The sequence below is a fragment of the Micromonospora sp. CPCC 206171 genome, assembly GCF_036906755.1.
Taxonomy (GTDB): domain Bacteria; phylum Actinomycetota; class Actinomycetes; order Mycobacteriales; family Micromonosporaceae; genus Micromonospora; species Micromonospora purpureochromogenes.
On record NZ_JBAKHT010000031.1, the window covers coordinates 1 to 57,671 of the forward strand.

The 57,671-nt window shown below is 72.4% G+C and carries 43 protein-coding genes and 3 pseudogenes (1 of these 46 running past the window's edge); 18 read left to right on the plus strand and 28 right to left on the minus strand.

The window, feature by feature from the left end:
* A pseudogene (locus V6U89_RS26080) lies at positions 1-183 on the plus strand (hypothetical protein); the annotation flags it as partial.
* Positions 184-871: 688 nt separating this feature from the next.
* Here V6U89_RS26080 and V6U89_RS26085 read toward each other — a convergent pair.
* Positions 872-2,074, minus strand: coding sequence for a S1 family peptidase (locus tag V6U89_RS26085; RefSeq protein ID WP_334574559.1), 1,203 nt, complete (start codon positions 2,072-2,074; stop codon positions 872-874).
* Between the two features lie 608 nt (positions 2,075-2,682).
* On the opposite strand from V6U89_RS26085, the pseudogene V6U89_RS30275 reads away from it, so the two are divergent.
* Positions 2,683-2,814, plus strand: a pseudogene (locus V6U89_RS30275) (IS5/IS1182 family transposase); the annotation flags it as partial.
* A gap of 137 nt (positions 2,815-2,951) precedes the next feature.
* On the opposite strand, the gene V6U89_RS26090 reads toward V6U89_RS30275, so the two are convergent.
* On the minus strand, positions 2,952-3,650 hold the full coding sequence (locus V6U89_RS26090) for a suppressor of fused domain protein (protein ID WP_334574563.1): 699 nt from the start codon (positions 3,648-3,650) through the stop codon (positions 2,952-2,954).
* Positions 3,651-3,685: 35 nt separating this feature from the next.
* Between V6U89_RS26090 and V6U89_RS26095 the strand changes: the two genes are divergently transcribed.
* Positions 3,686-4,018, plus strand: a complete 333-nt coding sequence (locus V6U89_RS26095; protein ID WP_442933990.1) for a transposase — start codon at positions 3,686-3,688, stop codon at positions 4,016-4,018.
* Between the two features lie 602 nt (positions 4,019-4,620).
* On the opposite strand, the gene V6U89_RS26100 is transcribed toward V6U89_RS26095, so the two are convergent.
* Complete coding sequence (locus V6U89_RS26100) at positions 4,621-5,028, minus strand: DUF805 domain-containing protein (RefSeq protein ID WP_334574566.1); 408 nt, start codon at positions 5,026-5,028, stop codon at positions 4,621-4,623.
* 1,134 nt (positions 5,029-6,162) lie between these two features.
* Here V6U89_RS26100 and V6U89_RS26105 point away from each other — a divergent pair.
* Positions 6,163-7,620, plus strand: coding sequence for an SDR family NAD(P)-dependent oxidoreductase (locus V6U89_RS26105; protein ID WP_334574569.1), 1,458 nt, complete (start codon positions 6,163-6,165; stop codon positions 7,618-7,620).
* A gap of 298 nt (positions 7,621-7,918) precedes the next feature.
* Here V6U89_RS26105 and V6U89_RS26110 read toward each other — a convergent pair whose 3' ends face one another.
* On the minus strand, positions 7,919-8,971 hold the full coding sequence (locus V6U89_RS26110; RefSeq protein ID WP_334574572.1) for an FAD-dependent oxidoreductase: 1,053 nt from the start codon (positions 8,969-8,971) through the stop codon (positions 7,919-7,921).
* Positions 8,972-9,094: 123 nt separating this feature from the next.
* The gene (locus V6U89_RS26115) at positions 9,095-14,551 is read right to left on the minus strand and encodes an ATP-binding protein (protein ID WP_334574574.1); all 5,457 of its coding nucleotides are present in this window, start codon (positions 14,549-14,551) and stop codon (positions 9,095-9,097) included.
* Between the two features lie 455 nt (positions 14,552-15,006).
* Between V6U89_RS26115 and V6U89_RS26120 the strand changes: the two genes are divergently transcribed.
* From V6U89_RS26120 to V6U89_RS26170, 10 genes are all read left to right on the plus strand, one after another.
* Entirely contained in the window at positions 15,007-16,065 is a 1,059-nt protein-coding gene (locus V6U89_RS26120; protein WP_334574579.1) for a S8 family serine peptidase, read from the plus strand.
* A 78-nt stretch (positions 16,066-16,143) separates the two neighbouring features.
* On the plus strand, positions 16,144-16,683 hold the full coding sequence (locus V6U89_RS26125) for a hypothetical protein (RefSeq protein ID WP_334574581.1): 540 nt from the start codon (positions 16,144-16,146) through the stop codon (positions 16,681-16,683).
* A 90-nt stretch (positions 16,684-16,773) separates the two neighbouring features.
* A complete protein-coding gene (locus V6U89_RS26130; RefSeq protein WP_280839615.1) occupies positions 16,774-17,775 on the plus strand; it encodes a LacI family DNA-binding transcriptional regulator in 1,002 nt (333 codons plus the stop codon).
* A gap of 124 nt (positions 17,776-17,899) precedes the next feature.
* Positions 17,900-19,576: an ABC transporter substrate-binding protein gene (locus tag V6U89_RS26135; RefSeq protein ID WP_334574591.1), complete on the plus strand. Its 1,677-nt coding sequence runs from the start codon at positions 17,900-17,902 to the stop codon at positions 19,574-19,576.
* A 90-nt stretch (positions 19,577-19,666) separates the two neighbouring features.
* Entirely contained in the window at positions 19,667-20,830 is a 1,164-nt protein-coding gene (locus V6U89_RS30280) for an ABC transporter ATP-binding protein (RefSeq protein ID WP_442933991.1), read from the plus strand.
* Positions 20,827-21,804 carry an ABC transporter permease gene (locus V6U89_RS26150; protein ID WP_280839617.1) on the plus strand — a complete coding sequence of 326 codons (978 nt, stop codon included), beginning with the start codon at positions 20,827-20,829 and terminating at the stop codon, positions 21,802-21,804. Before V6U89_RS30280 ends, V6U89_RS26150 begins: the two co-directional genes overlap by 4 nt.
* A gap of 3 nt (positions 21,805-21,807) precedes the next feature.
* Positions 21,808-22,857 (plus strand): ABC transporter permease, encoded by a 1,050-nt coding sequence (locus tag V6U89_RS26155; protein WP_334574594.1) that lies wholly within the window; start codon positions 21,808-21,810, stop codon positions 22,855-22,857.
* Positions 22,854-23,861, plus strand: coding sequence for an ABC transporter ATP-binding protein (locus V6U89_RS26160; RefSeq protein WP_334574596.1), 1,008 nt, complete (start codon positions 22,854-22,856; stop codon positions 23,859-23,861). Before V6U89_RS26155 ends, V6U89_RS26160 begins: the two co-directional genes overlap by 4 nt.
* Before the next feature lie 47 nt (positions 23,862-23,908).
* The gene (locus V6U89_RS26165; RefSeq protein WP_334574598.1) at positions 23,909-25,324 is read left to right on the plus strand and encodes a GH1 family beta-glucosidase; all 1,416 of its coding nucleotides are present in this window, start codon (positions 23,909-23,911) and stop codon (positions 25,322-25,324) included.
* A gap of 151 nt (positions 25,325-25,475) precedes the next feature.
* Complete coding sequence (locus tag V6U89_RS26170) at positions 25,476-27,365, plus strand: ricin-type beta-trefoil lectin domain protein (protein WP_334574600.1); 1,890 nt, start codon at positions 25,476-25,478, stop codon at positions 27,363-27,365.
* 43 nt (positions 27,366-27,408) lie between these two features.
* Here V6U89_RS26170 and V6U89_RS26175 read toward each other — a convergent pair whose 3' ends face one another.
* Both V6U89_RS26175 and V6U89_RS26180 read right to left on the minus strand, forming a co-directional pair.
* Complete coding sequence (locus V6U89_RS26175; RefSeq protein WP_334574602.1) at positions 27,409-28,722, minus strand: ROK family transcriptional regulator; 1,314 nt, start codon at positions 28,720-28,722, stop codon at positions 27,409-27,411.
* An 83-nt stretch (positions 28,723-28,805) separates the two neighbouring features.
* Positions 28,806-28,946, minus strand: a complete 141-nt coding sequence (locus V6U89_RS26180) for a hypothetical protein (protein ID WP_334574603.1) — start codon at positions 28,944-28,946, stop codon at positions 28,806-28,808.
* A gap of 289 nt (positions 28,947-29,235) precedes the next feature.
* Between V6U89_RS26180 and V6U89_RS26185 the strand changes: the two are divergent.
* Together V6U89_RS26185 and V6U89_RS26190 are read left to right on the plus strand one after the other, a co-directional pair.
* A pseudogene (locus V6U89_RS26185) lies at positions 29,236-29,456 on the plus strand (cupin); the annotation flags it as partial.
* Positions 29,457-29,514: 58 nt separating this feature from the next.
* Entirely contained in the window at positions 29,515-31,386 is a 1,872-nt protein-coding gene (locus V6U89_RS26190; RefSeq protein ID WP_334574604.1) for a hypothetical protein, read from the plus strand.
* Between the two features lie 226 nt (positions 31,387-31,612).
* Here the strand turns inward: V6U89_RS26190 and V6U89_RS26195 are convergent, their stop codons facing one another.
* The 4 genes from V6U89_RS26195 to V6U89_RS26210 all read right to left on the minus strand — a co-directional run bounded on the left by V6U89_RS26195 (position 31,613) and on the right by V6U89_RS26210 (position 33,202).
* Positions 31,613-31,852 carry a hypothetical protein gene (locus tag V6U89_RS26195; protein ID WP_334574607.1) on the minus strand — a complete coding sequence of 80 codons (240 nt, stop codon included), beginning with the start codon at positions 31,850-31,852 and terminating at the stop codon, positions 31,613-31,615.
* 41 nt (positions 31,853-31,893) lie between these two features.
* Complete coding sequence (locus V6U89_RS26200) at positions 31,894-32,178, minus strand: hypothetical protein (RefSeq protein ID WP_334574609.1); 285 nt, start codon at positions 32,176-32,178, stop codon at positions 31,894-31,896.
* Between the two features lie 236 nt (positions 32,179-32,414).
* Positions 32,415-32,645, minus strand: coding sequence for a transposase (locus V6U89_RS26205; protein WP_334574611.1), 231 nt, complete (start codon positions 32,643-32,645; stop codon positions 32,415-32,417).
* 119 nt (positions 32,646-32,764) lie between these two features.
* The gene (locus V6U89_RS26210; protein WP_334574613.1) at positions 32,765-33,202 is read right to left on the minus strand and encodes a hypothetical protein; all 438 of its coding nucleotides are present in this window, start codon (positions 33,200-33,202) and stop codon (positions 32,765-32,767) included.
* A 181-nt stretch (positions 33,203-33,383) separates the two neighbouring features.
* Here V6U89_RS26210 and V6U89_RS26215 point away from each other — a divergent pair, with 181 nt between their 5' ends.
* Entirely contained in the window at positions 33,384-33,911 is a 528-nt protein-coding gene (locus tag V6U89_RS26215; RefSeq protein ID WP_334574615.1) for a hypothetical protein, read from the plus strand.
* 102 nt (positions 33,912-34,013) lie between these two features.
* Here V6U89_RS26215 and V6U89_RS26220 read toward each other — a convergent pair whose 3' ends face one another.
* The 17 genes from V6U89_RS26220 to V6U89_RS26300 all read right to left on the minus strand — a co-directional run bounded on the left by V6U89_RS26220 (position 34,014) and on the right by V6U89_RS26300 (position 57,153).
* A complete protein-coding gene (locus V6U89_RS26220) occupies positions 34,014-34,250 on the minus strand; it encodes an STAS domain-containing protein (protein WP_334574617.1) in 237 nt (78 codons plus the stop codon).
* Between the two features lie 68 nt (positions 34,251-34,318).
* Positions 34,319-34,939, minus strand: coding sequence for a hypothetical protein (locus V6U89_RS26225; RefSeq protein WP_334574619.1), 621 nt, complete (start codon positions 34,937-34,939; stop codon positions 34,319-34,321).
* Positions 34,936-35,289 carry a hypothetical protein gene (locus V6U89_RS26230; protein ID WP_334574621.1) on the minus strand — a complete coding sequence of 118 codons (354 nt, stop codon included), beginning with the start codon at positions 35,287-35,289 and terminating at the stop codon, positions 34,936-34,938. The genes V6U89_RS26225 and V6U89_RS26230 overlap by 4 nt, the downstream gene beginning before the upstream one ends.
* Positions 35,286-36,551 (minus strand): cyclopropane-fatty-acyl-phospholipid synthase family protein, encoded by a 1,266-nt coding sequence (locus tag V6U89_RS26235; RefSeq protein ID WP_334574623.1) that lies wholly within the window; start codon positions 36,549-36,551, stop codon positions 35,286-35,288. Before V6U89_RS26235 ends, V6U89_RS26230 begins: the two co-directional genes overlap by 4 nt.
* Positions 36,548-37,828: a class I SAM-dependent methyltransferase gene (locus tag V6U89_RS26240; protein WP_334574660.1), complete on the minus strand. Its 1,281-nt coding sequence runs from the start codon at positions 37,826-37,828 to the stop codon at positions 36,548-36,550. The genes V6U89_RS26235 and V6U89_RS26240 overlap by 4 nt, the downstream gene beginning before the upstream one ends.
* A gap of 2 nt (positions 37,829-37,830) precedes the next feature.
* Positions 37,831-38,562, minus strand: coding sequence for a DUF1365 domain-containing protein (locus V6U89_RS26245; RefSeq protein ID WP_334574625.1), 732 nt, complete (start codon positions 38,560-38,562; stop codon positions 37,831-37,833).
* Positions 38,559-39,833: an NAD(P)/FAD-dependent oxidoreductase gene (locus V6U89_RS26250; RefSeq protein WP_334574627.1), complete on the minus strand. Its 1,275-nt coding sequence runs from the start codon at positions 39,831-39,833 to the stop codon at positions 38,559-38,561. The genes V6U89_RS26245 and V6U89_RS26250 overlap by 4 nt, the downstream gene beginning before the upstream one ends.
* Positions 39,834-39,838: 5 nt before the next feature.
* A complete protein-coding gene (locus V6U89_RS26255) occupies positions 39,839-41,017 on the minus strand; it encodes an FAD-dependent oxidoreductase (RefSeq protein WP_334574629.1) in 1,179 nt (392 codons plus the stop codon).
* A gap of 164 nt (positions 41,018-41,181) precedes the next feature.
* Positions 41,182-41,997 (minus strand): hypothetical protein, encoded by an 816-nt coding sequence (locus V6U89_RS26260; RefSeq protein ID WP_334574631.1) that lies wholly within the window; start codon positions 41,995-41,997, stop codon positions 41,182-41,184.
* 4 nt (positions 41,998-42,001) lie between these two features.
* Positions 42,002-43,615 carry a hypothetical protein gene (locus V6U89_RS26265; RefSeq protein ID WP_334574633.1) on the minus strand — a complete coding sequence of 538 codons (1,614 nt, stop codon included), beginning with the start codon at positions 43,613-43,615 and terminating at the stop codon, positions 42,002-42,004.
* A gap of 35 nt (positions 43,616-43,650) precedes the next feature.
* Entirely contained in the window at positions 43,651-46,350 is a 2,700-nt protein-coding gene (locus V6U89_RS26270; protein WP_334574635.1) for a tetratricopeptide repeat protein, read from the minus strand.
* 101 nt (positions 46,351-46,451) lie between these two features.
* Positions 46,452-49,067, minus strand: coding sequence for a protein kinase domain-containing protein (locus V6U89_RS26275; protein WP_334574637.1), 2,616 nt, complete (start codon positions 49,065-49,067; stop codon positions 46,452-46,454).
* A 29-nt stretch (positions 49,068-49,096) separates the two neighbouring features.
* On the minus strand, positions 49,097-49,561 hold the full coding sequence (locus tag V6U89_RS26280; protein ID WP_334574640.1) for an FHA domain-containing protein: 465 nt from the start codon (positions 49,559-49,561) through the stop codon (positions 49,097-49,099).
* Positions 49,558-50,208 carry a 4Fe-4S single cluster domain-containing protein gene (locus V6U89_RS26285; protein WP_334574642.1) on the minus strand — a complete coding sequence of 217 codons (651 nt, stop codon included), beginning with the start codon at positions 50,206-50,208 and terminating at the stop codon, positions 49,558-49,560. Before V6U89_RS26285 ends, V6U89_RS26280 begins: the two co-directional genes overlap by 4 nt.
* Entirely contained in the window at positions 50,208-52,073 is a 1,866-nt protein-coding gene (locus V6U89_RS26290; RefSeq protein ID WP_334574644.1) for an AAA family ATPase, read from the minus strand. The genes V6U89_RS26285 and V6U89_RS26290 overlap by 1 nt, the downstream gene beginning before the upstream one ends.
* Positions 52,070-53,296 (minus strand): hypothetical protein, encoded by a 1,227-nt coding sequence (locus V6U89_RS26295; RefSeq protein ID WP_334574646.1) that lies wholly within the window; start codon positions 53,294-53,296, stop codon positions 52,070-52,072. Before V6U89_RS26295 ends, V6U89_RS26290 begins: the two co-directional genes overlap by 4 nt.
* Before the next feature lie 41 nt (positions 53,297-53,337).
* Complete coding sequence (locus V6U89_RS26300; RefSeq protein WP_334574649.1) at positions 53,338-57,153, minus strand: CHAT domain-containing protein; 3,816 nt, start codon at positions 57,151-57,153, stop codon at positions 53,338-53,340.
* 494 nt (positions 57,154-57,647) lie between these two features.
* On the opposite strand from V6U89_RS26300, the gene V6U89_RS26305 reads away from it, so the two are divergent.
* A protein-coding gene (locus tag V6U89_RS26305; protein WP_334574651.1) for a hypothetical protein crosses the window boundary here: on the plus strand, positions 57,648-57,671 show its beginning. The gene runs 132 nt beyond the window's last position; 24 of the gene's 156 nt are visible here — the first part of the coding sequence; the start codon lies at positions 57,648-57,650; its stop codon lies off the right edge, out of view.

The following is a 57,671-nucleotide window of genomic DNA, read 5'->3' on the forward strand; positions in this document are numbered from 1 at the left end:
TCGCACGGCTGCGCCATCTGCGACCCGGTCATCGCCCTGTGGTGCCTGACGGGCGGCTGGTCGCTGGCGGAACAGCTGCGCCGCCTCCGCCCGCGACACCCCGAGCCGGGTGAAGGCTGGGCCCCACTGCCGTTACCCGGCATCAGACGTGGTCACGACCAGGATCAGCCAGCGGCACCTTGACCCCACCGACCCCCGCTCGCCACTGCTGACCGGCTCACCACGGAGACCTCGCCATGTCTCGACCTTCAGCCTCACCGGGGTCGAAGGTCGAGTGCCCGGAGTCGGCCGGTCGCGGAGTGCCGCAGGGCTTTCAGCCCTGCCACCAGCTCTTCGGCGCAGGCAATCGGCCCGCATGGCACGCGGGCAACATTCCGGATGCCTCCGCGACGCCAACCCCGCCGACAAGGCCGAGGTCGACAAACAACTCGGCCTCCGGTGCACCTACCGGCCTGAAACGCAAACGGTACGCCCTGCAGTGGATCTCAGCGCACACCGTCAGATGTTCATTTGTGTCCGAGGGGCGACACGGACCGTTGCCCCCCACCGCCGATAACGGTCGGCAAGACTTTGAAGCTCAGGCAGGTCTAGCCACTCGGTGGCCTCTTGGGGTGCGCCGAAGAGGCCACCAGACCACAGAACTGCAGCTGGGCGCGCGTGCAGTTGGGCGCTGTTCGGCGCCGGTCAGCCGGTGGGACGGATCGCGCAGGCGGATGAGCTCGCCGCTTTCGCGGCCTTCCCAGATGGGACGACTCCCAGCGGCGGAGTGCGCTCGGGCCGTCAGCGGCGTGGGCCGGCCCGTACGGACCGGCCCACGCTACTTCGATCACTGCTTGGCGCCGACCCCTTGCGGCTGGGCGCCGGATACGCGTCAGCCCTGGATGAGCGAGGCGCCGTGGTAGGTGAGCGACCCGACCTGCGCGTCACCCACCGGCCGCAGCAGCGGGGCGTACCAGACGGTGCTGGAGCCGTTGGCGACGACGCCGGGGCAGACCGCTGTGCCATTCACCCCGGCGGAGACGGTGCCGCGAGCGTCGACCCGCCCATCGGAGCGGTACGAGTACACCGGCCCGCCGCTGTCGCCCGGGGCGGCGGCGCAGGCCCCGGCGGTGATGTGGTTGGCCTGCGTCACGGGCCCGATCACGTAACCGACGTTGATGAACTGGTTGACGACGCTGACCCGGATGCTGCAGTGCTCACCGCTCGAGGCGCCGCCGGTGCAGACGTAGTTGCCGACGTAGTCCGACACCGCCCCGCCGACCCCGATGCTGGTGGCAGCGTTGTACGGCCCGGTGTAGATCCGGCCGCCGGCCGTGACCCTGATCATCAAGGTGTCCCGCGGGTTGTTGTCGTTGATGATCGGCCCCATGGTGTTGGTGGGGCCGCCACCGTCGTACGCGACCTGACCGTTCGACCCGCAGTGCCCGGCGCTGAGGATCTGGCGGGCGTCGTTCCAGTACACCCCGAACCCGGTGCTGCACCCACCACTGGCGTAGTACCGCGCACCACCCCAGTACGGGGCGAAGTCGTTCTGGCGATTCAGCAGCGTCGGGCGCGATGCGGTGCTCAGGCTGAGCGGCAGCCGCGCGGTACGCAGGACGTCCTGCTTACCCGCCGCCGGGGCCCTGCCGGTGACGGTCACCGCGAGCCCGCTGCCGTCGACCTTGGCGGCCACCGAGACCGCACGCGGGTCCGCGGCGAGCCGCTGCGCCTCGGCGACCATCTCCCGCTGGTGGAACCGGGCCGGCTTGAACTTGACCGGTACGGCGAGCCGCTTGGCCAGGTCACGGACGGATCCGGGCACCTGCCCCTTCCAGTAGACGGTGAGCTTGCGGTCTTCCGGCGCGGCGACCACGCCGGCGAAGCCGTCGCCGCGGGCGGCCATGATCTCGTCGGCGGCCGAGTTGAGCCGCTCCTGCACGGAGAACAGCTCACGCCAGCTGGAGAACCCGCCCGGCACGGCCTCGGCCGGCTGGGCCGACGGGGTGACCGGCTTGCCGTCGGCGACTGCCGGGGTTCCGATCGCGCCGGTGGCGACGATCGCGGCGGCCAACGCGAAGATGGTACGCCGCATGACGGTGCCCCCGCGTCCGCCCGATCTCATTCGACTCATGGGGATTTACCTCCTGAAGTGAGAGCCGCCGGGGCAACAATTCCCCGGTCGAATTCAAATTCTGGAGCGATGAACCCCATTCACAAGGCTCCTGCTACCAAGCAGACTCAGCCATTTACCCGAGCGGACCGGCGTGCGAACATTGTCGGTTCCGCAGACTCCCCAGATGCAAATCCGCGCGCCTTTCAGGAAATCATTTCGCACCCGGTCAGGCGAGTTACCTGGTCGTCGGCCATCGCAGCTGACCAGGGAAGAGACGCTCATCCGACAGAACCGCCACCCGCCACGTGAGCGTAACTCCTCCTCGAGTAAGCGTCGAACGACGCACAATTACTTGCCTCTTCGAATCGGGCCCCAGATATCCATTCGGCTTTTCGCGGAGCCGGCGCTCCAACTCTTGCAACGCCGCCTCGATCGCCCCCCGGTGCCATGTCAAATGCCCGACTTTCCGCCATGCCCGCCGACGACGGAAAGGGGGGCCCTGATGCTTGAGTTCGTGCTGTCCTGCGACTGCGGTCCGGACTGCACCGGACCCCGATGGCCCGTGCGGCTGCTAGGGCGTGTCCTGCCGATCTTGTGGCGGTGGGTCGTGGTTGCGCATGAAGATCCACCTCGCCGTCGACGGCCGCGGTCCGCCGTTGTCGATCCTGCTCACCGCGGGTCAGGCCGGCGACAACCCGCAACTGATGGCCCTACTGGACGCGTCAACGGACCCACCCTGTCCTCCGTCGACTGATGCGCGACACATATCCGCCGACTGATTTGCGACACGTCGGCACCCCGATCGCGGCAGAAGCCCGCTCGGTGATCTTTGGTCGGTACGTGCAGGATCGGACCGTCAGGCGTACGAGGGCCGGTGCGCCTCCAGCAACTCGGTGACGCGGCCACGGTCGAGCACTTCGATGAGTGCGTCTGTGCCGCGTTCGACCTTGGCCGCTATCTCCTCGGGGTGCAGAGGAATCAGCGCGAGCAACGCGATCTGTATGCCACCGGGAGCCGCGATCGTGCGAGCCTCGGGCGGCACACGCAGCATCGGCGTGACAACGACTCCGGCGAACGGAGAGTCCGTAGCGTACGGCTGCGCGGGATCGCCGTTCGGCACGGAATGCCATTCGCCGATCCAGGTCCCATACTCGTGCGGCAGCCGGGCCACCTGCTTGAGGACTCGCACCGGCCAACCGGCCGGGTCGTCGTCCAGCCCGGTCAGCTGAGTCAGCGGCCAGTCGGCCGGCAGGCAGAGCATCAGTTCGGCGTACGGGCTGATGCCATGGCCCTCGGGGACCGTCATCGGCAGGTCACTCATCCCAGACGTGATCAGCGTCCGATAGGGGCGTTCCTCGGTCGGTGCCACGACATAGACGTGTACGCCGACCAGGTGGGACGCAATCTCGTGGTAGACGAACTCGACAGGCCCGAAGTGTTCCTCGATGTGCCGATCGATGGCCTCGGCGAAGCCCTGCTGCGGCCCTTGTGCCGGTACGAACCCGTCATGCAACGGCTGATGACGAAGGACTCCTGACCCGCGCGGCTCGTTCACGACCACGCAGCCTAGGCCACGATCCATGACGTCGAGTGGGATGCCCTGTCGAGGTACCTGCCGCCGGCGGTGACCGGCCGCGGGCCGATGACCGGCGGGTGCCCAACGGGATCGTGTGGAAGATCCGGCCGGAGCGGCGGCGGGACTTGCCCGCTCGGTATGGCTCCTGGCAGCCGATCTACACCCGTTTCCGCAGGTGGCACTCGACGGGACGTTCGAGCGGATGCTCGCCGGGGTCCAGGCCGACGCCGACGCGGCCGGGGGCATCGACTGGCTGGTGTCGGTCGACTCGACCATCGTGCGAGCCCAAGACCGCCACGTCGTACCAGGCCACTGTCACCGTCGCCGCGCTACCGCAATGGCTGTGAGCAAGGACGGCCAGCGGGCTTCCCGTTGTTCTCGGCATGGGCGACGTGCGATGTGCGTGACCTGACGGTTGTGGACTGTTCGATCGGCGAAGGCGGCGGTGCAGCCCTGCGCGCAGCCCTGCCGTTGGCGGTCCTGACGGGCCGGCCTCTTCGACTTCGACTGGTGAAAATCAGAGCGTCTCCGGCGGGAGTTCTCGTCCCCGGCCGGTGTGGCGGGGGACGATCTCCCACCAGCTCAATCCCGAGAGGAGTGGAACGACGACCGCCTGATGCAGCTGCGCGTCGGGAAGCTGCCCGAGGACGTGGGGTAGTCAGTGCGACGACCCCTGTTGGGGGGGAGCCGGACGCACACTGCCGTTATGTGTCGGTGGATGCCGGGCGGTGCTGATCCGTACCTGGCGCCAGCGTCCTCTGATGCGAAGCAGCGGCTCGCATCAAAGGGCTTGCTGCTCTCGCTGCCTCTGGCCCCGGCGTGGCCACAGTTGCTCGCGCTGCCAAAGATCGATGAGTGGCGCCGGCGGCGACAGTCGTGCGCTGTCCACCGCCGGCATGGGCTTCCTGGGCTGGCTTAGCTCTAGCAAGCAGCCACTCAATAGGCCCTGTCAGGCCATGCTGGGGGCGGCGGCGTGCGGAGCCTCCTTCGGGTCGGCACCGTACCGGTTACTTCCCCGAGTGCCGTCCTTCACGAAGAACACGAGCAGGACGATGGCCCCCACGAGAGGCACGAGTCCGATCAACAGCCACCAGCCCGAGCGGTCGGTGTCGTGAAGTCGCCGCACGGCAACGGCCAGGGTCGGCACCAGCAGGGCCAAGCTGACGATGAGCCCGATGACGCCGGTAGAGCTCGGCTCCGACCCGATGTCGGTCCCCAGCGCGCCGTCCAGAATTCCGGCGACGATGTTAAGGATCAGGGTGAAGAGGAAGAACCACCAGTACTCGGATCGGCGAGCTCGACCGCCAAAGCCGGCGTACTGGGAGAGGACGGATTTGATGGCATCAACGGGGGACATACATTCTCCAGCGCAGTGAGAGATTGAGACCCGTAAGGTCAACTGCGACGCAGCCAAGCAGACGGCCGGCGGGCGGTCAATGGCCGTTCGGCTGCCCCCGCCCGGTTGGGCCGGCTAGGGCGGCCCGCCGGGCCACCAAGGGCAGCCCAGGCGGGCGACCACCGACCTTCGACAAGGTGATCTACAAGAGGCGCAATGTCGTGGACGCCATTCAACCGACTCTCGCGCCGGGCGGATCTGGCGGCGCTCGCTGCCGCACTCCTGAAGTACGGGGTTGTTGCGGTCGCTTCTGCTCCCCCAGTGTGGACGGCTGTCGATCGAGACTGACACGTTGATCAGCGGTGGCCGGTTCGGCGAGGGCCCTGTCCACTGAGTAGGCAACGGCATCAGTGTGCAGAGCAAGAGCAATGATCTTCTAGGCTCGGCGGGTGAACGTGCGGGCGTCGGCCAGGGTCCGCACCTGGCGGGCTTGTTTCGTCTCGGGCCCCGCCGTCTCGATCCTGCAGGTCATCGGCGCTGTCGCAGGCCTGGCACCGCTGCTAGCGGTGGTCGAATCGGGTCGGACTCCGTTTCGGCCCGATCGATCACTTGCCATGATCCTGCTGTTGCGGCTTAGCAGCGTGCTGACTGGTCGCAGCGGTCAGCCAGGCCACCGCCAGTGCGATCGAGTCCTGCGGGCTCAAGCGGCCGAATGCGTCGCGACTACGCCGGTGGCCCGCCCGCTGTAGCTCCCGCAGCACGGACGCGGCTGTCGGCAGTTGGGCGTCCAGCAGGCGCCTGAGCGTCCCGATCAACGTCCGGCAACAGGGCAGTACGGCCGCCCTCGGGGCTGATGTTCCCGAGGGCGATCCTGCCCCGAACAAGAACCAAGGCCGTCGAGCGGGGTTTCCCTGCTCAACGGCCTTGTCTGTTCGTGTTCTCTTGTGTGTGGCTGGCCTGCCCATGGTCGCCCCGAGTTCGGCGTGACCGGAGGTGCAAGGTTCGGTGGACCCGGGCGAGGTTGGCCTCGTCGGTGATTGGGCTGATGAGCCGACGCGGGATGCGTCAAAGGCTATGCGGTGCGTACAGTTCCGGGTCGGACTTGGGGTGGGCCGGGTAGATCCGGCGCAGGGAACGGGATGAGACAGCAGCGGCATGACGGCGGACAACATTACCGAAAACAGTCAAGACGGCATTGACCGCGGCCGACTGGAGACCTGTCTCAGCGTCTTTGAGGCGTTGGAGGACCTACCTCCCGATCACCCCGACGTGGTGCGGGTGCAACGGGCCACCGCGAAGCTCTACAAGGTGATCAAGCAGCGGCGACGCGAGGAACGGCGGGATGCCATCGCGGCGGCCGACCGCGCGGTGACGGCGGCCACCGCCACCGGCGCCCCTGGCCGGATCGACGACGAGACGCAGGGCATCCCGCTCGCCTCCCCCACCGTCGGTACCACCGCCGGCTTCCTGCACAATCCGCGCGGCTGCTACGTCTGCAAGCAGCGCTACCGCGAGGTGGACGCCTTCTATCATCAGCTCTGTCCGCCCTGCGCCGCGCTCAACCGGGAGCGCCGGAACGCCCGCACCGACCTGACCGGCCGGCGCGCGCTGCTCACCGGCGGCCGGGCGAAGATCGGCATGTACATCGCGCTGCGGCTGCTGCGCGACGGCGCGCACACCACGGTGACCACGCGGTTTCCGCACGACGCGGTCCGCCGATTCGCCGCGATGCCCGACAGCGCGGACTGGCTGCACCGCCTGCGGATCGTCGGGATCGACCTGCGCGACCCCGCCCAGGTGATCGCCCTCGCTGACTCGGTCAGTGCCCAGGGACCACTCGACATCCTGATCAACAACGCGGCGCAGACCGTCCGCCGCACCCCCGGGGCGTACGCGCACCTCGTCGCCGCGGAGGCGGCGGCCCTGCCGGACGGCCCACTGCCGGAGATGATCACGTTCGCCAAGCCGGCCGGCCGGAGCGACCGGGCGGGCAGCCTGACCGCGCCGCCGCAGCCGGCGATCACCCCGCACGCGGTCACCGCGCTGGCGCTGACCAGCGGCTCCGCCTCGCCGGAACGGATCGCGGCAGCCACCGCCATCGACGCCGGCGGTCTGGTGCCGGACCTCGACCCCGTCAACAGCTGGGTGCAGCGGGTGCACGAGGTGAACCCGGTGGAACTGCTCGAGGTGCAGCTGTGCAACGTTACCGCGCCGTTCGTGCTGGTCAGCCGGCTGCGACCGGCGATGGCCGCAGCGCCCGCCCGCCGCAAGTACGTGGTGAACGTGTCAGCGATGGAGGGCCAGTTCGCCCGCGGCTACAAGGGGCCGGGGCACCCGCACACCAACATGGCCAAGGCCGCGCTGAACATGCTGACCCGGACCAGCGCCCAGGAGATGCTGGCCGACGGCATCCTCATGACCAGCGTCGACACCGGCTGGATCACCGACGAGCGGCCCCACCCGACGAAGATGCGGCTGGCGGACGCCGGCTTCCACGCCCCGCTGGACCTGGTCGACGGCGCGGCCCGGGTCTACGACCCGATCGTCCGCGGCGAACAGGGCGAGGACCTGTACGGCTGCTTCCTGAAGGACTACGCGCCCTGCGCCTGGTGATCAGCGCGCCCGCCCCGCCGTCGGCCGCCGGGCTCAGGCCGACACGGTCAGCACCGCCGCCCCCGACACGAGCAGGTGACGCATCAGCGCAGCGGGTCGAAGGGTCGGATCTCCGCTGGCTGTTGGCCGCTGGTGATCTGCTCGGCGAGCAGCTTGCCGGCGAGTGGGCCGAGGGTGATTCCCCACATGCCGTGCCCGCCAGCGGCGAAGACGCGCGGCTGGTCACCGCCGAGGCGACCCTGGGGCGCCTCGGCGGACGCCGGCCCTCACCACAGACGGATCCACCGTCGCCGCCCGGTCAGGCGGGGGTGGGAGCCGCCAGAAGTGCGCGCAGCTCGCGGACCGCTGCCCGCCCGGCCCGGTTCGCGCCGACCGTGCTCGCAGACGGCCCGTAGCCGACCAGGTGGATCCGGGGATCGGCGATCACCCGGGTGCCGTCCACGACGATGCCGCCGCGGGGCCCACGCAGCCGCAGCGGGGCCAGGTGGTCGAGCGCCGGGCGGAAGCCGGTGCACCAGAGGATGACGTCGACGTGCTGTGCCGTGCCGTCGCGCCACTGGACGCCGTCGGGGACTATCCGGTCGAACATCGGCCGGCGTCCGAGGAGGCCGCGTTCCCGGGCTTCGAGCAACTGCGGTGTCCACGCCAGCTCGGTCGCGCTGGCGATGCTTCCCGGGGGCAGGCCAGCGCGTACGCGTGCCTCCACCTTGGCCACTACCTCGCGTCCGTAGGCCGGTGTGAACGGCCCGTCCCGAAACACCGGCGGGCGGCGGGTGACCCAGGTGGTCGTCGCCGCGACGTCGGCGATCTCGACCAGGAGCTGCACGGCCGACGTTCCGCCCCCGACGACAACCACCCGTTTCCCGGCGAATTCCGCCGGTCCCCGGTAGTGGGCGGTGTGCAGCTGCCGCCCGTGGAACGTTTCCTGTCCCGGGTAGTACGGCACGAACGGCCTCGTCCACGTTCCCGTGGCGTTGATCAGTGCCCGGGTGGTCCAGGTGCCCTTGTCGGTTTCGACGAGGAGTCCTCCGTCGCCGGCGTTCCGGACGGCCGTGACGGCGACCGGCCGCTGCACGTCGATGCCGAATTCACTCTCGTAGGCCGCGAAATAGGCCGGCACCGCCTCGGCGGCCGGTTTGTCCGGCGGTGGAGGCGTGAAGTGCATTCCGGGCAGGTCGAAGATGCCGTGCACGGTCGCCATGCGCAGCGTCGGCCACCGGTGCTGCCAAGCCCCGCCGGGCGCCGCGTCGGCGTCCAGGACAGCGAAGTCAAGACCGGAGGAGCGCAGGTGGTACGCACTGGCCAGCCCCGCCTGCCCAGCCCCGACAACCACCACATCCGTATCCGGCACGTGTCGGACAACATCTCGGGCTCGCCCGGGCCTTCCCACGGGCGATCGATCTCACACCGCCCGAAGGTAGCCCGCCGGCGGTAGGCCGGGGACTCCCTGGTGGAAGTCCCCGGCCGGGCAGGATCAGGGCAGGCGCGACTCGATGGCGTCGATGATGCGCGGACGCAGCTCGGCGGCGCGGATGACGGCGTCCACCGAGCCGACCTCGACGGCGCGCTGGATGTTGTGCACGCGGTCGAACTCCGTGGCAACTTCGCCGAGCTTCTCCGCGCGCACCGAGGAGCGCAGCTCGTCGAGTTCCGCGGTCAACGCGGCGCGTGCGGTGCCGGCCGCGGCCGCAGCGCGGGCCTCCAGGTCCCGCACCCGGGGGTCGACCGCCGTGCGGGCGTTGACGTCTGCGGAGAACACCACTGCGGCGGCGGGGGCGCCGCCGAGGACCGAGGCGTACGAGCCTTCCAGCGCGAGGACGGTCATGTTCGGGTTCAGCGCCTTCGAGAACACCACGAAGGCGCCGCCGTGGTACCGCGAGATCACGCAGAAGACGATGGGCCCGCGGAAGTTCACGATCGCCCGGCCGATCTCGGCGCCGTACTCCAACTGCAGCTTGCGCATCGACTCCGGTGAGCCGTCGAAGCCCGACAGGTTTGCCAGCACCACCAGCGGCCGGTTGCCGCTGGCCGCGTTGATCGCCCGCGCCGCCTTCTTCGACGACCGGGGGAACAGCGTGCCCGCCGTGTAGGTGTCCGGGCCGTCGGTGGGCGGGAAGCCGCGCCGTGGCACGGCTCGTGACTCGATGCCGAGCAGGCACACGGGGATGCCGCCGAGGTGTACGTCCTGCACCACCGCGGTCTCCGCGTCGGCCATGCCCGCCCAGCGCTCCAGCACCGGGTGGTCCTGGTCGGAGAGCGCCCGCATCACGGTCCGGATGTCGAACGGCTTCTTGCGTTCCGGGTTGGCCTCCGCGGAGAAGATCTCGCCGACGCTGCCGAAGGCGCTGCCCGGCACGTCGTGCGGGAAGGTGGAGATGTCGCGGTCCACGGGGTCGATGGTGCTCGCCCGCCGCGGCGCCTTCTCGCCGGGTGCGACGTACGTGTGGTCGTAGTGCGACATCAGCACGTCCCGCGCGGCGGTCAGGTTCGGCGCCCAGTACTGCGCCTGCCCGTTCGGTCCCATCACCCGGTCGTAGCCGCCGATGCCGAAGTTGTCCTCGGCGGACACCCCGCCGGAGAAGTCGAGCGACTGCTTGCCGGTGAGCACCATCGCCGAGTCCGGCGTCATCACGAGGACGCCCCGGGTGTGCATGAGCATCGTCGCCTCGGCGTTCCAGTACGGCTGCGCGCCCACGTTGATGCCCGCGACGACGATGTTGATCTCACCGCCGGCCTGGGTGAACTCGACGATCCGCTTGAGCGCCGCGGCCACCCAGTCCATGTTCTCGGTGCCCGAGGTCATGGAGATCCGGGCCCCGGCGGACAGCGCCCACCACTCCAGCGGCAACCGCATCCGCTCCGCCAGGTTCAGCGCGGCGATCACGCGCCGGCACTCCGGCTCCGACAGGGCGCCCAGCGACTTCGTCGGGTCGCCGAGCAGCACGACCCGGGCGACACCCTGCGGATGCCGGGCGGTCGGCGTGGTGACCACCCCGGCGACGATGGCGGCGCTGTTGCGCCCCCTCGGCCGGTCCACCGGCACCAGCGCGTGGTGGTCGTCGAGGTCGTGCTCGACGAAGTCCCCGAGCAGGCCGGTCAGCTCGTACGGGTACACCGTGTTGCGGCTGCTCGCGCGCAGCACCTTCAGCCGGTACTCGTCGAGCGGCTCGACGGGCTCGACCGGCGGTTCGCCGACGGTCAGCTCGGCGCCGCCCGCGGCGTGGAAGGAGATCCGTACGGCAATCTTGGTCAGCTCGCCGGTCCGGCGGTCGCGCTGCCGCGCGATGAACAGGATCTCCTCCAGCCCGGCGCCCGCGGTCGTCGGGCGCACGCGCCCGGCGATCATCTCCATCTCCTCACGGGTCAGTTCACTCGGCGGCCAGACGTAGACCACAATCCGGTTGGTGGTGAAGCGCGTCTTCGACGGTCGCCGCGACTGGGCGCGGCGGATCGAGTCGAGGCAGGCGGCGATGGCGTCCTCGGTGGTCGGCAGCGCGACCAGCCGACCGTCCTGCTCGCGCAGCTCGGTCAGGTCCCGCACCTGGGCGAACGCGACGAGGCGCTCGTCGGACGGGTTCTCCCGCGCCACGCATTGGAAGAGGTAGACCTCCTCGTCCGACGACGACAGCCGGGTCAGGTCGAACTTGTGCAACCGCTCCAGCTGCATCCGCTGCGCGATGTACGGGTGCAGGCCGCGGATCAGCCGGTCCTCGGTGATCCCGGTACCCGACGGGCGGAAGGTGAAGTGGTGGTGCATCACCGCGCCGCCGCGACCCGCGACGGTGGTGGTGAGCCGGCGGACCCGCGGCAGCGGGTGCGCGGTGATGACCTCGAGCAGCGCGGCAGCCATCGCGTCGAAGTCCTCCGGCTGGTCCTCCCAGCCGAGGTAGATGTCGGCGTCGACGGCGTCCTTGTCGCTGGCCAGCTCGGCGAGCCCGCGCAGCGCGCTGCTCAGCGCGTCGAAACTCACCGCGGTGGAGACCACGGTGGAGTCCGCGCGCTCGGCGACCACGAACCGGCAGCCGGCGACCTCGCGCGCACGCACGCTGGTGAGCGCCTTGTTGCCGTAGTACCGCCGGGTCAGCACCTCCAGCATGACCGTGTTGTCGAGGTGGTCGCGCACGAGCCGCTGGCCGAGCAGCCGGACCAGCGGCTCGGTGCTGCGTACCATCTCCGCGATGCGCTCGGCGCGGTCCGGCGCGTCCGGGTGCGCGTCCAGGTGACGAAGGTGACCCCGGATCTGGGCGTAAACGCGGGCGCGGTTGCGGCGCAGCAGCGGCTGGGCGAACCAGGCGAACACCACGCCGCGGGCGAGGTCGGCGACCACCGGGAAGCGGACCTGCGTCGCGGCCACCAGCCGCTCCAGCGCGAGGCCGGCGGGCTCGCGCAGCGTCTCGTCCGGCGGCGGCTCCCGCAGCCACGCGCGCAGCAGCGTCGCGACGACCGCGGCGTCGGCGGACGCCCGTTGCTGGGCGAGGAAGATCCGGAACACGGCGGCTTCGAGCTCGGGAGAGCGCTCCAGGTCGGTGACCCCGTAGTGCCCGAGCGCCTTGGCGAGCCTGGCCTGGAACGAACCGGGCAGGCCGGCCCGTTCGATGTCGAGGCTCTGCAGGTATGTGTGGAAGTACTCGCGGGCGCTGTAGACGTGGCCGTCGCCGTCCTCGCCCGTCGGCCGGTTGCGGCTCAGCTCGGTGAGGTCGGCGAACACGGTGACCAGGTCGAGCTCCTCGGCCAGGGGCCGGCAGCCGTCCTCGGTGGCCGCCCGCCGCGCGGTGAGGTAATCGTCGAGCACTCGACGGTCGTCGTGCGGGTCGACGTCGAAGCCGAGCAGTAGGCCGCGCAGGTCCTCCTGGCCGCGCCTGCTGCGCCGGTACGCCGGCACGTCCTCGGACGCGGCGGGCAGGTCCAGCTCGACGGGAACGGCGGCCCGGCCGCTCGCGGTCTCGGCGGCCCCGTCGGTGAGTGGCTCCAGCCGCAGCAGCGGCGCACCGGCCTCCACCTGACTGCCCACGGAGACGGCGCACTCCTTCAGCCGCGCCCGGAACGGCGCCCGCAGCACCGTCTCCATCTTCATGGCTTCGAGCACCAGCACCGGCGCGCCCGCCTCGACCTCGTCGCCGGCCTCCAGCGGCGTGGCGACGACCAGCGCGGGCATGGGGGACCGGACGACGCCGCCCTCGTCGCGGCTGACCCGGTGCGTCACGCCGTCCACCTCGACCAGGTGGGTGGGCCCGTGGGTGCCGGTGAGCAGGCGGTACCGGGAGCCGTTGACGACGATGTGGCCGGTGTGCCGGTCGAAGCGGTCGAGCTCGACGTCGGCGGTGCGTACGGCGGAGCCCGCTTCGATGCCGACGCGGAACCGGGGCGCGCCGACCCGCGCCACGCGCATGCGATAGGTGACGCCGCGCAGTTTGAGGTCGAGCGGCCGGCCACTGCGGTGCTGCACCTGCGGGCGCCCGCCAGACGCCGTCGACAGCAGCCGCTGCCGCTCGACGCGCTCCTCCTCCTCGTACGCCTCGATGGCGGCGGCGGCCAGCGCGACCGCGGAGTGCCGGTGCGCGACGAGCCTGCCCTCGCCTCGGACGCGGTCGATCCAGCCGGTGTCCGCGGTGGCGTCGATCACCTCGGGCTGGTCGAGCAGGTCGAGGACGAAGCTCTTGTTCGTCGCCCCACCCTCGATGATCACCGTGGTGTTCGCCATCGCCCGGCGCAGCTTGCCGAGCGCCTCGTGGCGGTCGCGGCCGTACGCGATGATCTTGGCGATCATCGAGTCGAAGTTGGCCGGGATGGTGTCACCCTCGCTGACGCCGGTGTCCACCCGGATCCCCGGGCCGGTGGGCAGGTCCAGCCGCGCGATACGACCCGGCGACGGCGCGAAGTCGCGGTCGGGGTCCTCGGCGTTCAGCCGGGCCTCGATGGCGTGCCCGCGCTCCGCCGGCGGCTCGCCGTCGAGTCGCCCACCGGAGGCGACGTGCAGCTGCGCCTTGACGAGATCGAACCCGGTGGTCAACTCGGTGATCGGGTGTTCGACCTGCAGGCGGGTGTTGACCTCGAGGAACGCGAACACCCCGTCGCCGGGGTGGTACAGGAACTCGACGGTCGCCGCGCCCCGGTAACCGACCGCCACGGCCAGCCGTTCGGCCGACGCCTTGAGCTCGGCTGCCTGCGCCGGGCTGAGCACCGGCGAAGCCGACTCCTCGATGACCTTCTGGTTGCGTCGCTGCACCGAGCAGTCGCGGACACCGAGCGCCCACGCGGTGCCCTGCCCGTCGGCGATCACCTGGACCTCGACGTGCCGGGCCCCGGTGACCAGGCGCTCCAGGAACACGACGCCGCTGCCGAACGCCCGCGCCGCCTCCTGACTGGTGCGCTCGTACGCGTCCGCGAGCTCATCCTCGTTCCTGATCACGCGGATGCCGCGCCCGCCACCGCCCGCGGTCGCCTTCAGCATCAGCGGGTAGCCGATCTCGGCCGCTGCCGCCCGGGCGGCATCCACAGTCTCGACGGCACCGCGGCTCCACGGCGCGACCGGCACACCGACCTCCTCGGCGATCAGCTTCGCGCCGATCTTGTCGCCGAGCTGGCGCATGGCCTCCGCGCTCGGCCCGACGAAGGTGACCCCGATCTTCTCGCACAGCTCCGCGAACGCCGGATCCTCGGCGACGAAGCCCCAGCCGACCCACGCGGCGTCGGCCCCGGTCTCCGTCAGCGCGCGCTCCAGCGCCACCAGATTCAGGTACGGGCGGGCGGACGCCGGACCGAGATCGTAGGCGATGTCCGCCGCACGCACGAAGGTCGCGGTGCGGTCGACGTCGGTGTACAGGGCGACGGTCTCGATCGGGACGCCGGTTTCCGCAGCCAACTCTCGGACAGCGTGGATGAGCCGCATGGCAGCCTCACCACGGTTGACGATGGCGACACGGTTGAACACCCGATTGACCCCTTTTGGTAGACCCATGGCGTGCACGCCGTGAGAGACAACGGCTCCCGGCAGTGGTTACCCTTCCGCCTGCCGGCCGCGAGCGCCATGGCGATATCACCGAACCACCCACCCGTCATTTGTAGGAAACCACCAAAAGTTTTTGGTCCCGCTCCGGCAAGTCCGTACGGTCCGGCCGGGTGCTCGTGGCCGCCACCTCCCCCACCCCTGGCCGGCCGCCCGAAGGTGTCACGGGTGCCTTCGCGTCGACGACGACGCCTGTACCCGCGTTGGCGCGCCGGCCGCTGTCCCTCTAGCGGTAGCGGCGAGGCAGCACCGCCATCAGCTCGTACGGATTGCCCGGCTTGAGGTGTCGCCCGGCGGTGATCAGCTGCCTTCGCTGTTGCGTTTCGCGCATGACTATCGATCTACAGATGAAACGCCGTCGCATCCTGAGGAGAGGTCTCATGTCGATCACGCAGTTGCTCGCCGGTGCCACGCTGGCCACTGTCGTCGTGGCCGTCGCCGCGACGCCCGCCCAGGCGGCTGGCAATGACCCGTTGTACGACAAGCAGTGGGGCCTGCGGCAGGTCCACGCCGAACAGGCCTGGGCGACCAGCACGGGAGCCGGTGTGGTGATCGCGGTTGTCGACACCGGCGTCGACCTCGACCACCCGGATCTGACATCCAAGCTCGTTCCCGGCGCCACCTTCGTCGACTGCGGTGCGACTTCCTGCGGCAACGGCGACTGGCGGGGCCCCAACGGCAAGCCCGACGCCAGCGACGAGCATGGCACCCATGTAGCGGGCATCGCGGCCGCGGCCACCGGCAACGGGGTCGGTATCGCGGGCGTCGCCCCCGACGCGAAGATCATGCCGATCAAGGTGCTGGAGGCGGGCAGTGGCAGCTTCGCCGACATCGCCGCGGGTATCCGCTACGCAGCCGACCACGGCGCGAAGGTGATCAACCTCAGTCTCGGCGCGCTGCCGGGTTCCCAGGCGCTCACCCTCACTGGGCTGGAGTCGGCCGCGACGCAGGCGATCACCTACGCGCAGGCGAAGGGCGTGGCCGTCATCGCCGCCGCCGGCAACGAGACGGCACCGCTCTGCGACACCCCAGCGTGGGAAGCCGGCGCCCTCTGCGTCACCGCCACCGACCGCAACGAGGTGAAGGCCTGGTACTCCAACCTCGGCGTGAAATCTGACCTGAAGGCGGTCGCCGCACCCGGCGGCGCTGGCCTCGTCAACTGCGACGACGACGTGTGGTCCAGCGTCCCGGTAGGCGCCGGCTCAGCCGGCTGCGGACAGGGCGATTACGACGCCTACGCCGGCACGTCGATGGCCACGCCCTACGTATCGGGAGTCGCGGCCCTCCTGTTCGCCCAGCAGCGCAGCCTCGCAAATGTGTACTCGACGCTGATGGGCACTGCTCGCACCCCCGTCCTCGGACTTCGCGGTATCTACACGCCGATGTACGGCTGGGGCATCGTCGACGCCCAAGCCGCCGTGGCCGCACCCCGCACCTGACGCCGACCGGAACGTCCCGGCTGAGGCTCTGCCGTAACAGCACCCCGACCACCGACGCCTGTTCCTTCGGAGGTCGGGGTGCGCGACCTTTTCTTCTGGAAAGCCGTGCCCGGCGGCCCCGAGAAGGCCGTTCTCGCCGGCGACGGACTCTTCACCATCGCCGAAGGCCTTACCGCCAACCGCGTGCCCTGCCCCTCGGCGCACGACCGCGCCCGCAATCCATGGTGGAACCCCCGCGACAAGTGGGTGGTCTCCAAGGACATCACCCACCCACCGCTCATCGACGACCCGACCTTCGAAGAAGCGCAGGCTCTCCTCAACCGGCGCCGACAAAAACCGACGGCGAAAGAACCAGGAAGCGCACCCGCAACGAACGGGACCTGGCCGCGCACTGCCTGGACCGGCTCACCCGGCTGGCGGACGTCAGGCAGCGGCGAAGGCGGCGAGCCGGTCCAGGCCGGCCGGTTCGGTCATCGGATCACGGTAGGCGCGGGCACGCCCCCGACGACCCGGTTTCCTCGCATCGACGCTGGTCACACCCTGGATCAGCCGCGCTGCCCAGAGGGACTTTTTTCAGCTTTCGAACTTAGCCATGTTTCGTTACCCGCCCGTTATTGACGTGACCGCCGCCACTTCGGTTGACTGCGACGGAACCGCTTCCGCAACCGGTTCCGAAACAACGCCTCACCTTCGACCCGGGAGCGTCACGTGCCGATCACCATCGCCGACGTCGCCACCCGCGCCGGCGTGAGCAAGACGACGGTGTCGCGCGTGCTCAACGGCAAGGGCGAGGTGCACGTCCGTACCGCCGACCGGGTCCGCGCGGTCATCAACGCCCTCGGGTACGTGCCGAGCGCCCGCGCGGTCGGTCTGGCCCGCGGGCGTACCCGGGTGGTCGGCATGCTGGTGCCCGCCCTGACCTGGCCCTGGATGGGCGAGGTGCTCCAGGGCGCGGCTGACGTGGTCGAGGCCGAGGGGTACGGCATGCTGCTGTTCACCTGCACCCACGGCGACGAGTCGATGCGGCGGTTCGCCTCCCAGGTCTCCGCGAAGTCCTTCGACGGCCTGCTCGTGGTCGAGCCGGAGGGCACCCTCGACTACATCACCGAGTTGCACGAGCGCGGACTGCCGGTCATCCTCATCGACGACCGCGGCCACCAGCCCGGCTTCCCGTCGGTGCGCACCACCAACGAATCCGGCGCGCGAGCCGCGGCGGCGCACCTGCTGGCGCACGGCCGGAAGCGGCCGCTGGTCGTCACCGGCCTGAGCCGCTTCGGCTGCACCCGGGAGCGGCTGGCCGGCTTCGCGGATGGCTACGCCGACGCCGGCCTGCCCATCGACCCCGCGCTCGTCGTGGAGGGCGACTTCACCTTCGAGTGCGGGCGGGTCGCGGTGGAACGCCTGCTCGCCGACGGCGTGCCGTTCGACGCCGTCTTCGCGCACAACGACCTCTCCGCCGCCGGGGCGCTCCAGGCGCTGCGCGACGCCGGCCGGCGGGTCCCGGACGACGTGGCGGTGGTCGGCTTCGACGACCTGCCCCTGGCCGGGCACACCCATCCACCGCTGAGCTCGGTCCGCCAGCCGTTGCGGGAGATGGGGGCGGCCGCCGCCCGCACCCTCATCGCCCACCTCGCCGGCACGCCGCTGCCCGACACCCCGACCGTCATTCCCACCAGCTTCACCGTCCGCGCCTCGACCGGCACCACCTGACCTCTCCACCGCCGTATCCACCACCCACACCGGCGGGAGCACCGCGCCCACCGGTGGCAACACCGCACACCCTCCATCCACCACATCCCGCTCGAGGATTGCGGGAGCACCGAGGGAGACCTCCATGAGAAGAAGGCAGTTCCTCGCCGTCGCGCTGGCCGGCGCGATGGCCACCGGCGTCGCCGCGTGCGGCGACAGCCCGAACGCGAACAAGAAGAACGGCCAGGCGGCCACGGTGCTGAACGTCGGCATGCCGAACGGCCCGCAGGCCGAGAACAACAACCCGTTCCTCACCACGTCCGCCGCAGCCTCGCTGGGCTACCGCTGGCAGATCTTCGAGCCGCTGATGATGTGGAACCCGGTCAAGCCGGCCGACCCGTTCAAGCCGTGGCTGGCGACCAAGGCCGAGTGGTCGTCAGACTACGCCTCGGTCAAGGTCACTGTCCGAGACAACGCCACCTGGTCAGACGGGCAGAAGGTCACCGCCGAGGACGTCGCCTTCACCTACAACCTGGTCAAGAAGTACCCGGCGCTCAACGACCAGGGCGTGCCCTACACGGACGCGACGGCCAATGGCAACGAGGTCACCATCAAGATGGCCAGCCCGCAGTTCGTGAACCAGCAGAAGGTGCTGTGGCGGGTGCCGATCGTGCCCAAGCACATCTGGGAGAAGATCAGCGACCCGACGACCGACACCGTCAAGCAGCCGGTCGGCAGCGGCCCGTACACCCTGAAGTCGTTCACCCCGGCCAGCATGACCCTGGCGGTGCGCGACAGTGGCTACTGGCAGGACCTGCCGAAGGTCAAGGAGCTGCGCTACACCTCCTACACCGACAACAGCGCGCAGACCACCGCGCTGGCCAACGGCGAGTCGGAGTGGAGCTTCGTCTTCATCCCCAACTACCAGACCGTCTTCGTGGCCAAGGACCAGGAGCACCACAAGATGTGGGCGCCCGCGATCCTGGGCATCCACGGCCTCTACCTCAACACCACGAAGAAGCCGTTCGACGACCCGACGCTGCGCCGGGCCATGAACATGGTCATCGACCGCCAGGACATCTTCACCACGGCCGAGGCGGGGTACTTCCACCCGCTGGTGAAGAGCGTCACCGGCCTGCCCAGCCCGGCCGGTGACGCGTTCATCGCGGCGGAGTTCAAGGGCCAGGAGCACAAGGTCGACGTCGAGGGCGCCAAGGCGCTGCTCACCGGCGCCGGCTACAAGCTCGAGGGCAACACCCTCAAGGACAAGACCGGCAAGGCCGTCACGATCAAGCTGACCGACCCGGCCGGGTGGTCCGACTACCAGACCAGCCTCGAGATCGTGAAGGACAACCTGTCGAAGATCGGCATCGCCGCGACGGTCGACAAGGCCAACCAGGACGCCTGGTTCCGCAACGTCGAGCAGGGCAACTTCGAGGCGACCTTCCGGTGGACCGAGGGCGGTGCCACGCCGTACGACATCTACCGGACGATCATGGACGGCCGGCAGCTCAAGCCGATCGGCACCGCCTCCCCGGCGGGCAACTTCGGCCGCTTCAACAGCAAGGAGGCGACCGACGCCCTGGTCGCCTACGCGAACGCCACCGACGAGGCGGCCCGTACCGCCGCGATGAGCACGCTGCAGAAGATCTTCGTCGACCAGATGCCGATGATCCCGGTCGGCGCGGACAACATCGGCGGCGCGTACAGCACGAAGAACTGGACCGGCTGGCCCGACGACTCGAACCCGTACGGCGCCATGCAGCCCACCCAGCCCAACGCGCTGGACGTGGTCCTGCACCTGAAGCCCGCCGGTAGCTGACCCCCGGCACCGCCTCCCCGGTCGACCCCGGCCGACCGGGGAGGCGGCACCAGATGTTCGTGACATCGCGATCCCAGACAGGAACTCGGCATGACGTTGAGCGAGAGCGCGGCGGCACCGGCCGACGAGGTGGTGCTGGAGGCCGTCGGCCTGACCAAGCACTTCCCCGCCCGCAGACGGCTGCGTGACCTCTTCTCCCGGACGCCGGCAGTCGTGCACGCCGTCGACGACGTATCGTTCGCGCTGCGTCGCGGCCGGGTGACCGCGCTGGTCGGGGAGTCCGGCTCCGGCAAGTCCACGGTGGCCCGGCTGCTGGCCCAGATCTACCCCCGCACCGCCGGCGACCTCCGCCTGCACGGCACGTCGACCAGGGTGCGCGGCGGTCGTCCGTTCCGGTCGTACGTGCGGCGGGTCCAGCTGATCCTGCAGGACCCGTTCGCGTCGTTGAATCCGGTGCACACCGTCCGCTACCACCTCACCCGATCGCTGCGGATCCACGGCAACGCCGGGCGCAGCGCCGAGGACCTGGAGGCGGCCCTCGGCAAGCTGCTCACCCGGGTCAGCCTCACCCCGCCCGAGCGCTACCTGGACGCCTTCCCGCACGAGCTCTCCGGCGGCCAGCGGCAGCGGGTCGCGATCGCCCGAGCGCTCGGCGCCGACCCGGAGGTGCTCCTCGCCGACGAGCCGGTCTCCATGCTCGACGTCTCGATCCGCCTCGGCGTGCTCAACCTGCTCCAAGACCTCAAGCAGCGGCTCAACATCGCCATCCTCTACATCACGCACGACATCGCCTCGGCCCGCTACTTCGCCGACGAGACGATCGTGATGTACGCCGGCCGGATGGTCGAGGGCGGCGACAGCGAGACCGTCACCCAGAACCCCGCCCACCCGTACACCCGGCTGCTCACCGATTCGGCGCCAGACCCCGAGCGCATCACCGGCGGCGGCGGCGGCGACGCTGCCGCCGGGGAGGACCGCGGTCAGGGCGAGCCGCCGAGCCTGATCACCCCGCCCGCCGGCTGCCGGTTCCACCCCCGGTGCCCGCACGCCATGCGGCGCTGCACGGCGGACCTGCCGCCACGGCTGACCATCGGCGATCGGCCCGGCCACTGGGCGGCCTGCTGGCTCTACGACCCGGCCACCGTCGCCGCCGACACTCCCGGCTCCGCCGCGCCGGACGCCGACCCGGCCGTGCCACCGCCCCCGGCAGCGGTCGAGCGGCACGACAACGCCACCTTGGAGGAGACCCGATGAGATTCCTCCTGCAGCGCACGGCCTTCTACCTGTTCACCGCATGGGCGGCCATCACGCTCAACTTCTTCATCCCGCGGTTGGTCCCGGGCGACCCGGTGCAGTCCCTCATCTCGCGCAACCAGGGCCGGATCAGCGCCGACGCCATCGAGTCGCTGCGCGTGCTGTTCGGGCTGGACGCGAACGAGAACGTCTGGGAGCAGTACCTGCACTACTGGGGACAGCTCCTCCACGGCGACCTGGGGCTGTCGTTCACCTTCTTCCCGGCGCCGGTGTCGACGGTGATCGGCGACAGCCTGCCGTGGACGATCGGCCTGGTCGGCATCACCACGATCATCAGCTTCCTCCTCGGCACGGCGCTCGGCGTCGGCGCCGGCTGGCGGCGCGGCTCCTGGGTCGACGGCCTCCTGCCGGCCACCACGTTCCTGTCCTCGATTCCGTACTTCTGGCTGGGCCTCGTCGCCATCGCCCTGTTCGCCGGCCCGGGAAGCTTCTTCCCGTCCTCCGGCGGCTACGAGCCGGGCCTCGTGCCGGCGTTCGACCAGTACTTCATCCCGAGCGCGATCCAGCACAGCATCCTGCCCGCCGCCACCATCCTGGTCTCCTCGATGAGCGGGTGGATCCTCAGCATGCGCAACATGATGGTCACCGTCTCCTCGGAGGACTACATCACGGTCGCCCACGCGAAGGGGCTGTCCGAGCGCCGGGTCGCCCTCAGCTACGCGGCCCGCAACGCGCTGCTGCCGAACGTGTCGGGCTTCGCCCTGTCGCTCGGGTTCATCGTCGGCGGCACGCTGCTGGTGGAGATCGTCTTCTCCTACCCCGGGCTCGGCTACCAGCTGTTCCAGGCCGTCGGCGCCAAGGACTACCCGCTGATGCAGGGCATCTTCCTGATCATCACGATCTCCGTGCTGGTGGCGAACCTGCTCGCCGACGTCGCGTACCTGCTTCTCGACCCGCGGACCCGAAAGAGCTGAGCGATGACCATCTCACCGTCGAGCATCGAGCAGGTCATCCCCGGTCAGGGGGCAATGGCCCAGCCGTCGGCCGCGCCGGGCCGAGCGAAGCGGCGCCGGTTCCGGTTCGTCGCCAACGCCAAGGCCGCCACCGGGCTGGTAATCCTGGGCATCTACTGCCTCTTCGCGGTGATCGGGCCGTGGGTGGCGCCGTACGACCCGGACGCGCGCAGCGGCGACGTGCTCCAGGCGCCGTCGCTGCGGCACTGGTTCGGCACGACCCACCTCGGTCAGGACATCTTCAGCCAGATCCTGGTCGGCGCGCGCAGCGTCATGCTGGTGGGACTGGTCGCCGGTGTGCTGGCGACGATCCTGTCCATCCTCATCGGCGTGACGGCCGGCTACCTCGGCGGCGCGGCCGACGAGGGCCTGTCGGCCCTGTCCAACGTGTTCCTGGTCATCCCCGCGCTGCCGCTGATCATCATCGTGACGTCGATCGTCGAGCAGGCCAGCGACACGCTGGTCGCGCTCATCATCGGCTGTACCTCGTGGGCGTGGGGTGCCCGGGTGCTGCGCGCCCAGACTTTGTCGCTGCGGCGCCGTGACTACGTCGAGGCGGCCCGGGCCACCGGCGAGCGGACCTGGCGGATCATCCTGTTCGAGATCCTGCCCAACCTCACCGCCATCATCGCGTCCGGCTTCGTCGGCACGGTCATCTTCGCGGTCATGTCGGAGATCACCCTGGCCTTCATCGGCATCTCGTCGATCTCGTCCTGGAACTGGGGCACCATCCTGTTCTGGGCCCAGGGCCAGCAGGCCCTCGCGCAGGGCGCCTGGTGGTGGTTCGTCCCGGCCGGGCTGGCCATCGCGCTGCTCGGCACCGCCCTCGCCCTGATCAACTTCGGGATCGACGAGTTCGTCAGCCCCCGGCTGCGCAGCGCCGGCAAGACCCAAATCCGCACCGCCGACGGCCGCACCGTGCGGATGCGGGTCGGCTTCACCCCCGTGCTGGCCCCGACCCCGTCCGTCCCGACGCCACGGGCTGCCACCACCCGAGAGGACGTTGTGCGATGAGCGATCCGGTGCTGGAGATCCGCGGACTGCGGGTCGACTACGGGCTCGGCGACGCGGCGGTGCACGCCGTCCGCGACGTCGACCTGACCCTGCACCGGGGCGAGGTGCTGGGGCTGGCCGGCGAGAGCGGCAGCGGCAAGTCCACCCTGGCGTACGGGCTGACCCGGCTGCTGCCGCCGCCCGGGGTGGTCAGCGGCGGCCAGGTGGTCTACCACCCGGTCGACGGCCCGCCGGTGGACGTGCTGACCCTCACTCCGGCGCAGCTGCGGAAGTTCCGCTGGGCGGAGACCTCGATCGTGTTCCAGGGCGCGATGAACTCGCTCAACCCGGTGCACAAGGTCTCCACCCAGCTGCTCGACGTCATCAAGGCGCACGACCCGACGAGCACCGCGGCGGGCCGGCTGGCCCGGGCCCGGGACCTGCTCCGCCTGGTCGGCATCGCCGCCGACCGGCTGGACAGCTACCCGCACCAGCTCAGCGGCGGCATGCGGCAGCGCGTGATGATCGCGATGGCGCTGGCGCTGGAGCCGCAGGTGGTCATCATGGACGAGCCGACCACCGCGCTGGACGTGGTGATGCAGCGGCAGATCCTCGGCCAGCTCGCCGGGCTGCGGGAGCGGCTGGGCTTCGCGGTGCTGTTCATCACCCACGACCTGTCGCTGCTGGTCGAGTTCTCCGACCGGATCGCCATCATGTACGGCGGCCGGATCGTCGAGGAGGCGCCCGCCGCGCAGCTCTACCGGCGGGCCCTGCACCCGTACACGGAGGGGTTGCTGCACTCCTTCCCGGCGCTGCGCGGCCCGCGGCGCGAGCTGACCGGCATCCCCGGCTCGCCGCCGGACCTGCGGGCCATGCCGGAGGGCTGCGCGTTCCACCCGCGCTGTCCGAAAGCCTTCGACCCGTGCGACAAGAAGGTGCCGGCGCTGGGCCCGCCCGTCGACGACCACCCGGGCCGGGACGTCGCCTGCTGGCTGCACCCGGTCGCCGCGCCGGTACCCCGCTGACCCCCGCTCTCCGTCCGACCGAACGACCCGCTAGCGCGAGGAGAACCATGGACACCGACCTCACCCGCCCGACGACCTCCACGGGGCAGGCCGACCCGATCGACACCCTCCCGCCGGCCTTCCGGTGGGGGGTGGCGACCTCGTCGTACCAGATCGAGGGCGCGGTGGCCGAGGACGGCCGGACGCCGTCGATCTGGGACACCTTCTGCCGGGTGCCGGGCGCGGTGGCCAACGGTGACCACGGCGACGTGGCCTGCGACCACTACCACCGGATGCCGCAGGACGTCGCGCTCATCGCGGACCTGGGCCTGGACACCTACCGGTTCTCGGTGGCCTGGCCGCGGGTGCAGCCGGGCGGGCGCGGGCCGGCGAACCGGGCCGGGCTGGCCTTCTACGACCGCCTGGTGGACGAGCTGCTCGGCCGCGGGATCGACCCGTGGGTGACGCTCTACCACTGGGACCTGCCGCAGGAGCTGGAGGACGCGGGCGGCTGGCCGAACCGGGACACCGCCCACCGCTTCGCCGACTACGCGGAGCTGGTCCTCGCCGCCCTCGGCGACCGGGTGAAGACCTGGACCACGCTGAACGAGCCATGGTGCTCGGCGATGCTCGGGTACGCGTACGGCCTGCACGCCCCGGGCCGGCGAGACCTCGGCGCCGGGATCGCGGCCGCGCACCACCTGCTGCTCGGGCACGGGTTGGCGACGCAGCGGCTGCGCGCGGCGGCGGGCAGCCCGATCGAGCTGGGCATCACCCTCAACATGGCCACCGCCGACCCGGCCACCGACAGCCCCGCCGACCGGGACGCCGCTCGGGCGGCGGACGGCCTGGGCAACCGGATCTACCTGGACCCGCTCTTCCACGGCCGCTACCCGGAGGACGTGGTGGCAGACCTGGCCGCCGAGGGGGTGCGCATCCCGGTCGAGGACGGCGACCTGGCGGTCATCTCGTCCCCGATCGACGTGCTCGGGGTGAACTACTACTTCGGGCAGGCGCACTCGGGAGTGGACGAGCAGGGCCGGGAGCGGGAGGACGACGGCCGGCCGGTGCGCCGGGTCGTCCGCCGGGACCTGCCGCGTACCGCGATGGACTGGGAGATCGTGCCGGACTCGTTCACCGAGCTGCTGGTCCGGCTGCACCGGGACTACCCGGGCGTGCCGCTGGTGATCACCGAGAACGGGGCGGCCTTCGACGACAAGCCGGACGCCGACGGGTTCGTGGCCGATGACGACCGGGTGGCGTACCTGACCGAGCACCTGCGGGCGGTGGCCCGGGCCCGGCAGGCCGGCGCGGACGTTCGTGGCTACTTCGCCTGGTCGCTGCTGGACAACTTCGAGTGGGCGTACGGCTACGACAAGCGGTTCGGCATCGTCCGGGTGGACTACGACACCCAGCGGCGTACGCCGAAGCGCAGCGCGCACTGGTACCGCGACACCATCCGGCGGGTGCGCGGGGAGCGCTGACCGGCCGCTCGGGGCGGCCGCGCGGGATCCTCCCGGGCGGCTGCCCCGCCGCGCCCGGGCGCCTTGCCGGCCACATTTTTCATGTCTTGACATAAGCAGTTGCGAGGGGTTTTCTAATTCACGGATGTCGATTTATCCGGAAGGAGCATCCGTGTCCCCCACCACCGTTCCCCGGCTCGCCGGCCGCGCCGTCCTGGCGCTCTGCCTCGCGACCGGCACCCTCGCCCTCACCCCGCCGCCGGCCGCGCAGGCCGCCGGCGAGACCGTCAACGTCTGGCTGACCACCACCTCCGACTCCGGCGGGCGGACCGTCACCCGGGGCCTGCAGCAGCAGAGCCCGCTGAGTTTCGCCGCCAGCAGCCCCGCCGCCGCGCACACCGTCACCGTCGACGAGAACACCCGGTACCAGCCGTTCGAGGGCGCCGGGGCGTCCATCACCGACACCACCGCGTACCTGCTACGCGGCGGGCCGGTGAGCGCGGCCACCCGGGACGAGGTGATGCGCAAGCTGTTCAGCCCCGCCGACGGCATCGGCCTGTCCTACGTGCGCAACCCGATCGGCGCCTCCGACCTGTCCCGGCCCGGCAACGTCTCCCTCGACGACACCTGCTGCGACCTGAACGACTTCGGGGCCAACGGCTACGACACGGACGTCGAGCTGCTCACCGCCCAGGCCCGGCAGCTCAACCCGGCGCTGCGGGTGATGGTGGTGCCGTGGAGCGCGCCCGGCTGGATGAAGGACAACGGCCGGATGGACCAGATGGGCTGGCTCAAGTGGGAGTACTACGCCACCTACGCCCAGTACTTCGTCAAGACCATCCAGGCGTACGCGGCCCGGGGCGTGAAGGTCGACTACCTCTCGGTGCAGAACGAGCCGAACTGCTGCCAGGCCGGCAACCCCACCGCGATGGACTACCCGGGGATGAGCTGGAACTCCTCCGGCCTGGTCGAGCTGACCAAGAACTTCGTCTACCCGGCGTTCCGCGCCGCCGGCATCACCACCAAGGTGCTCGTGCACGACTGGAACTACGGCGACTACGGCACCATCGGCTCCGGGTTGCTCGCCGACGGCGCGGTCCGCACCGACCCGCTCTTCGGCGGCATCGCCTGGCACGGCTACTGGGGTGACCCGGCGGTCGGCAGCCAGGTGCACGGCCAGTACCCGGCGGTGCCGCAGTTCAGCACCGAGCACTCCGGCGGCACCTGGATCGCCAACCAGCACAACGAGGACATGGCCGACATCGTGAACTACGCCCGGAACTGGAGCCGGAGCGTGGTGAAGTGGAGCCTCGCGGTCAACCAGTTCATGGGCCCGCACAACGGCGGCTGCGGCACCTGCACCGGCCTCATCACCGTGCAGGAGGGCGGCGCCCGCGCCGGCCAGGTCGACTACACGATCGAGTACTACACCACCGGGCACCTGACCAAGTTCGTCCGGCCGGGGGCGGTGCGGATCGACTCCACCGCCAACGGCACCGTGCAGAACGTCGCGTACCGCAACCCGGACGGGACCAAGGCGCTGCTGGCGCACAACGGCGGCAGCTCCGCCCAGTCGGTGAAGGTGGTCTGGGGCGGGCAGTCGTTCACCTACACCCTGCCGGCCCGCACCACCGCCACGTTCACCTGGTCCGGCAGCCAGTCGGGCGGGGGCGGCACGCCGACCGGCCCGATCACCGGCATCGGCGGCAAGTGCCTCGACGTCACCGACAACACCAGCGCCGACGGCACGCCGGCGCAGATCTGGAGCTGCACCGGCGGCGCGAACCAGCAGTGGACCCGGGCCGCCGACGGCACCCTCCGCTCGCTGGGCAAGTGCCTCGACGTGGCCGGGGGCGGCACCGCCGACGGCACGAAGGTGCAGTTGTGGACCTGCAACGGCAGCGCCGCCCAGCGGTGGACCTGGACGGCCGGGCGGGACCTGGTGAACCCGCAGGCGAACAAGTGCCTGGACGTCACCGGCAACACCTCCGCCGACGGCACCAAGACGCAGATCTGGAGCTGCACCGGCGGGGCCAACCAGAAGTGGAACCTCCCGTCCTGAGCCGGGGCCGGGCCGGCGGCGCTCCCGCCGCCGGCCCGGTGGCTCAGCGGGTCCGCGTCCGGGGCCGCCGCGCCGCCTGCGCCGGGACCACCCGGGCGACGGGTTCGCGCGGCACGCCGCCGTGGCGCAGCAGCAGGGCCATCGGCAGGGTGGCCGCGCCCATCGCGACCGCGTCCGGTCCGAGCCGGCACAGCTCGATCGAGGTCTGGGCGTACGGCTGGCGCAGCGCGTGCCGCGCGGTGGCCTCGCGGATCTGCGGCAGGTAGCGCTCGCCCAGGGCGAGGCCGGCCCAACCGCCCAGCACCACCCGGTCGGGGTTGAACAGGTTCACCAGGTTCGCCACCCCGGCGCCGAGGTAGCCGACCGTCTCGTCGAGCACCTTGGCGGCGGTGCGGCTGGTGGCGCGCAGCAGCTCGCCGAAGGCGGTCTCCTCGTCGCCGCCGGTCGCCGGGCGACCACGGTTGGCCTGGCGGAACCGCTCGAGCACCCCTTCCGCCCCGACGTACGCCTCGAGGCAGCCGAGGTTGCCGCAGCGGCAGCGGCGGCCCCCGTACACGATGGTGGTGTGCCCCCACTCGCCGGCGCTGCTGTGCGCGCCGCGGTAGCCCACGCCGTCGGCCACCACGCAGGCCCCGACGCCGGAGCCGACCAGGGCAACGACCGCGTGCGGGACGCCGCGGCCGGCGCCGAACCACATCTCGGCCTGGCCGAGGGTCTTCGCGCCGTTGTCGATGTGCACCGGGATGTCGGTGCCGGCGCGCAGCATGGCGCCGAGTGGCACGCCGTCCCAGCCGAGGGTCTGCGCGTGCACCACGGCGTCGGCGGCGCGCTCGACGGTGCCGGAGACGGCGACGCCGAAGCCGAGCACCGCCGCCGGGTCGATGCCGGCCTGCTCGATCACCGCGGTGAGACCGTGCAGCAGGTGGTCGGTGACCTGCCGGGGGTCGGGCTCGGCGGCGGCGATCGGGTACTCCGCCTTGGCGAGCGCGGTCATCGCCAGGTCGAAGAGTTCGACCTGCACCCGGGTCTCGCCGACGTCGGCGCCGACCAGGTAGCCGTAGCCGGGAGCGACCCGCAGCAGCACCCGCGGGCGGCCGCCGTCGGACTCGACCAGGCCGGCCTCCTCGACCAGGCCCTCGGCGATCATCTCGCCGACCAGGTTGCTCACGCTGGCCAGGCTCAGCGCGGTGGACTGCCCCAGCTCGTGCCGGCTCAGCGGGCCGTCCAGCCAGATCCGGGTGAGCAGGACCGACCGGTTGGCACGACGCATGTCGCGCACGGTGGTGCGTTTGGCGTCCACGTCCGCCGCCATCCTCTCCCGGCCGCCCCCGGCGGCCTGCTTCACGCGGTGAACCAAGTGCTGACAGACTACTGCGCGTTTACATTTAACAAAGTTAACTGCTCGGGGCAGAGCATTGATGAAATGCTATGTTATGCGACTCAGACGTTGGGTTGACCGCCGCGCTCGGCGGCGTCGCGCTGCTCGCCGCCACCGAGTTCGCCGCCGGGCACCGCCCTGGTGACCTGCTCCGCGCCGGCCTGGGCCGAGGGCGTCACCTGGACCGCCGGCAGCTCGGCCACCTACGCCGCCCGCCTCGGCAGCCGACCCGGCCGTGGTCGCCGGCTGGATCGCCGAAACCCAGGCCGAACGCCGACGCGACCGAACAACACCACACGCGGCGATCGCGACCATGAACCCATGATCGCCGTCCGGGAAGAACTTCAGTCGGCACCCAGGTAACCACCGGCGCCGAGCTACGCCCTCGGGAATCGTTCGTGCACGATGATGACACGAACGAATTCCCCGCGCGGGCTACGCATTTTCGGCGAACCCCTTGTTGCCCAGCCAGTTTGTCGGCGCTGTACCGGCCGGCTGGAGCCGGGTGAGCGGCAGCCGCTGCACCGGCACGACCACCCGTACCTGGTGGTGGCGATCCGGGGCGCGAAGAACGTGGTGCAGACCGTGGACGGCACCGCATCGACGCCGACGAGCCGACCGGCGACGTCGTCCACCGTGGCCCGGGCACCGTCCACATGCCCACCAATGTGGGCGGCACCGCGTACCTCGCGCGCCTGGTCGAACTGAAGTAACCGCTGGCACGGCGGTCAGACATTGAATCCGGCATTCCGGCGAAAAATGGTGCACAACGTGCGTAACGTGCCGGACATGGTCTATCGCACCTGGCGTAACCTGTTGCTCACAGCGCTCGGGATGGGCGTGCTCGCCGGTGCCGGTCAGCTCGGCATCGCGTTCGGCTTCGGCATCGTCCAGCTCACCGGCGCCTCCACCCGCGCCACCGTCAACCAGTGGCCTGCCCAGCTCGTCTGGGTGGGCTGGTTCGCGGCACACGCCGCCGTAGCCGGCACCGTCATCACCGCACGCCTGGCCCGCCGGTACGGGGTGCTGGGGAGCACGGGCAGATTGCTGGCCGTCGCCGCCGCCGCCGCGCTGGGCGCCATCGTCGTGGCACCGCTATGGGTCCGGCCGGCCCAGGCCGCCGAACGCTTCTCTGTGGACCCGATCTGGGCCGTCGGCATCTGCGCGACCCTCGGCGCGCTGGTCGGCGCGGGTGCCGCGATCGCCGTACTGGTGAAGCCGCCGCTGGGCTGGAACATGGCGGCGGTGGGCGGCGTGGTCTGGCTGTTGGCGCTCGTCTCGGTCGTCCCGTCGCTCGCAACCGGCGGACCGTTGCCCGCCGTGCGGCTCGGTGTGCTGGAGCCGGCCGGGCTCGACGCCGACGCGGCACACCGGCAGGCGATCCTGATTCTGCCGGCGGTGGCCCTGCTCATCGGCGCGGCGACCGGCGGGCTGGCCCGCTGGCGCGGGCATCCGCCACTGGTCAACGGCGTGACCGGCACGGCCGGCACGGTGCTGGTCGCGTTCGCCTACCTGACCGCCGGTCCCGGCGACGCCGTGGACCGGTACCAGATCACGCCGTACTACGGCGCGCTGCTCGCCGTCTCCGCCGGTGTGCTCGGTTCGGCCGCCGCCGCGTTGTTCCGCTGGCCGCTCCTGCCGCGCACCGCCGAAGCGCCGGTCGTCGAGCCGACCGACACCCTCCGTCCGCTGTCCGCCGGCCCCGCCGTGCCGCAGGCCATGACGCCGGCCGCTGGAGGTACGACCGACGAGCCGGAGCCCGTCGACCTGGCCGGCACGGGGCCGGTCGCCGGCGCGCCCGCAGCGAAGCTCCCGACCGCAGCCGAACCGCTGGGCTTCGGTGCGCCGGCTGGCGACCGGGACGCCAGCGCCGTACCGGCCGACTCCGCGACGCGGACCGCCGCACCCGCCGTTACCGCCGCACCCGCCGACCTCGCCACACCGGCCGACCTCGACGACACCTTGGAGACATCGGAACCGGCCCCCGCGACGGCGGCCCACCTTCCCGCGGGACCCGGCGGGGACGGCTCCGGGACGGCGGAGGCGGAGGCCGACACCACCGAACCCGACGGGATGCCGCCCGGCGGGGCACTCGTCGCCCCGGGGACCCGCCGGATGTACCAGCCGCCGAAGACCGATCGGACGCGGGTTCAGGAGACCTGGCCGGTCGTTCCGGCGCGGCGGGTGCCGCCCTCGACCGAGCCCGCTCCGGGCGCCGAGGCGACCCACTCGGCAGGCACGAAAGAGAGGCCCGAACCGGCGCTCCCGCCTCGGCACCGGCCGCCCCTGCCCGACCTGCACCGGGCCGCGAACTGGGAGGCCCTCTCGACCGCACAGCGCGCCGGGCGCCCGCCCACGACCGACGCCGCGCCGACCGGCCCCACCGGGACCGATCCGGTGGCCGCGGTCTCCGCGCCGGCCGCCGCGGCATCCGTCGTCGAGGTGGGGCGGGCCAGCGGCCGGCTGGGCCTGTTCCGGCGCAACAGGTCCCGGGCCGACGGGGACGGCGCGGGCACCCCGGCGGACGGCGAGCCGCTGCCGAGGCAGGACGCGGAGTTCGTCGACTGGGTGACCCGGCTGGGCAGGCCGGTGGCGGACAACGAGCCGCATCGGGAGAGCGGTCGCCGGTCACTCCGCGGGTAGTTCCAGGGCGCGATGATCAGCGCCACACCTGGCAGCTCGGGTTGCAGCCACGCGCTTCCCGGCCTCAACGCCAGCGGCACGGCGACGCGTTGAGGGCGCAGCCAGCGCCGGAGGCGCGCTGGAGCGGCGGCTATTCCTTCGGGTCGCCGTTGCGCAGTATGGAGGTCAGCTCCCGGACCGAGGACGAGTGCCCGTCCGCGCGGCGGCGGGGCGTCGGTGAGCCCGCTCAGTGACCGATCCGGCCGGTACAGATCGCGCCGAGGCAGGCCAGGAGAAGACGGCGCAGTTCGGCCGGGGTGTCGACCTCCGGCATGGCGACGGCGACCTGATGCGCCCGGATCCCGGCTGCGAGGCGGCGCAGACGCTCACGCAGGACGGCGTCGCTGTCGGCGGACGGCAGCCGCAGCGCCGCGGCGAAGCCGTGCTCGAGTACGTCGGCAAGGGCGTTCAGGCGGCCCGCGATCACCCGCCGACCCTCTGCCTCGGCCATGTTCCCGCGCGGATCGGTCAGGGCGTCAAGCAGGAAGGCAAGCGCTCGGGTGCGATCAACTCCGGGTGGCGGCGCATCTGCCGCCGATGGTCCAGCGGAACGATGCACGCGGTGACCAGCAGGAGGGCGACGACAAGTTCCAGGGACATCACCGCGGCGAGCCGTAGCACGATGACTGATATGTCGGTGGGCCGGCCGGCGGCGTCCTCCAGGAGTGCGTTCGGCCGCAGCACCGGGCCGAACCCGTTGCCGGCGGTCACCAGCAGGTCCAGCCTGGCCTCCGCCTTCGCCCCGGACCGCATCCAACGAACTGGTACAAACGCTCGGCGACGTCACCACCGTGCTCCACGACGCCGACCCCGCCGACAAAGGCCGAGGTCTACCGGCAACTCCGCCTCCGGCTCACCTACCGGCCCGAAACGCAAACGGTGCGCGCTGAAGTGGTTCTCAGCGCACACCGTCAAGATGTTCATTTGTGTCCGAGGGGGGATTCGTACACGCGTTTGAAGCGCCTATGCTCTGATAGGTGTTCATGTGATTAGCGTATCGATTGACCAGGCCACAGATCAACTTTCGCGCCAGCGCGATTCTCCGAGACGAGCCAGCCCCAGGCCCGCCCTGATCCCTGGCGGATCCAGTTATGAAGCGCCTCGTGATGCACACCCAACTGCTCGGCCAGGCACCGGATCACGGGCTTCGGGTTCGACTCGCGATACAAGCGCACAGCGCGCTGGCGCAGCTCTTCGGGGTACTTCTTCGGTGCTGCCACGGACGACTTTCCTCCCCGGCCATCAGACCGTCAAGAAGCTCCATGAAAGCGGGGGTGGCTCACCCATGGCGCTCAGGCTACGAGAAGGCATCGACAATCCGCCGCGTGGCGAGCTGATGTCAGTCCGCCGGTGGGCCGTATTCGCGGTCGGTGAACAGGTCCACGTCGCGGGGTCCCAGCTTGGCAACACGGCGGGCGTGTAGGGCGAGCTGCCGGCGTGCTTCGGCGAGACGGCGGCTGGCGACCATCATCCCATCGGCGGCGTCGAACGGCTCCTTGCCGCTGGATTTCATGGCAGCGTCCATCACGCCGTTGAACGCGGTCATGAGTCCGTTGGCCAGGGCGATGCCGTCCTGGTCGCCGCTGGTCCAGATCTCCGACCAGGCGGCCTCCACCGTGGCCATGTCCTTGGCCAGCCAGTCGTGGAGCACCATCGGATCCAGAGGCTTGTGTCCTCGAAGCAGCTGGTTACCCACCTCCCGCAGGCCCGAGCGCCAGTACTTGGTTTGCCGCAGCGCCTCGGCCTTGTGCGCGAGGCGCAGAGCGCCAGACAGCATTAGGATGTGCGCCCGCTGAAGGTCAGCCTGCTCCCGCTGGCGAGGCTTGTTCTGCCGCTGTTCGCTTGCAGACCATTGCCATGTCGGTCGACATGTCTTTGATGGTCATGTCCGCCACACGACAATCAGCCACCCTGCCTCGGCCTTCCGCCATGCACCGGGAGGCGGCACTACCAGTCGGATGCGTATCCAACTCAGCCTCGTCGCATTGGCCGCCGCCGTCACCCTCACCGTGACTGGCTGCGGCGGCGACACCAGCAGCAGTCCTACCGTCGGCGTCTCCACGGGCACTACGCCCGCCGTCGCGTCCACGCCGGCCGCACCACTGGACGCTGAGACCGTCCTAGACCGACTCACCGCTGCGAAGTTGGGCTTAACCGGCGGCGCAGTGCAGACCGAAGACACCGACCCAAACGACCTCCTCGGCCGCCCCAACGGCTATCTGTCCCGAGCATCGGCGGACATGCCTGGCGGCGACCGCGACGGCGACAAGTACAGCATCGACCGCGGCCTCGTGATCGAGGTGTTCCCAACAGCGGCGGACGCCGACGGGCGGTCCAAGTTCATTCAAGACGCGCTCAAGGGCATGCCGATCCTCGGCACCGAGTACCACGATCGAACGGGTGAGGGAACGGTGCTGGTGCGGGTGTCGGGGAAGGTGAAGCCGTCGGTCGCTAAGAAGGTCGAGGCGGCCGTCGCTGTGCTCTGACCGGCCGGAATGCCAAGACCTCTTCTGACACGCCCAGCGTTTGCGGATCCGACAACGGCCCCGTCCTCCGAGATGTCGCGCTGAGGAGTCGGCGCGCCGGATCTAACCGTCGGTGGCATGACCGTGGGCGTTGACGAACGTGTTCAGCACGGTGGAGTCGATGAAGCTGACCCGCGGCAGGTCGACTTGGACGCGCGGCGCGCGGGCGATCGCGGCCTGCAGGACGTCCCGCAGCGAGCTGGCTGCGGCGATGTCGAGTTCGCCGAACAGCGTCACGACGGCAGCCCCGTCGCTCACCGTCGTCTCCGACTGCCACGTCTGTTCCACGCCGCGCCTCACCCGCTCGACTGTACGCCGGGGAGGCGGGCTGTGACGATTGCTGTCGTCCCGTGCGGCCCGCTGTCGATTCACGGCCCGTCGCCGGACGCTGAACCGGTTCCTCGCGCGGCATCACCGGCGACGGCCGGCCGGACCGGCTGCGCAGCCCTCTGGGCCAGGGCCGCCTTCCACGTCGGCGTGGTGGTGCGGGGTAGGCCGCCCGTGATGCCGAGGTCCTGCCGGGCGGCCCGGTAGTACTCGGCCCTGGCCTCGCCGAACTCGCGCATCGCCGCGCCCCACTCGGCTTGGCCGGTGAGCCGGCCGCGGGCGAAGCACTCCAGGTGCCAGACGGCCTGGTGCCAGCGGCGGGCGGCAGCGACGGTCCGCGGGTTGCCGACTAGCAGCACCGCCTCGAACCGCGCCGCGCGGTCCGCCTCCGCCTCCGCCATCGCCGTGTCCACGTCCGAGGCAACCGGGCGGGGCGGACCCTGGCCGTAGCCGTGCCGCGTGGCCACGGCCAGCACGATCTGGTACATCTCGCGGACCGCGAACGCGTACTCGGCGTAGACCGTCATACGCTCGGGGTCCCAGCGGATCGCCACGTCGCGCCGCCACCGGGCACGGTCCGCGATTGCGGAGAGCGCGAACGACAGCAGCGCGCCGACGGCCACCCCGGCGAACGTCGGCGCCTGCTCCCACAGCGCGCTCACGCCGGCGCCTCGGGCGGCCAGACGTCCGAGGTCCAGTCGGCGGCGCCCGCGACCAGCTGCTCGAGGGACGCGTAGCGGTAGCCGGCCAGCCGTGGCGCCGCCCGGTCCGGGGATGCGACCGCCACCGTGCAGCCCGAGACCGTGGCGAAGTGGATGTGCCCGTCGGCGAGCCACACCACCTGCAGGTGTACGGCGGGAAACGGCTCGTGCGGGTCCGGGACCGCCCGCAGCCAGCCATTCGCGTCGGGGAGGCCGGGCAGCTGGGCGACCACGTCCGCGAGCATCTCGGTTGGGATCCAGCTGCCTAGGCCCGGATGCTCGGGCCAGGACGGGAACTCCAGCTCGCTCACTGCGCGCCAGCTTCCGGCCGGATGGCGAGGATCTGGTCCACGCCCATGCGTCCGTCCTCGAATACCTGGGCCCCGCCGGCAAGGTACAGCCGCCAGATCCGGGCCCGCTCCAAGCCGACGAGGCCGACCGCCGCCGGCCACTGCGCCTCGAGGCGCGCCAGCCAGTGGCGGATGGTGCGCCCGTAGTGCTCCCGCATCGCCTCGACGCCGCGGACCTCGAGCCCGGCCTCCTCCAGTAGCGACACGGTCGCGCCGAGGGGGCGCATGTGCATGTCGGGGGCGATGTAGGCCTCAATGAACGCGCCGCCGCCGGGCCGGTGGGCGCCGCGGGACATCTGCTGGACCAGCACGCGCCCGCCCGGCCGCACGAGGTCGCGGAGGCGGGCCGCGAACGCCGGGTACTCGGCGGCGCCGACGTGCTCGCCCATCTCCACGGCAGCGACGGCGTCGTAACCGCCGCCGACCGGGTCGCGGTAGTCCTGCAGCCGCAGATCGACGAGCTCGTCGAGGCCCTCGGCGGCGATCCGGGCGGCCACGAAGGCGTGCTGCTGCCGCGAGACGGTGACCGCGGTGACCCGGGCGCTGTGGCGGCGGGCGGCGTGGCAGGCGAGCGAGCCCCACCCGCAGCCGACGTCGAGCAGCCGGTCGCCGGGGCGCAGCCACAGCTTGGCGCAGATCAGGTCGAGCTTGGCGTGCTGCGCCGCGGCGAGGTCGGCGGTCGCGTCCTCGGGCCAGTAGGCACAGGAGTACGCCATCGACGGGTCCAGTATGAGCCGGTAGAACTCGTTGGACAGGTCGTAGTGGAACGCGACGGCGGCGCGGTCGCGGCGGCGGCTGTGCCGGCTGCCGGTCAGGGTCGCCTCCGTCGGCGGGCGGGCCGGCGGGCGGGCGAGCATGCCCAGCCGCAGCCCGAGCGCGGCGGCCCGGACGGCGAGTCCGGCGCGGACCCGCCACGGCGCGCGGCGGATGGCGGCCACCTCGGCGCGGACCCGCCGCAGTGCCTCGCCGAGGTCGCCGTCGACATCGATCTCGCCGGCGACGTAGCCTCGGGCCAGGCCGAGCTCGTTGGGGTGCCACAGCAGGCGGCGCAGCAGGCCGCGGTCGCGCAGCACGACTACCGGCGCGCCGTGCGGTCCGGCCTCGCTGCCGTCCCAGGCGCGCAGGCGCACGGCGGGCGCGCGCCCGGTCGCGGCGCGCGCCAGCTCCAGGAACCGGCCGGCCACGCCCGCGTCAGGCCGCAGTGGCGCCGTCGTGGCGGTCATGGCGCCCGGTCCAGCAGGAGGTGCTCGACGTCCAGGTGACCGGCGGCGAAGCCGGCCTCGGAGTACGCCAGGTAGAGGTGCCAGGTGCGCTGGAACGCCCGGTCCAGGCCGAGGGCGGCGACCCCGTCGGCGTGGCGGTCGAACCGTTCCCGCCATAGCCGCAGGGTGGCCGCGTAGTGCGGGCCGTAGGAGCCGGCCCGATGGACCCGCAGCCGGGTGTGCCGGCGGCAGGTCGCCTCGATGGCGGGGATCGACGGGATGAGGCCGCCGGGGAAGATGTACCGGTGGATCCAGGTGTCCTTCGCCCGGGTCGCGAGCATGTCGTCGTGCCGCATGGTGATGGTCTGGATCGCCGCCCGGCCGCCGGGGGCCAGCAGGCGGTCGAGGGTGGCGAAGTAGTCGGGCCAGAACTCGTGGCCCACGCCCTCGAGCATCTCGGCGCTGACGACGGCGTCGTAGCCGCCGGCGCGGAGGGGGCGGATGTCGCGGTAGTCGCACAGCTCCACGCGGACCCGGTCCGCGACGCCCGCCTCGGCGGCCCGCTGACGCGCCACCTGGCACTGGTTGACCGACAGCGTGACGGTGTGCACATACGCGCCGCGGCGGGCGGCGGCAACCGCGAGGGCGCCCCATCCGGTGCCGGTCTCCAGCATCTGGGTGCCCGGCCCCACGCCGGCCAGGTCGAGCAGCCCGTCGATCTTGCGGCGCTGCGCAGCGGCGAGCTGCGCCTCGTCGGCCTGCGGCCAGCCGGCGGCGTCGGTCGGGAAGATCGCTGCGGAGTACGTCATGGTCTCGTCGAGGAACAGCGCGAACAGCTCGTTCGGCAGGTCGTAGTGGTGCCGGACGTTGCGGGCCGCCGCCCCGGGCGTGTTGCGGGTCGCGGGCGAACGGCGGCGGTTGGCCTGGAACCGGGTCAGCCACAGCACGGGCCGCGGGGCGATCGCCCCCAGGTGCCCAGCCACAGTTCTCAGCAACTCCGCCAGGTCGTCGGCGTCCCACTCGCCGGCCTGATAGGACTCGCCGAACCCGATTGGCCCGAGCGACCCGAAGCGGCGGTAGAGGGCCTCCGGGCGGTGCAGGCGCATCAGCGGCGCCTGCGGGTCGGTGCGGCCGAGCACCCGCCCGTCGGGCAGCGCGACCCGGACGCCGAGCCGGCGCGCCATCGGCGCGACCGCGAACCGGGTCAGGCGGCCCCGGATCGGGGCGGACGGGATGGTGTCCGGCGGCCGCCACCAGGTGGCGGTGGCGTCTCGCACGGCGGGCACGGATTGTCGCATGCTCACTGCTTCTCCTCGTCGGTCGGGGCGATCGCGGCGTGCGGGTGGATCGGCAGGCCGCGTAGGTAGAGCCGGATGCCGTGGAACCGGATGCCGGCGCTCACGGCGAGGGTGGCCAGCGGGTGACGGGCGGCTAGGCGCAGCAGCCCGCCGGGGGTGCCGGGGCGGCGACGGCCGGTGAGGCCGGCGACGAACGCGGTGGTGCCGTTGCGGCGGAGGGTGACTCCGACGGCGAGGCGCTCGCCGGGCGGCGGCACCCGGATCCGGTAGGCGCCGTCGACGGGGAAGAACGGCGAGACGGGGAAGCGCTTGGTCACCTCGGCGCGGCCCCGGCCGTCGGGGCGTAGCAGGTACCGGTGCCGCCCGCCGTAGGTGTTGTGGACCTCGGCGATCACGCAGGCCGGCGCGCCGTCGGGGTAGCCGCACCAGTAGAGGGTGAGGGGGTTGAAGACGTGGCCGAACACGCGCGCATGCGAGAGCATCCGGATCCGTCCACCGCGCAGGTCGATCCCGTGCGCCGCCAGGTACTCCTCGACGCCCCCGCGCAGCGTCGCACCAGCGGGGCCGAGGTGGTCCTCGGCGCGGAAGCCGGCGAGCCGCCGCAGCCACCACGGCAGGGCCGGCAGGTCGTCGAGGTCGACCAGCCACAGGTAGGTGCGGTGCCGGAAGCCGTACCGGGACGGCGTGAGCCGCAGATGCCGCAGCTCACACTGGTACAGGTAGGCCCCGTTCACCACACGGCCCCCCAATGCGCGGCCGCAGCGGCCCCGGACCGGCAGCCATCCTCGTGGAAGCCCCAGCCGTGATACGCGCCGGCGAAGGCGACGCCGCCGCCGTTGAGCTCCGGCAGCCGGCGCTGGGCCTCGACGGCCTGCCGGGTGTAGATCGGGTGCTCATACACCATCCGGGCGAGCACCCGCTCAGGCGCGACGCCGTCGCCGCCGTTGAGGGTTACCACCACCGGCGTGGCGGTCGGCAGCGACTGAAGCCGGTTCATGCTGTAGCTGATTCGGACGCCGCCGGTTGCCGGGCGGCAGGTTGGCTGGGTGTAGTTCCAGGCGGCGCGCACGCCCGGGCGGCCCGGCAGCACCGAGCCGTCGGTGTGCAGCACCGCCTCGTTGCGGGCGTAGGCGAAAACGCCCAGCAGCTCGCGCTCCCGCCGGGTCGGCCGGGCCAGCAGGCGCAGCGCCTGGTCGGCGTGCGTCGCGATGACCATGCCGTCGAAGTCCCGCGCGTCGCCGCTGACGTCCCGGACGGTCACGCCGTCGGCATGGCGGTGCACCGCGCGGACGGCGGCGCCGGTGCGCACGGCCCCGAGCGTCGCGGCGATGGCTTCGACGTAGGTGCGCGACCCGCCGCACACAGTCCGCCAGCCCGGGGAGCGGCGCACCTGGAGCATGGTGTGGTTGGCCAGGAACGCGAACAGGTACCGGGCCGGGTAGTCGGTCGCGAGGTGCGGGCCGCAGCTCCACACGGCCGCCACGAGTGGGGCAACGAAGTGGTCGACGAAGTGGCGGGAGTAACGGCCCTTTGCCAAGAACTCGCCGAGGGTCGGCTCGGGCGCGCCGGGGGCTGGAGGCTCGGTGAGCAGCCGGCGAGCCCGGCGGTAGAACAGCGGCACCTGGCCGAGCATCGCCAGGTAGCGGCCGCGGGAGCCGAGGTCGCCCCGCGGTAGCAACCCGGCCGGGCCGCGGGAGCCGGCGTAGGCCAGCCCGCAGCCGTCGCACCGCACCGACATGCTCATGGCGGCCGGCCGGGTGGCCACGCCCAGCTCGGCGAAGAGGCGGCCGAGGAGCGGGTAGGTGCGCTCGTTGTGGACGATGAAGCCGGAATCGACGGGCAGAACGCCGTCGGCGGTGCTCACGTGGTGGGTGTGGGCGTGGCCACCGAGCCGGTCGTCGGCCTCGTAGAGCGTCACGTCGGCCACCCGCCGCAGCAGGTACGCCGCGGTGAGCCCGGCGACGCCGGCGCCGACGACGGCGATGCGGCGCGGAGAGTCGGACATCGGGCTCACCTGACCCTGCTGGCCGGGACCGTGGCCAGGCCGTACGCGTGGCGGATCTGCCGGTAGGCGGCGAGCGCCGTCCGGGCCGCGCCCTCGCCGGAGTCGACCGGGTAGCTGTTGTGCAGGTACGAGCCGGCGAGGTAGAGGCCGGGCACGGTGCGCGGCAGGACAGTGTCCGGCCGTAGGTAGCTAGCCGCGTAGACCGCCTCGCGGGGCAGTTGGTTGTCGCGGGCCCGGACCGCCCGGAACGGGTGCTGGAGGCCGAGGTAGTCGCGCACCTTGCCCACGACGAAGTCGTCAGCGGTGCTCGCCGCCCGGGTCACCAGGACGATGCAGCGATGGTGGCTGGACTGCACCACGATGTTGATGCCGTCGCGGCAGTAGATCGCGGGTCCGGTCACGGCGAGGATCGGCTCGGCCGGGTCCAGGTCGACGGTGAACGCCTTGCAGTGCGTGTGGTTGAGGTGCCGAGCGGCGGACAGCAGGCGCGAGGCGGCCAGCAGCGGGATGACGTCGGGAACGAACGCGGCGATGACGACGGCGTCGAACACCTCGGTGCCGGCGGCGGAGCGCACCACGATCCCGCCCGCCACCGGCGTCAGCGCCGTCACCGCGCAGCTCGGCCGGAACGCGACCCCGCGTTCGGTGAGGTGCCGGACCCAGGGGTCCACCAGGTGGGTCCGGGTCGGCCCGTCGAACGTGTAGGCGCTCCGCGACCTCAGCAGGCTCATCGCCATGCGGAGCAGGGCGAGCCGCGAGTAGTTCCTCAGGGAGCCGTAGCGGTTGGCGTTGGCGCCAGGATGCTGCTCGGCGACGAGGGGCGAGCGCGGCCGCCGGATCATCCGTAGCCGCTGGCCCAGCGGAATCTCCTTGGCGAACACGCGGTACAGGTGGGACACCTCGACCCAGCCGTAGCGGTGGGTGTAGCTGAACCGCCGCAGCCGCCGGAGGTGGGCGTGGATGCTGCGCCCGTCGGGGCCGGCGATGCGGCGCAGGATGTCGAACAGGGTGTTGTAGTCGTCGAGAAAGATGCGCGGGCAGTGCTCGCCGTCCGCGGTGGTGTTGGCGCGACCGCCGAGCACGTCGTCCCGCTCGTACACCACGATCTCGACGCCGGGGTGCTCGGCGAGGTAGAAGGAACAGCTCAGGCCGGAGATTCCGGATCCGATGACGGCAACGCGCACGCCTGCCTCCCGCTCGGGCGGGCCCGGCCGGTGTGGCCGGGCCGCGGACCCCCGCAGGAAACCCTCGGCGAGGGGGCGGCGACAGGCTGGCGATCCGGTCCGGACGGGGTCCGCACGGAGGCCGTACGGCGCCGGACGGTTCACACGGCCCGCACCTCAGGCGATCAGGCGCCTTTGCGCAGGTCCGCGATGAGGCGGCGGCCGACGTCGGGATCGAGGCCGACGAGCAGTCCCGGCAGCCCGGCGGCGTGCAGGTCGAACGCCGCCTCGATCAGGTCGGCCCGGTAGGTGACGGCGACCCGGCCCCTCAGCCAGCCGGCGACGCCCATGACGGCCGCGACGCCGAACAGCGGCCACCACACCACACCGAGGGCGCCGAACGGCACCGCCCACGCCGCCAGCTGGGTGCTGCGGTCCCAGCCGGTCTTCGCGACCCGCAGCTCCGCCCGGGCCGGCTCCGGCAGGGCCAACCACAGCCGCGGCCAGGCGGTGACCAGGTCCAGGCCGTACGCTTCGGCGACCCGCTGCCCGACGGCGGACCAGCGGTCTCCCATCCAGGTGGACCGGCACGGCGCGGCCAGCGCGATGGCCGCCCGCCTGGTCATCGCGCGCGCCTGCACCTCGGCCGGTGCGTCCGCCTCGGTGAGGCGGGCGACCAGCCGGTCGGCCCGGTTCCAGCGCTCGCGCCGCCACGCGGTGAGCGGGCCGGCGCCGACGGGCCACCGCCCGAGCCACAGCGCGGAGATCGGCGCCGCCAGCAGCGGGACGAGCAGCCCGACCGCTGTCCACGCCAGCACGACGGCGACGACGAGCAGTGCCTGCGGCCATCCGCTCGCGACGTCCGGCGGCAGGCCGAGGCGTCGCGGGTCGTGGCCGGGCGCGACGGCGACGGCCGCGGCGGCCACCCAGAGGGCGCCCAGCGGCCCGAGCGCCTGCCGCCACCGGTCCGGCCGCCCGCCGTGGTCGCCGTCGCCCGCCATCGGGCTACCTCAGCACCTGGGTCATCGCCGTGCCCTGAACCGGGCACCGCGGCCGCGCACCGCTCGGCGGCCGGCGCGTCTCCCGTCCGCACGGTCGCCGGAGCGGGCAGGTGAACACCTCGCCGACGACGGGCGTACCGCCGCCGAATCCGGTGAGGCCGTGGCGCACGTCCTCGTCGCCGGCGGACAGCCGGTACACGAGCGCGGCGTAGTCGGCCGCGATGTCCTGGTTGAGCCGGGCCCGCGCCACCAGGGTGTCCACCTCGTCGAGCAGACCGCGCCGGCGCGCCGCCTCCCGCAGCGCGGACAGGTTCGCACACAGCAGCGAGACCGGGCCCGTGTCACCGGGCGCGCCGGCGCCGGCCGCCAGACGGGTCGCCGCAGTCGCGGACGCCGGGGCGGGGCCAGGCTCGGGGCCCGAGCCGGTGTCGGCGGCGCCGTCGAGGTAGGCGGCGGCCGCCCGGGCGGCCAGGCGCAGATACCACTCCCGGTGCGCCGGCGCGGTGGTGGGGCGGCCCAGGAACATCAGCGCGCACGCGGCCAGCGACAGCAGCGTCTGCTGCCGCCACTCGTCGATCAGGTTGTACCGGCGGATCCAGTCGAGCTGGACGTCGCGCACGCGGTCGACGAACTCGGGCAACCAGGCCGGCAGCATGTCCCGTACGTTCGCAGCGCCGCCGACCAGCAGGTCGAGCAGCAGCTCGCGCTGCTGGTCGCTGCGCTCGTCCATGGTCCTGTCCAGGACGGTCAGCACGAGCTGGACCGGATCTCGAGTCAGGGGCGCGTCCGACTCGTACCGGGAGAGGTCGATCAGGCGGTAGTCGCCCGGGTCGACCTCGGTGCGGACCAGGATGTTCTCCGGGTGCAGGTCGCCGTGCGCCCGCCCGACCACCAGCTGCACCGGGGGCAGCCCGGCGGTGAGCCCTCCGTCGCGCGCCAGACCGAACGGGTTGGGCAGCGGGCGCGGCTCGCCGGGCAGGTGCAGCCAGCGCTCGGGCCACCGGGCCGCTTCGTCGTGCAGGGGCTGGCCGGGGTCGAGGCGGTGCAGCAGGTGCCGGCGCAGGACCTCGGCGACGGGCACCTCCTGCAGCGCCGGATGCCCGGCCCAGCCGGCGAGCAACCCGTGCACGACCGAGGTGCAGACGGCGGCGAAGCTGGCCCGGTCGCAGGCGGTCACCAGGCGCGGGTCGACGCCGGCCACCTGCGCGTGCGGCACGCCGGCCAGGATGGCCGACAGGACCCGATAGTCCACGAAGCTGCCGCCCACGACGTCCTGGAAGGTGATCCAGGATCCGTCGCCGACCCGGATCGGCTCGCCGACCGGGGCGATCAGGTGCCGCTCGGCGAACGCCGGCGCCTCCGCCAACGCGGCCTTGTGACGGGCGTACTCGGCGCGGTCGAGCTGGGCGCTGTCCGCCACGTCGTGTTTGAGGATCAGCTTGCGGGCCGGCCCGGTGCCGACCTCGTAGACGGCCGCGACGTTCGCGGTCGAGCGGCCGTTGACGAACCAGCCGGCGTAGCGGTACTGCGCGCCGCGAAGCGCCGCGGACTCCGCCAGGGCGATGGCGGCCGGCGGGTCCAGCCGGCTGGCCAGGTTCCGGTCGATCCGGGATTCCATGTCGTCGTACTCCTCGAGGGTCCACCCGGCCCGGTTCAGCGGGCCGGTCGCTGTCGCAGTGCGTCGAGGTCGGCGCGGCTGGCGATGGTGTCGCGGTGTCGTGGGCCGAGCACCCGGCGCCGACCGTCGAGGGCGGCGCTGATCTCGTGCTCCGCCGTCCGGAAGTCACCGCGGCGGGCCAGGATCTGGCCGAGCCGGTGGCGGGTGGCGAGGGTGGCTGGGTGGTCGTCGCCGAGGGTGCGCCGCCGCACGTCCAGCAGCGACCGGGCCGCGGTCTCGGCCTCAGCGAGGGCGCCGAGGTCGTACCGGACGTCGATGAGCGCCTGCAGCGCGGTGAGCGTGCGCGGGTGCTCGGCGCCGAGCACGCGCCGGCTGACCTCGACGAGCTCGGCCAGGCTTTCGGCGGCAGCTTGCAGGTCGCCGCGGTCGCGCCACAGCAGCGCCCGGTGGTACCGGGTGACCAGCGCCGCTGGGTGCTCGAGGCCGAGCACCCGCCCCTGCGCGGCAAGGACCGCGTCGAGCTCGGGACCGGCCAGATCGGGCCGGCCGCGCGCCCGCAGCACGTCGGCCGCGACGTTGCGGGTGGTCAGCGTGTCCGGGTGCTCCTCGCCGAGAACCACCCGGCGCTTCTGAAGCGTGTGGCTCAGCAGCCGCTCGGCCTGACCGAGCTCGCCGCGCTCGCGCAGCACGCGGGCCAAATAGTGTTGGGTGGTCAGGGTGTCGGCGTCGTTGGGGCCGAGCACGCGCTGCCGGGCGGCGAGGACGGCCCGCAGCTCGCGCGCCGCGGTGTCGAGCCGGCCCAGGTCGTACTGGACCCGGCCGTGCTCGTGGGCGACGCCGAGCATCTGCGGGTGCTCCGGGTCGAACACCCGGCGCCCGATGCGCAGCATGCGCTGCTGCGCTGCCGCGGCGCGGCGGAGCTGGCCGGTGGCCCGCAGGAACCGGGTGGCCTGGATAGCCGGCGTCAACAGGTCCGCCGGGACGTCCCGGGCGTCGATCCGGTGCTCCTCGACCAGGCTGAGCGGGCTCTGGCAGTGCTCGGCGAGCGCTTGCCAGCGTTCCCAGGTGGTCAGGTCACGCGGGTCGAGGGCCGCCGTCACCCGGTTGAGCAGGCACACGAGCAGCACGAGGTAGCGGTGCACGTCGGCGCGCAGGTCGGGCTGCTGGCGAGAGGTCTCGCGGACCAGCGGGTGGATCGCGATCGTCGTGGCCAGGGCGGGGTCGGCCGACTCGGTCCGGGCGACCTCGACAAGCCCCAGGCCGGTCAGGGCGCGCAGCGCCTCCCACACCTGGTAGCGGTCTGCGCCCGGGAACAGTGGCGAGGCGGCCAGCAGCTTCGACACCAGCACGAGACCGTGCGGCACCGGCCCAGGCTCGAAGCAGGCGAGCAGGCGCAGCATCGCCCGGGCGTGCGTGACCCGCTGCTGGCCGAGCAGGTCCAGCGACGGCTCCCAGGCACGACCGATCAGGTCACGGGCACGGCGATCGGCGGGACCGGTGGCCTCGGACGGGTTGGTGAACAGCTCGTCGTGGCGGCCGTCGGACAGCGCCTCGGCGAACGCGCGATACGTGTGCACCGGCCGGGGTCCCGCGATGGCCGGTGGGAGGCGGCCGGCCTGGGCGAGGTACCGCCCGGCGAGCCGCAGCGCCAGCGGCAGACCACCGAGGCGCTCGGCGAGGCGCTCGGCGTCCTCGCGGCTGCCCGCGTCCGCGCCAGCGAGACCGGTGAGCACCGCCCCGCCGTCGCGGTTGGACAGCGGGCCGACCGATACCAGCCGCAGCCACGGCGGCAGCGGGTCGCCCCAGGTGACGTCCCGGCCGTCCCGGGTCGTCAGCAGGAGCATGCCGTGCCGGCCGGTGATCGGGCGCAGCCAACCCGTGCCGTCGGTCAGCTCGCCGTCCGGCAGGGCCAGCCCACCCCGGGGATCGTCGACATTGTCGATGATCAGCAGCCACGGCTCGGTCTGCTCATCCAGCAGACGCCAGAGCAGGTCGGGCGAGCTGCCGAGGCTCAGCTGCTCCGCGTTCGCGCCCAGTTCGGCGGCGAGGGCCAGCATGCCCGCCCAGACGCTCTCCGCGCCGCCGGCGAAGACCCACCAGGTCCGGATCCCGCGCGCCATCGCCCGCTGCGCGACCGCCAGGGCGATCGTGGTCTTGCCGCAGCCACCCAGGCCGTGCAGCACGTACGCGGGGCGCGGGCCGGGGGCGTCGCCGGGTTCCAGCCCGGCGACCAGGCCGGCCACGAACTCGTCCCGTCCGCGCAGCGGCGGCTCCACGGTGAGCCGGTCCACGGGCGGGCGGGTGGAGACGAGAGCGGTTCGCCGCAAATGTCTCGCGCTCCCCGCGTCGGCCGGCGGCTCGGTGCGCTGCCGCGGCACGCGTGGCGGGGCCTGGGCGCCGTCGGCTCCCGGGGTGGCGACGGGCGGGTCGCCGCTGCCCGGCTCCGCGCGGACGGGCGGGGCTGCGGTGGTCTTTGCCAGCCGGACGCGGCGCAGGGCGTCCTCCCAGGCGACAAGCGTGAATTCGTCGGTGACGCCGCACGCCTGCAGCATCCGGCGGAGGGTGTCCGGCGGCTTGCGCGCCGGCAGGTGCTTGCCGCCGTAGTAGCCGCCGACGGTGCTCGACGGTAGCCCGATCGCGTCGGCGACCTCGCGGACGGTCCGGCCGGAGGCGATGCGGACCCGGGCGAGGCAGTACGCAAACTCCACCCGGGTGGTGATCGCGGCGGGATCCACCGTGCCGTCGAGTACGTCTCGCCGCGGCGCGACGTCGCGACGCGAGGCAGGGTCCTGATGCGCGGCCACCCCAACGTGCGGCATCGCGCCGCGGTGCGGCGTCACGCAGCGCTCCGTGTCGTCGCCGTCGCCGGCGCGGACCGGGCCTGTGACGCACTCGGCTTCGCGGCGGCGTCGGGCAACGGCGCGTGCTGCAGCAGGATCACGGTGAGGGCGAGCAGGCCGCCGCCGACGGCGAGCCGGATCGGCCAGGGGGACGTCGCCGTGGTCGTTGTCCGGGGCCCGCCGGTGAGCCACCGGAAGACCAGCGCCACCGCGATGCCGAGGCCGACGACCAGCCAGGGCATCGTCGCGGTGACGCCGACCGCCACCGGGTCGAGCACCCAGACGGCGAGGTGCAGGAGGTACGCGGCCATGACGGCGCGGCCAGCCAGCGCCGCGACCACGCGCACCAGCCGCGCCCCGGCGCCCCCGCCGTCGGTCTTGCGGGCCAGGGCCAGGCACACGACGACGACCGCGGCGACGGCCACCGGGCCGAGCCAGCGGGTGGACTCCGGCAGCACCGCGACGATCCACGCGCCCAGCGGGTCGCTCGCGGTGGTCACGAAGTCCGGCGCGTGGGACTTCAGCCACGCCACGCCCTGCCAGATCGGCGCGGACAGCTCTGGCTCCCCCGGCGGCCACGAGCGGACCACCGGCGCCAGGCCGAGCGCCTCGAGGGTGGCGAAGAGCACCACCCCCAGCCACGGCCAGGTGCGTTGCCCGGCTCGGCTGTCGAGGCGGATCCCCGCCCGGGCGGCCAGTGCCCGCAGGCGCGTGCCGGCCCCGCGCCGGCCGCCGGCGGGCTCGTGGTCGCCGACCCGGCGCTCGTTGGACAGCGCCCGCTGGTACGCCTTGGCGAACGGGCGGAGCACCTCGGCGACGACGAGGGCGGCGAGCCCGTCCTCGGTGCCCGGCTCGGCGGTCAGGGCGGCCCGGCGGCGCAGCTGCCACCACGGCTCGTCGGGGCGCAGCATGAGCCTGAGCCCGAGCCGGCGGGTCCTGACCGCCTCCGGCCCGGTCGCGAGCAGCACGGCTTGCGCGCACACGTTCCGCTCGATGTCGGGGGTCAGCACCCGGCCGCCGGCGGGGTCGATCGACGCCGACCGCAGCGCGTTCTGGGAACCGCACTCGCTGGACAGGGTCGCCAGACCCGTCATGGCGATGGTCACGGCGCGCGGGACGAGACGGCCGATCGCGGCCAACCGCCGGCAGCCGTCGCCGGGCGCGCCGGCAGCCGCGGACGTGCCGGGACCGGGCGGCGTGGCAGCGGCCACGGCGCAGTCCGGATGGTCACAGCGGTGGCGAGCGGCGTACGGCAGCACCCCGCGCCGGATCACCTCGACCAGCAACGGGTGGCGGGCCGGGTCGCCGGCGAGGGTGCGCAACCGCTCGACCGTCACCGCCGCGCCGCGATACCGCGGCGGCAGGTTCGGCAGGTACGTGGCGGCGAACGCGGCCACGGCGACGTGCGCCGACACCAGGTCACCAGCCACGTCGGCCAGCACGCGCCGGTCGAAGCGGTTGTCCCCCATCTCGTCGGCGAGCCACTCGCCGAGCCGGGCCGCGCCAGCGCCGCTGAGCCAGGCGGCGGCGTCGTCACTCGCGTCCACCATGGCCGCGGCCAGCGCCACCGGGTCGGTGTACGGCGTGCTCGCGAACGTCACCGGCAGGCGGGCCGCGCCGCTGGCCCGGCGACGGACCGGCACCTTGCCGCCGGCGAGCCAGCCGCGGACTTCCTCCGCGCCCCAGCGGTCCTCCGGGCGCCGGGTCAGCAGGCCGGCGACCAGGTCCTGCCACTGCTCGGGCAGCTCGTCGACGTCGGGCTCGTCGAAGACCAGCGCGACCCGGATGGTGTCCTCGGTAAGGTCCTCGCCGTACATCGGGCGCCCGGTGAGCAGCTCGAAGCAGATCGCGCCCAAGCTCCAGTACGGCCCGCGCGGATCGTTGAGCCCGGCCAGGGCCTCCGGCGACATGTACGCGGCCTTCGCCATCAGGTCGGCGAAGCGCTTGCTGACGCCGGTGCTGAGCACGCCGCCGAAGTCGCCCAGCACGAACTCGGGGCTGGGGCCGTCGGAGCGGATCAGGATGTTGCCCGGCGACACGTCGGTCTGCCGCCGCTGGATCGTGTGCTCCCAGAAGTCGAACGCGTCGGTGAGCTCGGCGACGATCGCCCGCAGCCGGTCGGCGTGGAGCGTCCCGCCGCGCGGCGCCTCCCGGTCGACCAGGTCGGCGAGCGTGCCCAGCGGGAAGTACTCCATCGCCTCCCAGCCGACCTCGATGCCGTCGGCCGGGCGCGCCACCCCGTACGCGTAGAGCCTCGGCACGTAGCGGCGCCACTCGGGCTTGTCGAGCCGGCGGCGCAGGTCCTCGTCGAACGCGACGCCGGGCCGGTACACCTTCAGCGCCACCGGCACGCCAAGCTCGTCGGCGGCGTGGGCCAGCCAGACGGTGGCCTCTCCCCCGGATCCGAGCAGCTCGCCGATGACGAACCGCTCCCGCAGCTCGGCCGGGATGAAGCGGCTGGGGTCCGTACCGGCGGCGGTGGCCTTCCGCGGGGCGCTCTGGATCCTCGTCGCACCCGGCTGCCGCGGGGCACTCTGGATCCGGGTCGCGCCGGGATGCGCGGCGGCCGTTGCGCGCCCGGGCCGTTGGAGGCGGGTGGGCGGTTCGGCCATCTGCGACGCGGGTGCTGTCTCCTCTGGGTTCACACCGGTTCTCCGAACTCGTTGAGCTGCACGATCCTGCAGGGAACGTCGAGCCCCAGGCGTAGTTCCTGCCCGGCTCTCAGGGCCACCGGCACGCCGGGGGTGACCACCTGGCCGTCGACGAAGGTGCCGTTAGCGGAGTCGAGGTCGTCCACGTGGAGGCGGCCGTCGGTCCAGAACAGCCGAGCGTGGTTCCGGGACACCTGGTCGTAGTGGTCGATGCCGCCGCCGCGGAAGACCGGGCTGGACCGGCCGATGCGCAGCTCCATGGCGGGAATGTCGACCAGCTGCCCCCAGGGGCAGTCGATGGCGAGGCCGCTCGAGGCTGGGGCTGCCGGGGCCGGGTCGGCGGCGGGCGTCTTCGGCTCGGTCCGCTCCCGCACGAGCTGCACGAGGTCGTCGGGGCAGCTGCCCGGACGGTCCTGCCGGACCGGGCAGCCGCCGACGGGGCACACCCAGGTCACGGCCGCCACGACGACCGTCCGAGGTGGATGCCAGAGCTGCGCAGTGAGCGCTCCATCAGGGGCAGGGCTCCGGTTCGCGGCACACCTACATAGGAGACGTCGTCGTCGCCGACGACGACCTGCATGGGCGGGCGCTCCGGCCGGTGCGCCAAGAAGCCCGCGTAGCGCTCCCGGCCGAGGTCGCTGAGCAGGTGCAGCCGCTGGTTGGCCGAGCCGCGCCAGATGAGGGTGGTGGGCTCCGCCGCGCGATACGGGCCGGTGATGAGGGCATCGACCAGGCCAGGGCCGGAGGGCACGAGCGCAGCGAACTCGTGGCGCTCACGACCGGTGTAGACCAGCACGTCGGCCTGGTCCGCCCCGGCGGGGGCTGGCGTGGAGCGCACCGCGCGGAGCAGGGCGAGCAGGGCCTGCGGCTGCTCGGTCGGCTCGCCGCCGCTGACGGTGAGGCCGGTGGCGCCGCGGGCGAGCGCCGCCGCCCAGGCGCCGGCGAACCAGGCATCGGGCACCTCGATCCCGCCGCCGGCCGGCCAGGTGTCCCGCGACATGCAGCCGGCGCAGGCGATCGGGCAGCCCTGGAACCAGACGCCGAGCCGGCGGCCGGGTCCGAGCGCCGTGACCGGGAAGAAGACGCGCGCCAGCCGGGCCATCAGGTCACCTCCACGCGCCAGTCGCCGTCGGAGCCGGCGATCGACGTGAGTGTGATGACGGAGCCGGGCACGGGCGCCTTGTCGAAGATCCACCTGCCGAGCGGGTTGACCACCACGGTTTCGACCAGGGTGCCGATGGCCCGGCCACCGTCGGCGAGGCGCTCGAGCATGATGTCGCTGAGCTTGACCTCGACGTCGGGCCGGATCTCCAGCCGCAGATCGTGGGCATGGGCGACGCGGGCGGCGACTGAGCGCAGCGCCTTGGCCAGGATGAGCGGCGCGACGTGCGGGCGAATGTAGTCGAGCACCACATAGCTGTCGCCGAACCGGTTGCGCAACTCGGGGCGGCCGAGCGTCTGGTTGAAAAACCGCGTGAACGCGTCCCGCAACAGCTGCTCCACCTGGGCCGGCTGGGTGTGGTAGCTGACGGCCGGCGGTCCGACGGCCGCGGGGGCTTCCCCACCCTCCGGGTTCTTCGGCTCACTGACGCCGAGGTTGGAAGTGAAGACCAGGAAGCACTCGGTGAAGTACACGGTCGCGCCGCGGCCGTCGGTGAGCCGGCCGTCCTCGAGGATCTGCAGGAACAAATCGAAGATGCGCGGGTGGGCCTTGTCGATCTCGTCGAAGAGCAGGACGCTGACCGGGTTGGCGCGCACCGCGTTGGTGAGCTCTCCGCCCGCGGCGTAGCCGACGTAGCCGGGCGGCGCCCCGATCAGCCGCTGGTGGGCCTCGTCGGCCCGGAACTCGCTCATGTCGAAGCGGTGCGGCTTGGCGTCCTCACCCAGCACCAGGGAGGCGATCGCCTTGGCCAGCTCGGTTTTGCCGACGCCGGTGGGGCCGGCTAGGAACAGCACGCCGCGCGGCCGGTTCGGCGAGCTGGACGCGTGCGCGCCGTTGAGTCCGACGGCCGAGCGGATCAGGATGTCGACGGCCTTGCGCACCGCCCGCTCCTGGCCGACCACGCGCTGGTTGAGGTACTCCTCGGCGGTGCCGATTTTCTGCCGGAGCCGCTCGGCGGACCACGGGTCGTCCGTGACGCCGACCTGCAGCAGCCGCGCGGCGTCGGCGTAGCGGTCGGCGGGCAGGCCGCGGTCGCGGGCCAGGCGGCCACACGCGATGACGTCGCGGACGGTCATGTCGTGCGTCACCTCGGCCATCGCGTGCGCCCGAGCCCGGCGGTCGTACGGCGCCGCCGCAGTGAACAGGATGCGCGCCGCGGTCGCCCGGACGTCGAGGGTCGGCCGGGGTACCGGCACCACCCGCAGCATCGGGCTGCCGATGGGGAACAGCGGATGGAGCTCCTCCTGCCGCTCGCAAACCCAGACGAGGGTGTTGAACGGCGCCATCGCGGCGGGCGACCCGTGCCCGCGGGTGGGCGCGGCCTGATGGCCGAGCACCTCGGCGCGGGTCAGCAGCGCGCGGTCGGCCGGATCGAGCAGCCCGTCGGCAGGGGCGAGCCGGGCGGTGTACGGCAGGATCAGCGCGACCGGGGCATCCCGGTTCTGCACGACCTGGACGAGCAGGTCGCCAATCGCGGCCGGGGTGTCGTAGGTGCTGCTTAGCAGCGGTGCCATCCACTCGCGCGGCTGGTCGTCGGCCCGCACGTCAACCTTGGCGGTGACCGGGTTCAGCACGAGCATCGCGGCGTAACCGCGCCCGGACACCACCGTCCACACGATATCGGGCAGCTCGACGAGGTCGACCGTGTCGTCTTCGCCCGGGTCGGCGTCGCCGGGCTTGCGAGTGACCACCGGGTACAGGTCGCGGACGTTGCCGCTGAGGAGGATCTGCGGGTGCAGGGGCAGCGACAGCTCGATCTCGCGGGCCCAGGCCGGCAGTGCATGCCCGTACTCCGGTGCTGTCATGACGTCCTGCCCTTCGCCTGCTGGTTGGCCTGCCGCTGCCGCGCGTGCTCGGCCGCCTTCCGGAGCTGCTCCGCGCGCTGCCTCTCGGCCGACGCCTCGGGCTTCGCGGCGGCCTGCCAGTGCTGGGCGGGCATGGTCGCGACCCGGGGCTGGACCGGCCTGCGCAGCACCGTCTGCAGGCGCAGGCCGCCGGTCGCGAGCTTCGCCTCGATCAGGTCGAGGTCGGCGCAGACGAGCTGCTGGGCGTGCTGGTCACCCCGGTCGTCGTCGACGTCGTCGCGGCGCACGGTGGTGGCCATGAACCGGTCACGCTCAGAGTCGATGCTCAGGCGCACGCCGTAGTCCGGGGTCTTCGCCGAGGTCAGCAACGTCACCTGGCGGTCACCGGCGAGCAGGGCGTCGAAGGAGTCGCCGAGCTCGTACCCCTGGGCGCGCAGGGCGGCCAGCACCTGCTCGGTGACCTCGGCGCGGGCCTCGCGGCGACGGTGCGCGGCCACCGCGGCCCGCACCTCGTCGCCCAGGCCGGCCAGCTCCGCATCCGGCGTCTCGGCGACGCGCTCGCGCAGCGCCGTCCGCCCCTCTCCGGGCAGCTCGCCGACCAGGCTGAGCAGCTCAGTCCGGGTCTGCTCCGCCTGCTCGAGGTCGCGGCGGAGCCGGATCGACGCCGCCACCCGCGATTCGAGGTCGGTCAGCGCGCGGCGCGCGTGCACTGCGTCGAGGCCGCCGACGCGCTCCGCCAGCCGGACCAGGTCCACACGCTCGTCCTCGGCGCAGCGCGGGGCCTCCATCGCGACCAGCTCCGCGGCGGCCCTTGCCAGCGCAGCGACAACGGTGGCGTCCGCCCGAGCCCGCTCCTCGGCGAGGGCCGCGCCGAGCGACGGCTCCGCCGGCAGGTCGTCCGCCACGGCCGGGGTCGCCGCCCAGCGCGCCGCCCGCTCCTGGGTACGCTGCGCCACCGCGCCCTCCAGCCGGGCCTCCAACGCATCGAGGCTGGTGCGGGCCTCGGTCACCGCGATGCTCAGCTGCGCCGAGTCGGCGTCCGCGGCGACGTCGGCGATTTCGGCCGAGGCGGCCCGGATGCCCTGGGTCGCGAGCGCTGCCTGGAGCCGCCGCAGCTGCCGGTGCCGCACCCGCAGCCGCTCCAGCTCCGCGCGCAGCCCCGCCTGGCGCTCCCGCTCCCGCTCCCGCTCATAGGCCCAGTCGTAGGACGTTCCGGAACTCAAGGCAGCACCCCCGGCCAAGGAAAGGAATTCATATCGCCTCGTTAACGGCCCAAGTGGACGAAGCCGGCCCAGCGGTACGGCTCCGCGAGTCGGTCCGGGTTGACCTGGCGCAACAGGCCCGCAGCGCCGTCGGGCACACTCCGCCGCGAGTCGAGCATCCACAGCTGCGCCCGGCGCAGGGCCTCGCCGGGATCGCCGGGCGCCTCGCGCAGGAAGTGGTGGAGCATGTACATCAGCAGCCCGGTGCTGGCGCTCGGGACCGCCCAGAGCGAACCGACGACGGACGCGGCGCCGGCGACGAGGAACGCGGTGGACAGGGTGAGCGCCTCGTCGTACTCCCCGCCGGCGACGTTCGTGGTGCACGCAGCCAGCACCACCGTGCCGATCCGTCGGTGCGCGGCGGCGAGCCGGATGAGGTCATCGGCGCGCAGCGGGCCGCCGGCCAGGCGCAGGTGGGACTGGCTGGGCCGGTCCGGTTCGATGATGCCGTGGCAGGCGGCGTGCAGGACCGCGGCGGGCGGGGCGGCGGCCGCGGCGAGCCAGGCCAGGACTTCGTCGGGCGTGCCGGCTCCGACGGCCGTGGATGCGGGTCGGCCGAGGTAGGTGGCGTCGGGGTAGAACGACCGGCGGATGCGGTCGGCCTCGTCGGCCGCGCTCGGCAGGTCGCCGGTCGGGTCGGCGATGATCAGCGCTGGGCCGGTCCGGCCGAGGGCGACGTTCTCGGCCTCGCCGGCGGCCACCGGCAGGCGGCCAGCCGAGTCGCACCAGGTCCGGGCGGACGCGGCGTAGGAGATGGCGGCATCCTGCACGGCGTAGCGGCGCTCGGCGCCGTCGACCAGCCGCCAGGCCGCGTGCCAGGGCACGACGGAGAGGGTGCCGATCGGGACCAGGACCAGCCGGGGCGGACGGTCCGGGGTGAGACCGCGGCAATGGTCGACGAGCGGCCCCATCCCGGCCCGCCAGGCCCACGACGACAGCTGGCTCAGCGACCACCGCCAGGCCTCGACGTCGCCGCCGGTGAGGACCTGCACGACACGGTAGGTGTGCAGATACCAGTCGAGCGGCGAGTCGTCGAGCCGCAGCGCGGGCAGGGCGAGCAGGTCGATGCGGCCACCCGAGGTGACGACCACCGCGTACCCCGGCTCGGCGGTGTCGCTCGCGACAAGGTAGACGAGGGCGTCCCGGTCCGAGGCGGCGAGGGCCGCGCGAATCTCGTCGATGGTCACGGCCGCGAACAGCTCCGCCTCGCCGAATGCCCCGGCGTCCCGGGCCAGCGTGGCCACCACCCGGTGCCGCAGGTCGGCCACGTCAAACTGCGGATCGGGATGGTCGAACCGCTCGCCGGCCAGCCACTGCGCGGCGAGCGCCGGCTCGCCCCGGGCGACGAGCGCGTCGTGGACGGCCCCGGCCGCCGCGGCGACGCCGAGGACCATGCCGCGGCCGGCGTCGAGCGCCTGGACCAGCTCGGCGAGGATCGGCTGCCGGTCGGCGGGGACCGCCGCCTCGGCATCATCGCGGCACCACTGGGCCGCCAGCCGGACGTCGTCGGCCCGCCGCCGGGCCGCCTCCAGACCGTAGTCGGCGTCGTACTGCAGGACGATCTGCCACGTCCGCCCCCGCAGCGCGGACAGCACGTGGGCCCGCCCCCGGGCCAGGTCGTCGCGGCCGCCCGGCCGCCGCTGCAGCCGGGCAAGGTTGAACCATGCGGGCGCCCACGACTGGTCACTGGGATGGCGGCAGCGAGCCACGCTCTCCGCCGCCCAGCGCTGCGCGGCCTCGCCGATCATCGAGTCCGGGTGCCGATCAAGCAGGTCAAACGTCAGGTTGACGGCAATGATCAGCATGGTCCCGCCGATCGACTGGCTGGCGCTCACCGCTTCGACGGCTTGGACGAAGGCCCTGCCGGCGTCGGCTCGCTCGGCTGGAGTGCCGTGGTTGTACGCCGCCGTGACGCTCGCCGCGGCCGCCATCACCCGGACGATCTGGGTGAGGTGGTAGCCGAACAGCCCGCCGGAGAGGGCAGCGCTCGACGGCAGCGAGTCGACGAACGCGTTGATCTCTGCGGTACCGGCGCCCTCGCGGAGCATGCGCGGCAGGCTGAGCGCCGCCCCCAGCAGCCGTTCCAGTGGGTTCGCCGCGTCGCCGGCAGGCAGCAACGCCACCGCCCGCTCCATGTCAGCCTGCAACCGGGCGCGGTCGCCATCGATGCCGGTGCGGGTCATCGAGGCCAGCGTCTGGAACAGCTCCAGTTGGCGGCCGAGCGTATGGTTTTCCGCCGTGTCGCGGCGCGCCCGGTACAGGCCGCTCACCGCGCTGTCCAGGTCGCGGATGTCGCCGGTGCGCAAGCCGCGCAGGAGCTTCGCCACCGACATCATCTGGCGCAGGTGACCGGTCGTCGAGGTGTCGAACTCCGGCATCGCCATGGCCTCGGCCAGGGACGTCAGGCCGTAGTCGCCGGCGCCGCCGTCCGCCTCGTATGCGCCGATGGCGCCGTCAACGATCGTCAGCAGCTGCGCCCGGTGCGGGTCAGGCGGGTGGCTGCGGGCGAGCGCCAGCAGCTCGCGCAGCCGCGAGATCTCCGGGCTCAGCAGGTCGTCAGCCGCCAGCATCATCTGGTGCGTGAGGACCACCGCGGCCACGTCGGACCGGATCTCACCGTCGCCGTGCGGCTCGTCGCGCAGGATCTCGTCCGCGGCAACCACCAGCGGCACCCGGGTGGCGGCCGCCTCCTGCTCGCCGACCTCGCCGGCCGCCACCCGGCGCTTGTCGAGGTCGTAGCGGGCCTTGAGCCGGTCGCGGTGGGCGACCAGGCGCAGGTCGGCGTCCGGCAGCCCGGCGTCGATCGCCCCGGTCATCGCGTCGGCGACGCGGGCGAGGTCGTCGACGTCCTCCAGCTGCACCCAGCGGGCCAGGTAGGCGTTCGCCTGCCACAGGCGCGGGTACCAGCCGTCGGCCGGGTCGGTCTCGGCGTTGGCGGCGACGCCGGCCCAGGCCGCCGCGGACGTCAGGTCGTCGGCGTCCTGGTACAGCTCGCCGCGGTCGCCCAGCAGCTCGGCCAGCGCCATCGCGAGGTTGGGGTCCGGCTTCGGCGAGATCTCCGCCGCGTGGCGCAGGCACCGGATCGCCTCGTCGCGGTCGAGGTGGTTGTCGTCGCGCTCCAGGCGCTCGGAGAGGAACAGGTACTGCGCCCACCGCAGGTTCACCACACGTGGCTCGGTCGCCGGGTCGAGGCGGGCGGCGGTCCGCTCCGCGAGCGTGATCGCGAGGTCCGCGTCGCCCGGGTCGCCGTCCTCCTGGCCGCGGGCGTGGTACGCCCAGCACAGCAGCAGCGCCCCCGCGGCCACCTCGGCGACGTCTGCCGGCAACTCGTCCACGGACGGCGCCAGCAGCGCGATGGCGGCGTCGAGGTCGGGCCGCCGCCCGGAACGCTGGTGCCGCTCGGCGTGGCCGGCACCGAGCATCATCCGCAGGTTCGCGGTCACGAGCGGCTCCGCGTCGTCGTCGAGCTGGACTGCCGCGACCGCGTCGATGAGCGCGTCGAGGTGTTGCGCGGCGTCGGGCTCCTCGCGGTGCTCGACGTAGCGGTCCCAGTACAGCTCGGCGAGGAACACCGCGAGCGGGCCGCGATCGATCCCCGCCGCATCAGCGAACGCCCGCTCGCACCACTCGATCGCCGCGGGCAGTTCGTCCGGCGATCCGCCGTCGACGCGGTACGCGTGCGCGATCGCCCGGCAGTAGCACCAGAACGCGCGGTCCGGATGGTCGCCAGCGTGCTCGGTGGCGAACGTCAGGTCCTCGATCGCCGCCTCGAGGTCCGCCGAATCGAGGCCGATCTCGTACGACTCCAGGTACCACATGCCGCGGTGCGCACGATCCGCCACCGGTTCTGGCGCGACCGCCGGGGCCGATCGGTCGGGGCTGTCGGAGGCCGCAATCATCACCCGTCCAAGCTCACCGGGCTCGGGCGGGTTGCCCGGCCTGCCTGCGGGAAGTAGATGCGTCACTGTATCGACACGCAGAGATCGGAAACAATGACCCGATCCGGTTCGCCCGAAGCGACGATCTGGCACTGCCGAGCGACCGAAAGGTATTTCGTTCCGGCAACCGACATCCATCCGTCCCTCGTCCACCGGCCGGCCCGGCAGCGCGGCCGGATCCAAGAACAGCGGAGGCCCGGCCGTTTGGATAGGGCCGTCGTCGAGTCCGTACAAGTCCGTACAGCTCGCCGTACGGGCCGCAGACGGCTGTACAGACCCGGCTAGCGGCGCCCGCGCCTTGCCGGCCGCCGCGGCGCGCTGCTGATGTGGCGGCGCCGCAAACGCCGCACCCGCAGCGGTGGATCGTCCAAGACGTGATCGACTACGCCCATGTGCTG

Excerpts from the sequence above, each read along its gene's own strand:
- V6U89_RS26265 (WP_334574633.1), bottom strand. The coding sequence starts at position 43,615 with ATGGAATCCCGGATCGACCGGAACCTGGCCAGCCGGCTGGACCCGCCG.
- V6U89_RS26275 (WP_334574637.1), bottom strand. The coding sequence starts at position 49,067 with ATGGCCGAACCGCCCACCCGCCTCCAACGGCCCGGGCGCGCAACGGCC.
- V6U89_RS26240 (WP_334574660.1), bottom strand. The coding sequence starts at position 37,828 with ATGCGACAATCCGTGCCCGCCGTGCGAGACGCCACCGCCACCTGGTGG.
- V6U89_RS26260 (WP_334574631.1), bottom strand. The coding sequence starts at position 41,997 with ATGGCGGGCGACGGCGACCACGGCGGGCGGCCGGACCGGTGGCGGCAG.
- V6U89_RS26155 (WP_334574594.1), top strand. The coding sequence starts at position 21,808 with ATGACCATCTCACCGTCGAGCATCGAGCAGGTCATCCCCGGTCAGGGG.
- V6U89_RS26135 (WP_334574591.1), top strand. The coding sequence starts at position 17,900 with ATGAGAAGAAGGCAGTTCCTCGCCGTCGCGCTGGCCGGCGCGATGGCC.
- V6U89_RS26250 (WP_334574627.1), bottom strand. The coding sequence starts at position 39,833 with ATGTCCGACTCTCCGCGCCGCATCGCCGTCGTCGGCGCCGGCGTCGCC.
- V6U89_RS26300 (WP_334574649.1), bottom strand. The coding sequence starts at position 57,153 with ATGTGGTACCTGGAGTCGTACGAGATCGGCCTCGATTCGGCGGACCTC.
- V6U89_RS26235 (WP_334574623.1), bottom strand. The coding sequence starts at position 36,551 with ATGACCGCCACGACGGCGCCACTGCGGCCTGACGCGGGCGTGGCCGGC.
- V6U89_RS26200 (WP_334574609.1), bottom strand. The coding sequence starts at position 32,178 with ATGCGGTCCGGGGCGAAGGCGGAGGCCAGGCTGGACCTGCTGGTGACC.
- V6U89_RS26215 (WP_334574615.1), top strand. The coding sequence starts at position 33,384 with ATGCGTATCCAACTCAGCCTCGTCGCATTGGCCGCCGCCGTCACCCTC.
- V6U89_RS30280 (WP_442933991.1), top strand. The coding sequence starts at position 19,667 with ATGACGTTGAGCGAGAGCGCGGCGGCACCGGCCGACGAGGTGGTGCTG.
- V6U89_RS26150 (WP_280839617.1), top strand. The coding sequence starts at position 20,827 with ATGAGATTCCTCCTGCAGCGCACGGCCTTCTACCTGTTCACCGCATGG.
- V6U89_RS26160 (WP_334574596.1), top strand. The coding sequence starts at position 22,854 with ATGAGCGATCCGGTGCTGGAGATCCGCGGACTGCGGGTCGACTACGGG.
- V6U89_RS26105 (WP_334574569.1), top strand. The coding sequence starts at position 6,163 with ATGACGGCGGACAACATTACCGAAAACAGTCAAGACGGCATTGACCGC.
- V6U89_RS26290 (WP_334574644.1), bottom strand. The coding sequence starts at position 52,073 with ATGACAGCACCGGAGTACGGGCATGCACTGCCGGCCTGGGCCCGCGAG.
- V6U89_RS26120 (WP_334574579.1), top strand. The coding sequence starts at position 15,007 with ATGTCGATCACGCAGTTGCTCGCCGGTGCCACGCTGGCCACTGTCGTC.
- V6U89_RS26285 (WP_334574642.1), bottom strand. The coding sequence starts at position 50,208 with ATGGCCCGGCTGGCGCGCGTCTTCTTCCCGGTCACGGCGCTCGGACCC.
- V6U89_RS26100 (WP_334574566.1), bottom strand. The coding sequence starts at position 5,028 with ATGTCCCCCGTTGATGCCATCAAATCCGTCCTCTCCCAGTACGCCGGC.
- V6U89_RS26165 (WP_334574598.1), top strand. The coding sequence starts at position 23,909 with ATGGACACCGACCTCACCCGCCCGACGACCTCCACGGGGCAGGCCGAC.
- V6U89_RS26210 (WP_334574613.1), bottom strand. The coding sequence starts at position 33,202 with ATGCTGTCTGGCGCTCTGCGCCTCGCGCACAAGGCCGAGGCGCTGCGG.
- V6U89_RS26085 (WP_334574559.1), bottom strand. The coding sequence starts at position 2,074 with ATGCGGCGTACCATCTTCGCGTTGGCCGCCGCGATCGTCGCCACCGGC.